Source organism: Pseudomonas vanderleydeniana (genome assembly GCF_014268755.2).
Classification (GTDB): domain Bacteria; phylum Pseudomonadota; class Gammaproteobacteria; order Pseudomonadales; family Pseudomonadaceae; genus Aquipseudomonas; species Aquipseudomonas vanderleydeniana.
The window spans coordinates 4,411,798-4,469,468 of record NZ_CP077093.1 but is presented as its reverse complement, the minus strand read 5'-3'; the positions used below and the strand labels follow the sequence as shown (position 1 = coordinate 4,469,468).

General features: G+C 61.3%; 48 protein-coding genes (2 of these 48 only partly in view). 25 read left to right on the top strand and 23 right to left on the bottom strand.

Features of this window, described 5'->3' with window-relative positions; all coding sequences use genetic code 11:
* Together HU752_RS19870 and HU752_RS19865 are read left to right on the top strand one after the other, a co-directional pair.
* A protein-coding gene (locus tag HU752_RS19870; RefSeq protein WP_186678976.1) for a glutathione S-transferase family protein crosses the window boundary here: on the top strand, window positions 1-515 show its 3' portion. The gene continues 97 nt to the left of window position 1, outside the view; 515 of the gene's 612 nt are visible here — the last part of the coding sequence; the start codon falls outside the window, past its left edge; its stop codon occupies window positions 513-515.
* A gap of 95 nt (window positions 516-610) precedes the next feature.
* Window positions 611-1,108 carry an SMI1/KNR4 family protein gene (locus tag HU752_RS19865; protein ID WP_225920028.1) on the top strand — a complete coding sequence of 166 codons (498 nt, stop codon included), beginning with the start codon at window positions 611-613 and terminating at the stop codon, window positions 1,106-1,108.
* Between the two features lie 655 nt (window positions 1,109-1,763).
* On the opposite strand, the gene HU752_RS19860 is transcribed toward HU752_RS19865, so the two are convergent.
* Complete coding sequence (locus HU752_RS19860) at window positions 1,764-1,976, bottom strand: hypothetical protein (protein WP_186678977.1); 213 nt, start codon at window positions 1,974-1,976, stop codon at window positions 1,764-1,766.
* Window positions 1,977-2,066: 90 nt separating this feature from the next.
* On the bottom strand, window positions 2,067-3,029 hold the full coding sequence (locus HU752_RS19855) for a DUF3298 domain-containing protein (protein WP_186678983.1): 963 nt from the start codon (window positions 3,027-3,029) through the stop codon (window positions 2,067-2,069).
* A 209-nt stretch (window positions 3,030-3,238) separates the two neighbouring features.
* Between HU752_RS19855 and HU752_RS19850 the strand changes: the two genes are divergently transcribed.
* A complete protein-coding gene (locus tag HU752_RS19850) occupies window positions 3,239-4,480 on the top strand; it encodes a DUF1835 domain-containing protein (protein ID WP_186678985.1) in 1,242 nt (413 codons plus the stop codon).
* Window positions 4,481-4,531: 51 nt separating this feature from the next.
* Here the strand turns inward: HU752_RS19850 and HU752_RS19845 are convergent, their stop codons facing one another.
* Both HU752_RS19845 and HU752_RS19840 read right to left on the bottom strand, forming a co-directional pair.
* A complete protein-coding gene (locus HU752_RS19845; protein ID WP_186678987.1) occupies window positions 4,532-4,819 on the bottom strand; it encodes a HigA family addiction module antitoxin in 288 nt (95 codons plus the stop codon).
* A gap of 13 nt (window positions 4,820-4,832) precedes the next feature.
* Window positions 4,833-5,111 (bottom strand): type II toxin-antitoxin system RelE/ParE family toxin, encoded by a 279-nt coding sequence (locus HU752_RS19840; RefSeq protein ID WP_186678997.1) that lies wholly within the window; start codon window positions 5,109-5,111, stop codon window positions 4,833-4,835.
* Between the two features lie 414 nt (window positions 5,112-5,525).
* Between HU752_RS19840 and HU752_RS19835 the strand changes: the two genes are divergently transcribed.
* The 4 genes from HU752_RS19835 to HU752_RS19820 all read left to right on the top strand — a co-directional run bounded on the left by HU752_RS19835 (window position 5,526) and on the right by HU752_RS19820 (window position 16,307).
* Window positions 5,526-7,238, top strand: a complete 1,713-nt coding sequence (locus tag HU752_RS19835) for a ShlB/FhaC/HecB family hemolysin secretion/activation protein (RefSeq protein ID WP_186678999.1) — start codon at window positions 5,526-5,528, stop codon at window positions 7,236-7,238.
* Between the two features lie 32 nt (window positions 7,239-7,270).
* Complete coding sequence (locus HU752_RS19830; protein ID WP_186679002.1) at window positions 7,271-15,466, top strand: two-partner secretion domain-containing protein; 8,196 nt, start codon at window positions 7,271-7,273, stop codon at window positions 15,464-15,466.
* A 3-nt stretch (window positions 15,467-15,469) separates the two neighbouring features.
* Window positions 15,470-15,835 (top strand): hypothetical protein, encoded by a 366-nt coding sequence (locus tag HU752_RS19825; protein ID WP_186679004.1) that lies wholly within the window; start codon window positions 15,470-15,472, stop codon window positions 15,833-15,835.
* Between the two features lie 151 nt (window positions 15,836-15,986).
* A complete protein-coding gene (locus HU752_RS19820) occupies window positions 15,987-16,307 on the top strand; it encodes a hypothetical protein (protein ID WP_186679005.1) in 321 nt (106 codons plus the stop codon).
* Window positions 16,308-16,374: 67 nt separating this feature from the next.
* Here the strand turns inward: HU752_RS19820 and HU752_RS19815 are convergent, their stop codons facing one another.
* Window positions 16,375-17,319: a helix-turn-helix transcriptional regulator gene (locus HU752_RS19815; protein ID WP_186679571.1), complete on the bottom strand. Its 945-nt coding sequence runs from the start codon at window positions 17,317-17,319 to the stop codon at window positions 16,375-16,377.
* Between the two features lie 179 nt (window positions 17,320-17,498).
* Here HU752_RS19815 and HU752_RS19810 point away from each other — a divergent pair, with 179 nt between their 5' ends.
* Both HU752_RS19810 and HU752_RS19805 read left to right on the top strand, forming a co-directional pair.
* Entirely contained in the window at window positions 17,499-17,927 is a 429-nt protein-coding gene (locus HU752_RS19810) for a hypothetical protein (protein WP_186679007.1), read from the top strand.
* Between the two features lie 27 nt (window positions 17,928-17,954).
* Complete coding sequence (locus HU752_RS19805) at window positions 17,955-18,605, top strand: hypothetical protein (RefSeq protein ID WP_186679573.1); 651 nt, start codon at window positions 17,955-17,957, stop codon at window positions 18,603-18,605.
* Window positions 18,606-18,704: 99 nt separating this feature from the next.
* Here the strand turns inward: HU752_RS19805 and HU752_RS19800 are convergent, their stop codons facing one another.
* Window positions 18,705-20,060 carry a hypothetical protein gene (locus HU752_RS19800; RefSeq protein ID WP_186679009.1) on the bottom strand — a complete coding sequence of 452 codons (1,356 nt, stop codon included), beginning with the start codon at window positions 20,058-20,060 and terminating at the stop codon, window positions 18,705-18,707.
* Between the two features lie 553 nt (window positions 20,061-20,613).
* Here HU752_RS19800 and HU752_RS19795 point away from each other — a divergent pair.
* The 4 genes from HU752_RS19795 to HU752_RS19785 all read left to right on the top strand — a co-directional run bounded on the left by HU752_RS19795 (window position 20,614) and on the right by HU752_RS19785 (window position 24,755).
* Window positions 20,614-20,757, top strand: a complete 144-nt coding sequence (locus HU752_RS19795; protein ID WP_186679011.1) for a PA0050 family protein — start codon at window positions 20,614-20,616, stop codon at window positions 20,755-20,757.
* Between the two features lie 62 nt (window positions 20,758-20,819).
* Entirely contained in the window at window positions 20,820-20,957 is a 138-nt protein-coding gene (locus HU752_RS31805) for a PA0050 family protein (protein ID WP_017904532.1), read from the top strand.
* A 144-nt stretch (window positions 20,958-21,101) separates the two neighbouring features.
* The gene (locus HU752_RS19790; RefSeq protein ID WP_186679013.1) at window positions 21,102-22,154 is read left to right on the top strand and encodes a nucleoside hydrolase; all 1,053 of its coding nucleotides are present in this window, start codon (window positions 21,102-21,104) and stop codon (window positions 22,152-22,154) included.
* A gap of 108 nt (window positions 22,155-22,262) precedes the next feature.
* Window positions 22,263-24,755, top strand: a complete 2,493-nt coding sequence (locus HU752_RS19785; protein ID WP_186679016.1) for a PQQ-binding-like beta-propeller repeat protein — start codon at window positions 22,263-22,265, stop codon at window positions 24,753-24,755.
* A gap of 111 nt (window positions 24,756-24,866) precedes the next feature.
* On the opposite strand, the gene HU752_RS19780 is transcribed toward HU752_RS19785, so the two are convergent.
* From HU752_RS19780 to HU752_RS19770, 3 genes are read right to left on the bottom strand one after another with little or no spacing between them, the layout of a single operon-like run.
* On the bottom strand, window positions 24,867-26,246 hold the full coding sequence (locus HU752_RS19780) for an efflux transporter outer membrane subunit (protein ID WP_186679018.1): 1,380 nt from the start codon (window positions 26,244-26,246) through the stop codon (window positions 24,867-24,869).
* Complete coding sequence (locus HU752_RS19775; RefSeq protein ID WP_186679020.1) at window positions 26,246-29,380, bottom strand: efflux RND transporter permease subunit; 3,135 nt, start codon at window positions 29,378-29,380, stop codon at window positions 26,246-26,248. Before HU752_RS19775 ends, HU752_RS19780 begins: the two co-directional genes overlap by 1 nt.
* An 11-nt stretch (window positions 29,381-29,391) precedes the next feature.
* Entirely contained in the window at window positions 29,392-30,567 is a 1,176-nt protein-coding gene (locus HU752_RS19770; protein ID WP_275959755.1) for an efflux RND transporter periplasmic adaptor subunit, read from the bottom strand.
* A 153-nt stretch (window positions 30,568-30,720) separates the two neighbouring features.
* Here HU752_RS19770 and HU752_RS19765 point away from each other — a divergent pair, with 153 nt between their 5' ends.
* From HU752_RS19765 to HU752_RS19755, 3 genes are read left to right on the top strand one after another with little or no spacing between them, the layout of a single operon-like run.
* Window positions 30,721-32,112 carry an ATP-binding protein gene (locus HU752_RS19765; RefSeq protein WP_186679022.1) on the top strand — a complete coding sequence of 464 codons (1,392 nt, stop codon included), beginning with the start codon at window positions 30,721-30,723 and terminating at the stop codon, window positions 32,110-32,112.
* Window positions 32,109-32,777 (top strand): response regulator, encoded by a 669-nt coding sequence (locus tag HU752_RS19760; protein WP_186679024.1) that lies wholly within the window; start codon window positions 32,109-32,111, stop codon window positions 32,775-32,777. The genes HU752_RS19765 and HU752_RS19760 overlap by 4 nt, the downstream gene beginning before the upstream one ends.
* Window positions 32,778-32,811: 34 nt before the next feature.
* Window positions 32,812-34,233, top strand: a complete 1,422-nt coding sequence (locus HU752_RS19755) for an aminotransferase-like domain-containing protein (protein WP_186679026.1) — start codon at window positions 32,812-32,814, stop codon at window positions 34,231-34,233.
* Here the strand turns inward: HU752_RS19755 and panB are convergent.
* A complete protein-coding gene (panB, locus tag HU752_RS19750) occupies window positions 34,221-35,036 on the bottom strand; it encodes a 3-methyl-2-oxobutanoate hydroxymethyltransferase (protein ID WP_186679028.1) in 816 nt (271 codons plus the stop codon). The two genes, HU752_RS19755 and panB, sit on opposite strands and share 13 nt — an antisense overlap.
* A gap of 188 nt (window positions 35,037-35,224) precedes the next feature.
* On the opposite strand from panB, the gene HU752_RS19745 reads away from it, so the two are divergent.
* On the top strand, window positions 35,225-39,130 hold the full coding sequence (locus HU752_RS19745) for a YobI family P-loop NTPase (protein WP_186679030.1): 3,906 nt from the start codon (window positions 35,225-35,227) through the stop codon (window positions 39,128-39,130).
* A 61-nt stretch (window positions 39,131-39,191) separates the two neighbouring features.
* On the opposite strand, the gene HU752_RS19740 is transcribed toward HU752_RS19745, so the two are convergent.
* Together HU752_RS19740 and HU752_RS19735 are read right to left on the bottom strand one after the other, a co-directional pair.
* Complete coding sequence (locus HU752_RS19740) at window positions 39,192-40,415, bottom strand: DUF1444 domain-containing protein (RefSeq protein WP_186679033.1); 1,224 nt, start codon at window positions 40,413-40,415, stop codon at window positions 39,192-39,194.
* A gap of 114 nt (window positions 40,416-40,529) precedes the next feature.
* Entirely contained in the window at window positions 40,530-41,279 is a 750-nt protein-coding gene (locus tag HU752_RS19735) for a substrate-binding periplasmic protein (RefSeq protein WP_186679036.1), read from the bottom strand.
* Between the two features lie 177 nt (window positions 41,280-41,456).
* On the opposite strand from HU752_RS19735, the gene HU752_RS19730 reads away from it, so the two are divergent.
* The gene (locus HU752_RS19730; protein ID WP_186679039.1) at window positions 41,457-41,681 is read left to right on the top strand and encodes a hypothetical protein; all 225 of its coding nucleotides are present in this window, start codon (window positions 41,457-41,459) and stop codon (window positions 41,679-41,681) included.
* Between the two features lie 163 nt (window positions 41,682-41,844).
* Window positions 41,845-43,314: a DUF6765 family protein gene (locus tag HU752_RS19725; protein ID WP_186679042.1), complete on the top strand. Its 1,470-nt coding sequence runs from the start codon at window positions 41,845-41,847 to the stop codon at window positions 43,312-43,314.
* 159 nt (window positions 43,315-43,473) lie between these two features.
* Here the strand turns inward: HU752_RS19725 and HU752_RS19720 are convergent, their stop codons facing one another.
* Window positions 43,474-43,644, bottom strand: coding sequence for a CrpP family ICE-associated protein (locus tag HU752_RS19720; protein ID WP_186679046.1), 171 nt, complete (start codon window positions 43,642-43,644; stop codon window positions 43,474-43,476).
* Between the two features lie 211 nt (window positions 43,645-43,855).
* On the opposite strand from HU752_RS19720, the gene vapB reads away from it, so the two are divergent.
* Together vapB and vapC are read left to right on the top strand one after the other, a co-directional pair.
* The gene (gene vapB, locus HU752_RS19715; protein ID WP_186679048.1) at window positions 43,856-44,086 is read left to right on the top strand and encodes a type II toxin-antitoxin system VapB family antitoxin; all 231 of its coding nucleotides are present in this window, start codon (window positions 43,856-43,858) and stop codon (window positions 44,084-44,086) included.
* Window positions 44,086-44,490: a type II toxin-antitoxin system tRNA(fMet)-specific endonuclease VapC gene (gene vapC, locus HU752_RS19710; protein ID WP_186679050.1), complete on the top strand. Its 405-nt coding sequence runs from the start codon at window positions 44,086-44,088 to the stop codon at window positions 44,488-44,490. Before vapB ends, vapC begins: the two co-directional genes overlap by 1 nt.
* Window positions 44,491-44,526: 36 nt before the next feature.
* On the opposite strand, the gene HU752_RS19705 is transcribed toward vapC, so the two are convergent.
* Entirely contained in the window at window positions 44,527-45,828 is a 1,302-nt protein-coding gene (locus HU752_RS19705) for a cation:dicarboxylate symporter family transporter (protein ID WP_186679052.1), read from the bottom strand.
* Window positions 45,829-45,896: 68 nt separating this feature from the next.
* Window positions 45,897-47,252: a class-II fumarase/aspartase family protein gene (locus HU752_RS19700; RefSeq protein ID WP_186679053.1), complete on the bottom strand. Its 1,356-nt coding sequence runs from the start codon at window positions 47,250-47,252 to the stop codon at window positions 45,897-45,899.
* Window positions 47,253-47,370: 118 nt separating this feature from the next.
* Here HU752_RS19700 and HU752_RS19695 point away from each other — a divergent pair, with 118 nt between their 5' ends.
* Window positions 47,371-48,102, top strand: coding sequence for a GntR family transcriptional regulator (locus HU752_RS19695; protein WP_186679055.1), 732 nt, complete (start codon window positions 47,371-47,373; stop codon window positions 48,100-48,102).
* A 46-nt stretch (window positions 48,103-48,148) separates the two neighbouring features.
* On the opposite strand, the gene hpaI is transcribed toward HU752_RS19695, so the two are convergent.
* From hpaI to HU752_RS19655, 8 genes are all read right to left on the bottom strand, one after another.
* Complete coding sequence (hpaI, locus tag HU752_RS19690) at window positions 48,149-48,946, bottom strand: 4-hydroxy-2-oxoheptanedioate aldolase (RefSeq protein ID WP_437182266.1); 798 nt, start codon at window positions 48,944-48,946, stop codon at window positions 48,149-48,151.
* A 16-nt stretch (window positions 48,947-48,962) separates the two neighbouring features.
* The gene (gene hpaH / locus HU752_RS19685) at window positions 48,963-49,766 is read right to left on the bottom strand and encodes a 2-oxo-hept-4-ene-1,7-dioate hydratase (RefSeq protein ID WP_186679058.1); all 804 of its coding nucleotides are present in this window, start codon (window positions 49,764-49,766) and stop codon (window positions 48,963-48,965) included.
* 14 nt (window positions 49,767-49,780) lie between these two features.
* Window positions 49,781-51,088: an MFS transporter gene (locus tag HU752_RS19680; RefSeq protein ID WP_186679060.1), complete on the bottom strand. Its 1,308-nt coding sequence runs from the start codon at window positions 51,086-51,088 to the stop codon at window positions 49,781-49,783.
* Window positions 51,089-51,124: 36 nt separating this feature from the next.
* A complete protein-coding gene (locus tag HU752_RS19675) occupies window positions 51,125-51,535 on the bottom strand; it encodes a 5-carboxymethyl-2-hydroxymuconate isomerase (RefSeq protein ID WP_186679061.1) in 411 nt (136 codons plus the stop codon).
* A gap of 15 nt (window positions 51,536-51,550) precedes the next feature.
* The gene (hpaD, locus tag HU752_RS19670; protein WP_186679062.1) at window positions 51,551-52,474 is read right to left on the bottom strand and encodes a 3,4-dihydroxyphenylacetate 2,3-dioxygenase; all 924 of its coding nucleotides are present in this window, start codon (window positions 52,472-52,474) and stop codon (window positions 51,551-51,553) included.
* Between the two features lie 95 nt (window positions 52,475-52,569).
* On the bottom strand, window positions 52,570-54,030 hold the full coding sequence (gene hpaE / locus HU752_RS19665; protein WP_186679580.1) for a 5-carboxymethyl-2-hydroxymuconate semialdehyde dehydrogenase: 1,461 nt from the start codon (window positions 54,028-54,030) through the stop codon (window positions 52,570-52,572).
* A 5-nt stretch (window positions 54,031-54,035) separates the two neighbouring features.
* Window positions 54,036-54,815 carry a fumarylacetoacetate hydrolase family protein gene (locus tag HU752_RS19660; RefSeq protein ID WP_186679071.1) on the bottom strand — a complete coding sequence of 260 codons (780 nt, stop codon included), beginning with the start codon at window positions 54,813-54,815 and terminating at the stop codon, window positions 54,036-54,038.
* Window positions 54,812-55,483, bottom strand: coding sequence for a fumarylacetoacetate hydrolase family protein (locus HU752_RS19655; RefSeq protein WP_186679081.1), 672 nt, complete (start codon window positions 55,481-55,483; stop codon window positions 54,812-54,814). The genes HU752_RS19660 and HU752_RS19655 overlap by 4 nt, the downstream gene beginning before the upstream one ends.
* A gap of 154 nt (window positions 55,484-55,637) precedes the next feature.
* Here HU752_RS19655 and hpaA point away from each other — a divergent pair, with 154 nt between their 5' ends.
* The 3 genes from hpaA to HU752_RS19640 all read left to right on the top strand — a co-directional run.
* Window positions 55,638-56,546, top strand: a complete 909-nt coding sequence (gene hpaA, locus HU752_RS19650) for a 4-hydroxyphenylacetate catabolism regulatory protein HpaA (RefSeq protein WP_186679085.1) — start codon at window positions 55,638-55,640, stop codon at window positions 56,544-56,546.
* Window positions 56,547-56,727: 181 nt separating this feature from the next.
* The gene (gene hpaR / locus HU752_RS19645) at window positions 56,728-57,150 is read left to right on the top strand and encodes a homoprotocatechuate degradation operon regulator HpaR (protein WP_186679087.1); all 423 of its coding nucleotides are present in this window, start codon (window positions 56,728-56,730) and stop codon (window positions 57,148-57,150) included.
* A 120-nt stretch (window positions 57,151-57,270) separates the two neighbouring features.
* Window positions 57,271-57,671, top strand: partial view of a p-hydroxyphenylacetate 3-hydroxylase oxygenase component gene (locus HU752_RS19640; protein WP_186679089.1) — the 5' portion only. It continues 769 nt past the right edge of the window; the window shows 401 of its 1,170 coding nt (coding positions 1-401); it begins with the start codon at window positions 57,271-57,273; its stop codon lies off the right edge, out of view.

The window sequence follows — 57,671 nt, the reverse complement described above, 5'->3', positions numbered from 1 at the left end:
TCTTCAGCCAATTCGACGCCTTTGCCGCGATCAACCCGGTGGTCAAGGCGCCGACGCTGGTGCTCGACGATGGCACCGTGCTGATGGATTCCTCGCTGATCATCGACTACCTCGAAGCGACCCACGCCGGCGATCACGGCTTATGGCCCCGGCAACCGCAGGCGCTTGCCAGTGCATTGCATGTCACCGGCCTGGCCCTGGCCGCCTGCGAGAAGGCCGTTCAGTTGGTCTACGAACGCAAGTTGCGACCCGCCGACAAGCAGCATCAACCGTGGATCGATCGTGTCACCGGCCAACTGGTTGCCGCCTGCCGGGCACTGGACAGGCAACTTGCCTCGGCGCCACAGGCTTCAGGCGAGCGGCCGGACCAGGCTGCACTCTCCACGGCGGTGGCCGGGTCGTTCATCGAGCTGATGCTGCCTGACCTGATCAGGCTCGAGGACTATCCCGTCTTGCACGCGCATACGCAGCGTCTGGAACAGACCGAGCTGTTCAAGCGTTATCCGCTGGTCTGACAAGTAACGTTCGTACCGACCAACACAGAGGGTGATGCTTTGCAGCCAGCTTTCTTCATCCGTATGCTCACTTCCGGCGTCTAGGGAGTGAGCTCGTGAATTCTTTTTCCAGCAGTGTGGCGGTAGACGGGTTTCTGGCGTTTCGTCCTGGCTTCAAGGGCTATGATGCTTCGGAGATTGAGAAGATTGAGCGGCTTTACAGGATCAATGTTGACGGGCAACTCAAGCAGTTTCTGCTTGAGATGGGGCGCAGCGATGGCGGGGCCATTGGGGATTCGGAAATTCAGCTCTATAGACCTTCTTGGAGGGTTAGGGGGCATCTGCTGTTTCAGGTAGATTTTTTCAGTGAGATGCAGCAAGGCGGCTTTTATGAGCATCTAAAGAAGCCGTTTGTTTTCGCGTGGATCTCGGAGACGCAGTACTACTTTGTCCAGACGGCAGCAGAGGACATTAATGCTGTGTATCACTTTGATTCTAACGCGCCTGCAGTGCAGCGTACGGAGTGGGATCTGGCAGGGTTTATTGGACGTCTTTTTGCTGTAAGGGACATGGATATGTCTGTTGTTGCAGAGGGAGATATTTTGCTTATTTAGTTGGTGACCTCTATGCTTCCCTTGAACAAAGCGCTTCACGAGACGATCCTCTTGTAGAACTCGAATATTGGATGCTGCTGTGAAGATAGTGAAATCTACCCGTTTTGACGATGTCGACCACGATTTAGGGTATGAGTATCGTGGCTGTAATTACAGCGTGCAGAACGATGGGGATATGTTCCTGGTCAGAACTTACGACGACGAGCCAGGGTGTGCGACTGTCGTAAGTCCGACCACGGCGCAGTCCAACGGCAACCTTGGACAGCTCGTCACTTTCTTGCGGGCGGAGTTTGGGGTCTCTAGGATCAGGCTCTACAAGGGTGATTTGGGGAGTTACGGTGAGATCGACCTTGAAACGTTGGCATTCCTTACCATTTAAATTCGGTAGCGATAGCACAGTTGGTGTTTTTACACACTCTGAGTCGTGAGCGGACGTAGTTGAGCGTCCGTCAATGGCCGATTTCTGCCTGTCGCCACCGGCAGCTATGGGGCGCCAGCTATCAGTCAAAGCGCTCCCATTGCACTGGTCAGATCCGATGCGAACAGCTGGTCAAATCGAATGCAAATGTTCGGTCAGCGGCAACGCAAAATGGTGGTCAAGTGGAATGCAATTTCTCAGCTGTTGAGGCTGAGGTGAGTCGGTACTGAACCTTGATTAAGGTGAGCCGCAGTCGTCTTGAAGAAGGTCGTTGCTGACAAATCCGACACCGCATTTATCACAGTAAAAACCTTCCACCAGTTGCTGTAACGGTGGAGCTTTCAGGTGCTCAGCTTTGCACTCATCCACCGCCAGTTGGTCCATGCGTTGATAGCCTGTCCTTTCTTCTCCCTTGAAGCGCATTTTGGGGCTGGCAGCACTGACCAGCATTTCCTTTGGGCGGACGTATTGAGCTTGAGCGCAGCACGGGCAGTGTTCATCACGATTTCGACTCATCGTTACCCTTGGGCTAGAGCCCTATCAAGTCTGTGGGGGCACTGGCGCGTTGTGTGCCAGAAACGGTTTCAGATCGCTCCACGCAATGCTGACCTTGGTCGTACCATATGCGTAGGCGAGTACGGCGTAAGGATCGATCGTGATCAGCAGGCCATCTTGCGTGAGCGTCCAGCCAAGGACGTTGACGACTGCCTGCTCGACGTTGCTGCGCAATATCCTGGTTCCGCCAGCTTTTTTCTCGAGCGCCTCGTAGCTACGCTGGGTCAGGAAGTCTTTCCAGCTCGTATCCATATCGAACAGGTCGGCCGCTTCAAGAGCGTGGAGCTTCGGCGCGAGCATGTAGGTCAGGCTGACCGTGCTGCCATTGCCATGCGCTGTGCCATGGCAGTCTTCCCAGGAAGTGGTCTTGATGCTGACGGTGTTTGCCGTGGCGTAGGTTACTTCAGCGTCGAGTTGCTCGTCGCCGTGTCCAGCATCACAGCCCGATTTCATCGCGTTTGTTACTCGCTTTGCCACCATCGAATTCCACTCCACGGCTGCTACTGATAACGGTGCATCGATGCGTGGTGCGCTGGACTTGAGTTTGTACACTTGACCGTCATCGTCGTGAGTCTTCGCGGAAAAGGAGTCGCTACGACTGAACAGGTAGGGGCCGATGGAAATGGCTGCGGTGGAAAGCTGCTTGAGGCGAGCGGCATATTCCGAGTTCAGACAGATCCCGATCTCCTGGGCATTGCGGGGCGCGAAGCAGAGATCGCCTACGAAGTGCAACCATTGTCGTTGGCCGTCCCGCAGGATTTTATTTCCCTCCGGCGACAGGCGTTGTCTCGCCGCGTTATAGGTGTTCGCGATTTTGCTATCCAGCGCTGATAGCTCTGGATCGGCGCAAACGGCTTTTTCCAGAGGTGACCGAACCTTGTCACAGTCGAAACTTGCGGCTGAGGCAACCGTGGGCAGCAGGCACGCAAAGAGCAGGGCACGCATCATCACTCAACTGTCCTTGTGTTCTGGAAAAAGGGCATCGCCCTGGCGTGCCGAGAATACCAGCATTGCATCCACTGGCCCCTGCCGCTAAAGTCACCTTCCAGGCGTTTGCCACGCCAGCGGTCCGCGCAAAGGGGTTGCCCAGGCATTGCATCCTATTTTTCATACCAGCTCCCGGCTTGTCGGCGGACCGAGCCCCCAAAGGAGTTGGCATGTCCGCCATCAATGCTTCCCGCCATCACGGCCTGCTCGATCTTCCCGCCTTGCGTAAACGCGCCAAGCGCCTGCTCACGGCGCTAAAGCACGACGAGGCCGACGAATCGCGTGCGCAACTGCGTACCCTCGGCCTGTCAGGCCCCGACTACCGCCTTGCCGACGCCCAATGGCTGGTGGCGCGTGAGGCCGGTTTCGCCAGTTGGCCCAAGCTCAAGGCCCATGCCGATGCGATCGCATTCTCCGCCCGCCACCCGGAATTCATCGCCGATGGCGAAGCGGCGGTTCAACACTGGCGCTGCGGCAACGACATCGAGCACAGCCTGCGTACGGCGGGTTTTCGTGGCGTATTCCAGATGTTTGACGACCCCATGGTCATGGGGCCGGTACCGGCGCTGCCTGAAGATGATTATTGGCGGGTTCGCGCCGCCTATGTGCAACAGGCCTTTGGTTTGGCGCCTCGTGATATCGAGCAACGCCAGGTGTTACAGCGTTCGGCACTGGCCCAGTTGAACGCCGACAGTGAGCTGGTGCTCTGGTGCGAAGCGGATGCCTATGACCAACTGTTCCTGATTCGCCTGCTCGCCTGTCTGCCCAGCCTGCCGCGGCGGCTGGAACTGATCGAGATCGACCAGGTACCCGGCGTCGAGCGCTTCATTGGCATCGGCCAGCTCGCTCCGGACGTGCTCGCCTGGCTCTGGCCGCAACGCCGTGGCTTGGGTGAAGAGGCTCTGCTGTTGGCCCGTCAGGCGTGGGCCGCCTATACCGCGCCGGATCCACGTGCCTGGGCGGATTTGGCCACTCGGCAACACCAGCCACTTGCGCTGTTGGGCGCAGCACTGGCGCGACAGCTGCAGGAACTTCCGGGGGCCGAGGACGGCTTGAGCCTCACCGAGCGGCTGACCCTGAAAGTCCTGGCGACAAAGGGCGAGCTCCCGGCCGGTCGAGTGTTCGCCGAGCTGATGCAGCGTGAAGAACCGCTGCCATATCTGGGTGACCTGATGTTTCATGCATTACTGCAACCGCTGATCCATGCCGCGAATCCGCTGATGCACGAAGGCCAGGGTGATAGCTGGGCACGGCGGTCATTACGGCTGACGGCACTGGGTGAACGGATTCTGGCAGGGCAGGCACATTGGCTCGACCAGTCGCCTGCGGAGCGTTGGGTGGGTGGGGTGCGCATCGTGGCTGGCCAGAAACCCTGGGTCGTCAGTGGAGAAGGGCAGGTCTGGCGGCGTTAAAGGGCACTCATCATTCCGAGGCCAGGCGTGAGCAACTGAGGGTTTGGCTGCTCAGTTTACCTGGGCATAGCGCTCAATTGGCGGTTGCTCTCGGTGTTCTGCCTGCCACAGATCGTAGTCTGCCTGGATACTCAGCCAGAGGCGGGCCGTGCTGATTCCGGCCCGTTCCAGCCTCACCGCTAGGTCGGGGCTGATGGGGGCGTGGCCATGCAGAATCCTCGAAAGCGTTTCCCGAGCAAAGCCCAGCCGGCGAGCAAACTCGGTAATGGTGGTTCCGAGGCCCGGTATCACATCGTCAAGAAGAATCCCGCCAGGATGAGGTGGGTTGAACATGCCCATGAGGGACCTCCGTTCAGTGGTAGTCCAAGTCATTGACCAGTTCGACATCCGTTCCTATGAAACGGAAAGTCACGCGCCAGTTGGCGGTCACGGTGATCGCCCAGAATCCTGATAGTTCGCCTTTGAGTGCATGCAACCTCCAGCCAGGGAGGTTTACATCCTCTGGTGTTCTGGCCCGGTTCAAAGCGAGCAGTACACCCGATAGCCGCTTTGCCTGGTCTGCTCTGATTCCGCTGGTTGATCCGCTTTCAAAAAAAGCACGAAGGCCTTTATGCCTCCAACTGACGATCACGGTTTGATTGTGATGTGATACATCACACTCTGCAATGACCGTGCGTCTTTTCCTCGGAGAAAGGACATCAGGGGCCCCTCTGGTGGGTAAACAGGACTCGGATTGATTCGTGAGGCCCATGATCCAGGTGAAGCGGGGGCAGGCTCCATCAGACGCAGCTTTGATGCAGGCGGAAATGTCTCTTTACGACGTCAGCCACCCTTAAGCCTTTCCAGCCCTTATGGATGACGACATACGAGGTCCGTGATGAGTTTAGAAATGAAGGGGAGTTATCGATTTTCAGGCTCATGAGTGGGCACTAATGTCACGTGAAACATTTAGAAAAAATTTCATCTTTGACAAATTGACGCCATAGAAGCGTCGCCATAGTATCGCCGCCGATTGATGGCATAGAGCCATCTCTATAGGGCGCGTATGGACACCTCATTTCTCAGGACGAGCATCGTTGCTGCGCTGACCGTCATCATTAGCAGTTACTCGTTCAGCACTCATGCGGCTCCGACCCCTGGCGATACAGACCTGATCCGTGATCGCCAGGATCGCCTCCTCGAAGAACAGCGCCGCCGTCTCGAAGACCTCAAGGATCTGCCCGGCAAGGCCGTAACGCCAGTGGCGCCGCAGGCACCGGTCGACACCCGCTGCTTCCCGATCAAGACCATTGACCTGCAGGGTGCGAACTCGCTCTCGACCGGCGAGCGCGAGCGCCTGCTCAAGCCCTACGTCGGCCAGTGCCTGGGCGTGCCGCAGCTCAACGAGCTGCTCAAGGTCATCACTGATGCCTACATAGAGAAGGGCTTGGTCACCAGCCGCGCCTACCTGCCGCAGCAGGACCTGTCCAGCGGCAACCTCAAAGTGCTGGTGGTCGAAGGCAAGCTCGAAGGCCTGAAGGGCGCCGAGGAGAGCAGCATTTCCGATCGTGAGCTGAAAATGAGCTTCCCCGGCAATCCGGGCGACCTGCTCAATCTGCGGGAAATCGAGCAGATGGTCGACCAGCTCAATCGCCTGCCGTCGAACCAGGCCCAGATGGAGCTGGCACCGGGCAAGGAAGTGGGCGGCAGCGAAGTACTGGTCAAGAACAATCCGCAAAAACCCTGGCGGGCTGGCCTGTCGTACAGCAACGAGGGCCAGCGCAGTACTGGTCTGCAGCAGGCGGGTACGAACTTCGATTGGGACAACGCGCTGGGGTTGGCCGACCAGTTTTCACTGAGGGCCGGTCATGACGTGGTCGGCGATACGAGGAAAAACTCGCGCAACGCAATGCTCTATTACAACCTGCCATTCGGCTGGTGGAACCTGAGCTACACCTACAGCGAAAGCGAATACCGTTCACAGGCCCAGGCCAGCGGCTTTGCCTTCAGGCAGAGTGGCGATAGCCAGAACCACCAGTTGAAACTGGAACGCGTCGTCTACCGGGACGCGGTGAGCAAGACCTCGCTCAACACCACGTTGACCTACCTGCGTACCAACAACTTCATCGAAGACAGCAAGCTGGCGGTCAGCAGCAGTCGCCTCAGCGAGTCCGGCTTTGGTATCAACCACGGGCGTCGAATCGGCGGGGCGTTCCTCAACGTTGACCTGGGCCTGCAGGATGGCATCGGTGCCTTCGACGCCCAGGGTGATCATGACCCGGGCCCGGGTCAGGCCGATGCCCGCTATCGCAAGTACACCGCCACCGTCAGTTACCTGCAGCCGTTCAAGCTGTGGGGCGAGTCTTTGAGCTTCAGCAGCCTGATGACCGGCCAGCGCAGCGAGGACGTGCTGTTCAGCCCGCAGCGCATGAGCCTGGGTGGGCAGTCGTCGATTCGTGGTTATCAGGACCAGACCCTGTCCGGTGACAGCGGTGGTTACTGGCGTAACGATCTGCGTTGGAGCCGTCCGGTCACCCTGGATTGGCTTAAACCATTGCTCTCGGAGTACGGCACCAGTGTCGGTTATGACCAGGGCGTGATCCGTCACGACCGCTACAGCGCCGAGCAGCATGGACGCATGACCAGCGACTCGCTGGAAGTGTTCGCCCGCGGCCAGCATGTGGCGGCGACGGTGACCTTCGCTCATTCCCTGGAACGGCCGACGCCCATTACCGAGCGTGAAGCGCCGGTCTATTTCCGCCTGGATTTCTTTCTCTAATTTTTCGCTTCAACTGATCCGAGATGCCTGACATGGACGTTCGCCAGTTCGCCTTCCTCGTGCGCCAGCCTTCTGCAGCCCTGAAAAACCGTGACCATTTCCTCGGGTTGCCCAAACGCGGGATCGCTTTCCTGCTGGCGAACGTCATGTTCTGGCAGCCGCTATGGGCGCAGGCGGATGGCATCGTGGTCAGCGCACCGGGGACGACGCTCGGCCAGGCGGGCAACGGCGTACCCATCGTCAACATTGCCGCCCCCAATGCCAGCGGCCTGTCGCACAACCAGTTCCAAGACTACAACGTTGGCAGCAACGGGCTGATCCTCAACAACGCCACCGACCGTACCCAGTCGACGCAATTGGGCGGGATCATTCTTGGCAACAGCAACCTCAACGGCCGTGCTGCGTCCACCATCCTCAACGAGGTCAACGGCGGCAGCCCCAGCCAGTTGCGTGGCTACACCGAGGTGGCGGGGCAGTCGGCCCATGTCATTGTTGCCAACCCTTACGGTATCACCTGTAACGGCTGCGGCTTCATCAACACCCCGCAGGCGACGCTGACCACCGGCAAACCGGTGATTACCAATGGACAGGTCTCGGGTTACCAGGTTGACCAAGGCAGCGTATCCATTGACGGCGCGGGTCTGAACGCCAACAACATCGACCAGTTTGAAATCATCACCCGCGCCGCGATCCTCAACGCGCAGATCAACGCGAACAAGCTGGCGATCATTACGGGCGCCAACGACGTCGATGCCAAGACGTTGCAAGCCACACCTCGTACTGCCAATCCGAACAATGCTCCACAGTTGGCCATCGACTCCTCGGCGCTGGGCGGCATGTACGCCGGTGCGATCAAGCTGGTGGGTACCGAGGCCGGTGTCGGGGTTAAACTCGACGGCAAGATGGTTGCCAGCGGTGGCGATATCCAGCTTGATGCCAACGGCCATCTGAGCATGGTCGATACGGCGGCGACCGGTGCGGTCAACGTCAAGGCCCAGAGCCTGGAAGCCAAGGGCCCGGTTTATGCTGGCACCACCCTGGACGTGAACACCCAGGGCGACCTGACCAGCCAGAACAACCTCGTCGCCAAGGACCGCATCACCCTCAACAGCGGCGGCCAACTGACCAACAACGGCATCATCGAAGCCGGAGTCAATGCTGATAACAGCCGCAACACCGCAGGCGATGTCAGCGTCACCGCACAAAGTTTTAGCAACACCGGCAAGAGCGTTATCGCCAGCCGCGACCTGACCGTCACCACCGCCCAGACCCTGACCAACCAGGGCGGCACCCTGAGCGGCAAGCGCCAGACCACCGTCACCGCCGGCACCCTCGACAACCAGAACCAGGGCCGAGTCCTCAGCGCCGACAGCTTGAACCTGACCGCCGATACCGTACTGAACGGGCAGGGCGGCCTGATCAACAGCGTCGGTCAATTGACTGCCACCCTCGGTCACTTGAACAACAATGCAGGCGAAGTTTCCACCAAGGCCAGCAGCACGCTGATCCTTGGCACGATGGACAACCTCACCGGCCTGGTGATGGCCGATAACACCCTGGGCCTCACCGCCGCCGGCGCGATCAACAACCAGAACGGGGTGATCTCCGGTTGGCAGGGCCTGACCGTCACCGGCAGCAGTCTGGACAACCGCAACAGCGGCACCGTCTCCAGTCGCAGCGGTGATGTCGCCGTCACCCTCAGTGGTGCGCTGCTCAACAGCCACGCCGGCGCGGTGGTCAGCCAGAAGGCCCTGACCGTCACCGCCGACAGCCTGGACAACAGTGACCAGGGCGTCCTTTCCAGCGGCGCTGCCCAGAAGCTGACTGTCACCGGCCTGCTCGACAACACCCTGGGCGGCTCCATCACCAGCTCGGCCACCCTGACCCTGCAGGCGATGGCCCTGAACAACGCCGGCACCCTCAGCGCCGATGACGCGCTGAGCTTCACCGGTACCGACCTGGACAACAGTCACGGCACCTTCACCGGCAATGCCGGGGTCACCCTCGACCTGCTCGGGACCCTGACCAATAACTACGGCAAGCTGTCCAGCGCAGGCCCGCTGCTGCTCCAGCGCAGCACGCAGATCAACAACCAGAACGGCGGGATCAACAGTCAGGACCTGCTGACTCTGCTCACCGGCAGCCTGGACAACAGCCAGAATGGCACCATCGGGGCTAGCGATACCTTGCTGGTCACGGCCAGCGGTAAAGTCGACAACAGCACTGGCGGCCTGATCGCCAGCCGCAATGCCGACCTGCAACTCAATGCTGACAGCCTGGGCAACAGCAAGGGCTCCCTGCAAGGCAAGGGGGCGGTCACTCTCAATGTCACCGGCGACATCGACAACCAGAGCGGCAAGGTCATCGCCCAGGACGGTGACCTGAGCGTCACCGCGGCCAACCTCGACAGCCGCGGCGGCCTGCTGTCCAGCGTCAAGGGCGCGTTCGAAAGCCACATCGTCGGTGTACTGAAGAACGGTTACGACCTGAGCAACAACAACCAGGGTGGCACGATCCAGGCCCAACGCCTGTCACTCAATGCCTTCGGCGGCATCGACAACAACGGTGGCCGCATCGCCGCTCAGTCGGGTGATGCGGTACTCGATGTCCGCAGCGGCAATATCGACAACCGCAATGGCGGCGTCTATGCCAGCAATCTCGTCCAGGTCAGCGGCACGGACTTCGATAACAGCGGCAGCAACGACGGTCAGATCAGTGGCAACCAGATCAATCTCGACCTCAAGGGCGCACTGAACAACACCGGTGGCATTGTCGAAAGCCAGAGCACCCTGACGATCAACGCGGCGAGCCTGAACAACCAGAACGGCCAGCTACGGGCGCTGGGCAAGAGCAGCAAGACCGTGTTCAACATTGGCGGCCTGCTCGACAACAGCAACGGGCGCCTGGAAACGGCCAACACCGACCTCGGGCTCGATGCCGGCAGTTTCCAGAACCAGGGCGGTAGCCTGCTGCATGCCGGCACCGGGTTGTTCGCCATCAGCATGGCCAACCTCAGTAATGTAGGTGGCCAACTGGTCACCTATGGCGACCTGACACTCACGGCCGATAGCTGGACCAACAGCACCTCGATCCAGGCCGATCACCTGACCGTCAACGTCAACCACCTGAGCCAGACCGCCGGTGGCCAGCTCCTGGCCTCCAGCAGCCTGACCGGCAGTGGAGCCGCCTGGACCAACGATGGCCTGATCGGCAGTGATGGCACGGCCAGCGTGGTGCTGAGTGGCGGCTATGCCGGCAAGGGACGCTTGAGTAGCCTGGGCATCCTGGGGCTGCACGCGGCGCAGCTTGACCTGGATTCGGCTGCGAGCGTGGCCGGTGGTGGCAACACCACGATCAACATCGACGGCATCCTGAACAACAGCGGGCGCTTGACTTCTGCGGCCGACATGACGGTCACCGCTGCCAGCCTCAACAATTACGGCACCCTGGGTAGCGCCCAGAAACTCACCGCCACCACTGGCGCCTTGCTCAATGACCATGGCCTGATCTTCAGCGGTAGTGACATGTGGCTGCGGGTCGATTCACTGACCAACAGTTATGCCAGTGTCTACAGTCTTGGCAACCTGACCGTCGATCGGGACGGGCAGGGCGCGGTGGCCAGCAGCATTCTCAACAGTTCCGGTTCGCTGCAGAGTGATGGAACCATGAGCCTGGCCGCCAGCACGATCAGGAACGTGCGCGCGGTGCTCAACACCAGCGACCAGGGCATCTACACCGCATCGATTTCCGAAGTCCAGTGCATCGAGGGCTACAACGCCGGCGACTGCAGCGGTAAGCAGAACCACGTCTGGCAGATCGTCCAACGCGACCGGTTCGAGGTCACCGAGGCTAGCGCGGCTTCCAGTATCACCTCCGGCGGCAACCTGACCCTCCTGGGTGGTGACCTGCTCAACCAGAGCAGCACCATTGCCGCCGGCGGCGCGCTCACCGCGACACTCACGAACCTGACCAACAGTGGCCTGGAAACCGGTGAAACCGAGACCTCGCGCACCTTCCTGTCCGAGCGTACCAATGATGCGGGCATGTGGTACGACAGCGCCGCTTCATTCAACGATCACTATTCTCTGGGCGCCGCCGACTACAATCCGAACAACCTCGGTGGTTTGCAGGCGGCCATGAGTGCCTTCATCAGTATCACCGAGAGTGAGCTGGGGCAGTTCCGCAGTACCCGCAAGATCGATGCCGGCGACCAGAGCTATGCCGCAGTGATCCAGGCCGGTGGCGCGGTCAATGTCACGGCGCAAGGCAACATCGACAGCAGCGTCGTGCGTCCGGGCTACACCTACGTCGGCAGTGGACCACGCACCGACACCCAGGCCGCGTCCAGCAAGTTCTCCACCTTCGTCACGGTCAACCAGCAACTGCCGCCGGACCTGGCACAGCAGCAGGTCAATCCGGTCAGCCTGCCGGGCTTCAGTCTGCCGACGGGCAGCAACGGACTGTTCCGCCTGAGTGGGCAAGCGGACAACAGTGCGCCGGCTGCAAGCCTCGCGCACGTGGCCGGTTTGCCGGACACCTCGGCCAGGAGCAATCCGCAGAAATACCTGATCGAGACCAACCCGGTCCTGACCGATCTCAAGCAGTTCATGAGCTCGGACTACCTGCTGTCCAACCTCGGCTATGACCCGGACACCAGCGCCAAGCGCCTGGGCGATGGGCTCTACGAGGAAAAACTGATTGATCAGGCGGTCGTGGCGCGTACCGGGCAGCGCTTCATCGATGGCCAGACCTCCGACGACGGCATGTTCAAGTACCTGATGAACAACGCCTTGGAGAGTAAGCAAGCGCTTAATCTGCAACTGGGCGTCAGCCTGACTTCCGAGCAGGTCGCAGCCCTGACCCATGACATCGTCTGGATGGAAAACGAGACGGTTAACGGTGAGCAGGTGCTGGTGCCGGTGCTCTACCTGGCCAATGCCAACAACCGCCTGGCCGCCAATGGCGCCCTGGTCCAGGGCAGCGATGTGAACCTGATCGCCGGCAAGGACCTGAGCAACGCCGGGACCCTGCGTGCCAGCAGCAACCTGACAGCTGCTGCCGGTAATGACCTGGTCAACAGCGGCCTGCTCGAGGCGGGTAATCGCCTTGATGCCCTGGCCGGCAACGACCTGACCAACAAGGCGGGCGGGATCATCGCCGGCCGCGATGTCGGTGTGACGGCGGTGCAGGGGGACGTGATCAACGAGCGCACCCTGACCATCCACCAGAGCGGCACGGACGCCAAGACCGAGCAGCGTACCTTCGCCGACAACGCGGCGGCGATCGAGGCGACGCAGAGCCTGACCGTCACGGCGGGCCGCGACATCGACAACGTCGGCAGCACGCTCAAGAGTGGTACCGACACCACGCTCAAGGCCGGCCGTGACGTCAACATCACCTCGGCTGAAGAGATCAACAGCAATACCCGTGGCGATCGCAACCGTGACCAGAGCATTACCCAGGACCGCTCCAGCATTTCTTCCGGAGGCAACCTCACGGTCAGCGCCGGTCGTGACCTGACGGCTGTTGCCAGTCAGATCGACGCCAAGGGCGATCTGTCAATGGCTGCGGCTGGTGACCTGATCCTGGCCTCTGTCGCGAACGAAGAGCACGACTACAGCAAGACCAAGAAGGTCACCTCCCAGCATGACCACGTCAGCCAGGTCGCCACCAGCGTCAGTGCTGGCGGTGACGTGAGGCTCAGTTCCGGCACCGACATGACCCTGGTGTCGAGCCGGGTCGATGCTGGCCATGAAGCCTACCTAGTGTCGGGCAGCAAGCTGGACCTGCTGGCGGCCCAGGATAGCGACTACTCGCTGTACGACATGAAGAAGCGCGGCGCCTGGGGCAGCAAGAAGACCCAGCGCGACGAAGTGACCCAGGTCACCAACGTGGGCAGCCAGATCAAGGCCGGTGGCGATATCGGCCTGATCAGCACGGGTGACCAGCGCTACCAGGCCGCCAAGCTCGACAGTGGCAATGACCTGACCCTCCAAAGCGGCGGTGCCATCACCTTCGAAGGCGTGAAGGATCTGCACAAGGAAGACCACGCCAAGAGCAGCACCAACCTGGCCTGGAACACCATGAAGGGCAAGGGCAGCACCGATGAGACCCTCAAGCAGACCGAAATGGCGGCCAAGGGGCAGGTGGTGATCAAGGCGGTTGAAGGCCTGCATATCGATGTGAAGCAGGTCAACGAACAGACCGTGAGCCAGGCGATCGATGCGATGGTCCAGGCCGACCCGCAACTGGCCTGGCTCAAGGACGCCGAGAAGCGCGGCGACGTCGACTGGCGGCAGATCAAGGAGCTTCACGAATCCTACAAATACAGCAACTCCAGCCTCGGTGCGGGGGCGATGCTGGCGATCATTATCATTGTGACGGTGTTGACTGCTGGTACTGCCAGCACGTTGGTTGCATCGGCGGGTGAGTCGCTGGGCATGGGCAGCACCATGGCGGCGGCGACCACTGCCACTGCGACCACGGCGGCGACCTCGGCAGGCTTGGGCAACATCATCGGCACGGCAGTACTGACGTCCATGGCGGGCACCGGTGCTGTCAGCGTCATCAACAACAAAGGCAACCTGGGGGCGGCGCTGGGCGACACCTTCAGTGCCGACAGTCTCAAAAATGCGGCCATCAGTGGGCTGACGGCAGGTGCTATCAGTTACGCTGACAGTACTTGGTTCAAGCCTGCCGAAGGAGCCCCAAACGGTGGCTCGCAGGTCATCACCGCCGGACCGGTGCAGAACCCCGGATACTCCAGCGGCATGCTCACTTGGGGCAATGCGACGGAAACCCTCGTGCGCAGCGGTGCGCATGCCGTGATCAGCAGTGGCATCTCTACTGCCATCAACGGAGGAAGCTTCAGCAGCAATCTGGGCAGTGCGCTCATCAACGAGGGGCTGGATCTGGCGGCGGCTGCCGGTAACAAAGGTGTCGGTGATCTGGCAGAGGCACTGCACGTTGAGCCAGGTACTGCGACCACGATGTTGCTGCATGCCACCTTGGGCGGGCTTCTCTCTGTTGCCAAGGGGCAGGACTTTACCAGTGGTGCTATTGCGGGAGGGGTGGCGGACGGGCTCACGCCTATTGCTAACGGACTATTGGCACAGTACGCCAGTGACCAGTTTTCGGCGAGCGATCTGAGTCAGGAAGGAAGCCAGAAGAAGATTGCAACGGCGCAGATTATTGGTCTTCTCGCTGCCTCTCTGGCCGGTGGAGATCCCAGTACCGGAAGCATGATTGGCGGTGCTGCCGAGAAATACAATGATGAGTCGCACCTAGAGAAAAAGATTAGATCTGTATTGGCCCTCCTGAGCGGCTCGCAGACCAATGCCGGTTTCGAAAACCAGGTGGCGGCACAAGATCCCGTAGCTGAGTTCGACAGCATGGGGTTCCCGGTCGACAGGTCCTCAACCAAAACGCCAGCCAATCAGATTCTTTTGATGTCGGCGTTACTGATGGCCGGGTTTGCGCCCGAGTTGATTCCCGAGCTACTTGGTGGGAGCACAGAAGGTGCGGTTGCCTCCCTGCCTAGGGCTGGAGGCCTATTCAGTGAGGTCGGTGAAGGAACCTCGGTTGACGCCGGCACAGGGGCCGGAAATACTGCCGCTACGAGTGAGGGCGGTGTTGATACTGCTGCAAGTGCAAGAGGTGAGGTTTCTGGTCGAATAAATGGTGGCCGGCCAGATATTGAGGGCGACCCCTACAATCCGGAAACCGTCGATCAAAGGAGCCAGATCAACAAGGATTTGTATGGCAGTGAAAACCTTGGGCCTAGTGATCCAAGATGGCTGGAGATCAAACAGGGGCAGGTTGCAGAGCTCAGGTCTACGCTAACTGGCAAGCTCAGAACTGAGGGCAATGTGGCTGTTGCTGATGTGCACATCGAGGGTTTGCCTGGGAGTATGGCTGCTCACAGCGGTATTGATGAAGTTACTGGTGACTTTATTGGAGAGGCGAGTAGGAGTTTTGACTCGCAGATTCTAAATAACGCAAAAGGAGCTCCAATAGATAGGGCTACCGATGCAGAGTATAAAATTCTAGATAACATTTCTGATATGTTGGCCGGTAATAAAGGGGCGAGCGGGACTGTAGATATTTTTAGTGAGCTTAAGGTTTGTGCTAGCTGCAGTGAGGCTATTGCGCAATTTAAGGCGAGATTTCCTAACATTGATGTTAATGTTGTTGCTAATCCTAATGGTCTTAGAGTTCCGGTGAAATAGGTTATGTCTGATATTCTGAGTTACAAAGAGTTGCAGGAGGGTATGCTTTATTATTATCCGATTTATTGTCGTTCCAAGCTCAGAGGTATTAAGAAATTCGGGAAAGGTTGGGTTGAGGGTGAGCTTGAGGTCGGATATGCACTAAACGAAATGGAGGGTAGCTTTAAGGAGCCGGTTGAGGAGTTTATGTTTTATGTTGCGGCGTTAATACTTATGGCTGGTAGGGAGTCTAAATATACGTATGATGCTATTGCAGAGGTCATAAATAAATTTATTGCTGATCATGGATTGATTAACCTTCTTGCTCAGCTTTCTGAAGCGGATGCGAAAAGGGTAAGGTCAGATTTGGAGCTTTTGGAGCTGATTTGAGTTTCGTGATGCGTTTTTTGGGGGCGGGATATATACGTGTGAGGCTCAGGCCGTGTGGGAAACCCCGCTAGGGAAAACGATGCGCTCGCCTGGGTTTGAAAATGTTGACGTTGCTGGTAATAATGTGAGATTTTTTCATTGAGGGTTTTTCTTGGGTAAAGTTGAAATTATCAGGGCTTTGATGCTGGCTGAGCGGTTTAAAGATCTTCTTGATTTACTTGAGGAAGAGTCAGCTTATTTTTCGGGTAAGGCTCCGGTAGAGGAGCAGGGGCAAGACTCCCGTCGTTTAAGAATTATGGCAGTACATCACCTTAGGTTCTTAGCTGAGTTCGGTAGCGCTTCTTCGGGTGGCTTTAAGGGTAAGCGGCATCTCATTCCCTTTCCCGAAGACTTTGAAGCTTGGCTTCGCACCGGAGCACCGGAGGTCGCGTTAAAAGATCTTGAAGCTCTTCTGGCAGACCATCCTTTGTGATTTGCCATGAGCAAAAAATTGGAGTAGCCCCAGTTTCTCTCCAGGCGATGCTCGAACAGCGCTCCCCTCACTCCGCCCCCGGCGCATACCCAAAATACGCCTTGTACGCATGATTGAAATTCGCCGGATTGGCGTACCCCAACCGATAGGCAATTTGCGCCACCTGCCATTTCTTCTGCTGCAACAACGTCCGTGCCAACTCCATCCGCTGCTGTCGCACATACTCCAGCATCGACTGCCCGAACACCTGCCCGAACGCCCGGCGCAAGGTGGTTTCGCCGACGCCTAACTGCTGCGCCAAAACCAGACTGCCAGGCGGATCGAGCAGGTTGGCATCCAACTGCCGCCTGGCCTCATGCGCCAGATCCCGCTGCCCACGCAGCGCCGGTGTTGGCTTTTCATCCTTCGTCTTGAGATGCGCCGCCAGTTCCACCAGCACCGCCAGGCTGAGGCTCTCCTGATGCAGGCGTTCCAGCGCACCTTCGTACGGCGAATGGTATAGCCGCTCCAGCAGGCTCCCCAGTGCCCGGCAACGGTTGAGCTCCGAGAACTGCATGCCCTGGTCGAGCAGCCCGAGCAACGGCTGCAGGGTCGGGTCTTCTTCGGCCAATTCCCGCAGGTAGTCACCAGAGATCCGCAGTCCGGCCATGCGCGCATGGCTACCGGCGGGCAACTGGTCCACCGCTTCCATGCTCTCGCTCAGCCCCAGCGCATGCGGTGCGCCGGTGGTGTACCGGTTGAGCCGGCCGTCGACCCGATGCTGCCACTGCCCGTGCAGCACCTGCACGATGCACAGGCTGCCGGGTAATACCTTGTCGATGCGCAGGGGCTCGGGGAACTGCAGGTCGCAGTCGAAGTACTGCAGGTGCGGGCGCACGGTGCGCGCACGATAGTGCCCGCTGGCGCTGCCCAGCACCTGGCCGATCGCGGGATCGAGCACGCCGGTGTGTGCCAGCGACGCGGGGCGGTCGAAGCAGAATTGCGTATCCAGATAGGCGTTCCAACGTTCCATCGTCACGGCGTTTCCATGAAAACTTGGCCACATGGTCACAAATGTTAACGCGATCACGGGCATGACGTCAGCGCTTGTGATCGACGGCGCCATTGTTGTGAGCAGCGGCCACGGCGGTTGGCAGGGCGTCGGGCGCGGACTTCAATAGTCGCCCCCAAGACATTCAAGGAACCTGAACGATGCTCGACGTTCGCAAATGGACGCTGCTGTTCGCCACCACGCTGGCCCTGCTCGCCGGCTTCGCCCAGGCCGAGGACCGCCCGCCGGTGGCGGACAAGGTCATGGCCTATTCCGGTCAGCAGGGCGTCAAGGTCTGGACCCTGCGCATCGGTGAGCGCAGCGATAACCAGGCCCTGGTGCAGGTGGAGGACGTGGACCACGACTGGAACCTGCGTATCCAGAAAATGAGCGTGGAGAAGACGTCCAAGGACACCCGCTATTCCACCACCGTCGATGGCAAGAAGTTCGTCGTATTGATCCTCCAGGAAGGCTGGGGCGAGTTGTACCTGCCGGGCGAGGCCAAGGCCCTGACCGTCGGTTATGACGAAAACCTGTCCAGCCGCGGCGATGCCCAGGCGTTTCTGACCGACTACCTGAAGAAGCCGTAAGTGATGAGCCCGGATAGCGAAACCCCGATGAACAGCCCGCAACAACCTGATCTGCTGTCCAGCCTGGCCGGCGAATACGACCGTTTCAGTGCCGCTCAGCGTGAACGGACGATGGCCGAACTCAGGCAGGTGATCGAGCAGGTGCCCGAACAGTCCGAGTTCACCAACACCACTCGCTATAAGCTCCTGGGACCGCTGTTCACGGTGATTGCGCTGGGCATGCTGGCCATGGGCATTCATCAGGGCAAGACCGGCCTGATGGTCTGTGGCGGGTTCCTGGCACTGCTGTTCGTGCTGGTCACCTGGCAGCACCGTCACGCCGGCCAGCACGCGTTCATGCGCCTGACCCGCAGCCAACTGTTCGTCGACACCTTGAGCGCGCCGGTCGCCCTGGCCGATGTCGTCGATATCTTCGTCAAGGATGAGGGGCTGGTGACACTGCAGAAGCTGACGCTGCGTCCGGGCAGTCCATTGCCGACCCACCGTGCCGTACGGCAACTGTTCGGCAACCAGGCCATGGCGCTGAAAAGCCCCCAGCCGCACATTCGCATTCATTCGGCGGGGCTGATGAGCCATGGCAGGAAGCTGGATTGCGACGAGATCGCCGCACTGCTCAATGCCTATTGGCAGGCTGCTCACGCCCAGCAGGAACTGGATGCCTTGCAGCGCAACGGATAAAGAGGCAGGCACTCCCTTGCATCGGTGAGTGCCTGCCGCGGGCGAACGATCTGAATCAAGTCCAGCCCCAGGCAATCGCTGCCCAGAGCTGGACGCTTGTTACTCGAGCAGTTGTTCCAGGCTTGGATCGCGAATCACGCGCTGCAATGGCAACTGAGGCGCGCTGCCGGACTTGAGCATTTTCAGCTTCGGACTGGCCGCTTTCGTGCAGGCATTGCCGCCGTTGGCGTAGATCCCGCCCATGGCGCACTTCCACTCGTAGAAGTTCGCCAACCCGTTCGACAGCTGCAGGCTGAAGTCCGTGCTCTGGGTCCCCGGCGTGAACGGATGACCGGCCTGGATGTTCTGGAACCACTTCATCCATTCAGGCGAACCCACCGGTGGCACCTTGTCTTGACTCTGGAAGGTCGGGTTCATGAGCGCCACTTGCGGTGACTCGGCCGTCATGTGGCAGCTCTGGCAGGAACTGACCGGGTTGTCCACCGGGCCATTGAGGCGCCCGTTCCAGCCCAGGTGGGTCGGTGGCAGTTCCTGGGTATTGGCGTTGATGGCGGTCTGCTTCAGCGCGGTGTTGATCTTGGTGACGGTCGGCTGCTTGTTGGTGAAATCATCGCCCGTCTGCTGCGGATCATTGCCCCACATGATCCCCACCGGTACCAGATTGTCCCAGCCTGCCTTGCCGGTCTTGGCGCCGTTGTACTGGAAGGTGCCGAAGATCCAGCCGGTGTCTTTCATGCGCGTGTCGCGCACGGCGATGTCCATCTGGATCAGGGCGACGTCGCGGACCACACGATTGGTCGACGTGAAGGTGTCGGTGATATAGGCCTGCCACAGGACCGGGTTGGCGAGGAACGGCACGGTGCTGCGGTCGATGTCGGCGAACAGCGCCTTGCACACCACCGTCCCGTTGGGGAAGCTGTTGGGCTGCGAGGTATGGCTCGGGTCCGGGTTCTGCGGGTCTTTCCAGACCTGGCCGATGGTGTAGGCGCCGATGTCGTTGTAGATGCCCACGGCGTAGGTCTGGCCGGTGGCAGTCTGCGTCGGTGCCAGTTGCTTGGCCTGAATCTGCGCTTCCTTGGTCAACCCATGGATGCCTTCACGACCCAGCGGGCCATAGTGCTGCCAGGGCATGTGGAACCACTGGCGAACTTTGTTGTTCTGGCCCTCCCAGTTGACCTCGATGTTGCCCTCCAGGCAATAGTTCTTGGCCTCGTTCATGTAGGTGCGCCAGGTTTCGAAGTTGTTGTCCGGCTTGGCCGGCAGCTTCTTGAAGAACGCCGGCGGCGAGCCGGTGGGCGGCTGGGTAGGGTAGTTCTGGCTGAGGACGAATTTGGTGCCGGTGTAATCCTTCGGTGGCGCATAGCCGTAGTCGGGGTAGGTACCGGCCTGGGCCGCGACGCTGAACAAGGCGGCCGCCACCGCCAAGGCTGTGAGTGTTGCCTGGTGTTGGTTCATCGATTATCTCCTTGATAGGGAATACGCCGGGCACTGGTCGAGCAGGTGCTCGCGAAGTACCGGGCTTCCTTTTTTCTTGGTATGGGTCTCGGTTTGGCTGTCGAGACGGGCTTCACGGGTCAGCAGGGTTTAGGGTGGTTCACCTCCTCGGCAGCGCCGGACACACGCGTTCAATCCCCGGCGATTGCCGGAAATGCGAAAAAGGGGGGAGACGGATTGTGCGCAGAAAATGCGAGGGGGAACTGCCTATCGACTCCTGTCGATCGCCTGCCGTACTTCCTTGCTACAGGTGTAGGCGACTTCCAGAAAAGTGCCATGCCCTGAATAAAAAATAGCGGGCTTTCGGCTGACGGGGATTGTCCGATCCATCTGCAATCGGACTTGCGCGGCCCCACTGGCGCGTTCGACAGAGCTGATCTTTACTCTCCGGCGACTCGTCGGCGATTTCGGCGGTATGCCGTCACCTGACGGGCGTTGGGTCCCTGTGCGGCGAATGTCCTTGTTTGCGCAGAAGGAGAGGGATCGTTATCGCTGTTTAGACAATGGAGGTCAGATGAAAAGCAAGATGCTGGCGGTTTCGCTACTGCTGCTTGGGATGTTCTCGCTGACGGCGCAGGCCGATTGCGCAGTGCTCGGGCCGGGGGGCGATCCCTGTGCTGGCCCGGTGCTGGGCCCGACCGTCTGCGAGTGCCCGTGATGTCCGACTGTACCCTCGACCAGGGACAGGGATTGTTCGATTACCCATTAAGGACGTTGGAAATGAAGAAAGTACTGTTGGCTGTGTTCCTGCTCTGTGGCGTCTCTCTTACCGCCCAAGCCGCGTGCCCGGTGTTCGGTCCGTCCAAAGACCCGTGCAGCGGGCCGGTGTTCGGTCCATCGACCTGCGAATGCCCTTGAGGTAGATCGCACGGCGGACCCGGTGTTGCGGGTCCGCCTTGGATTCTCTGACCCAGTCACACAGTCCCTCCGGACGCTTGGGCGGCAGTATCATTTTGTGTTGGAACCCTATGTGAATGCCTACTAGCCAGGAGGGCTGAGGCGATGTCTACACAATCCCTTATTCATGTACTCGTGGACACCGATGTCGATTTCGACGATTACATGGCCATCTCGTATTTGCTCAAGCACCACGCGGTAAAAGTGGAAGGCATCACCGTGACGGGGGTAGGCGCTGTCCACCTGAGTCATGGCGTGGAAAACATGAGCAACTTCCTCACGTTGTTCAATGACAAGACCATCGAACAGACGCCGGTCGTGGCAGGCTTCCAGCGCCCACTGCTCTACAGCAACACCTTCGCCTTCGAGACGCGCCAGGCAGCGGATCAACACTACGACGCCGCGTTCCCCGGGAAAAACTCGAACCCCACGCGTACCGGCGCAGTCCAGTTCCTTCGGGAAACGCTGGAACACGCCAATCACAAGTTCACAGTATTGATGATCGGCGGCGGAACGACCTGGGGCCACCTGTTCCAGCAGGCCAGGACCGACGCTGCCTTGCAGAAATTGCTGCGCGACAAGGTCGAGCGGATCGTCATGATGGGGGGCAACCTGCTGCCCCAGTACGTCAAGCCCGGGGCCGGCGGCAACATCAAGGACGCGCTGGGGGATACGCCGTACTACACCAACGAGGTGGCCGAATGGAACATCTTCCTGGACCCACTGGGCACCCAACTGGTCTTTGACAGCGGGATTCCCGTCCAACTGGTGGCGCTCAATGCCTCCAATGATATCCCCATCACCCAGGATTTCGTGCGCCAGCTCTCGCAGATCAACGATCCGGTCGCACAGTTCCTCACCCAGGTGCTAGGCAGCTCGACCATCGCCCCCGGCATCGGCAAGTACCTGTATTTCTGGGACCCGTTGGCGGCCGTCGCCATCACCGATCCCCGGTTCATCACCTTCAAGCGCTATCACCTGCGGGTGGAACAGGAACTGAATGAGGAACAGGACACCAGCGGACAACTGATCCCCGACGACGCCAACGGAGCGCCGGTTGATGTCGCCCTGGACTCTGGCCGCGGGTTTGTCCTGGCGCTGTATCTGAACACCCTGGCGGGTAGATCGGCCGAGGCAACGGTCGAAAACGCGCGCTGACCGTCCGGTTGCGCGCGAACCCCTCTCCCTTTGCAAACGATGGAAACGCGGTGACTCCAGGCCATTCCCCATGGCCTGAAGTCACGGCTGATTCAAAGGAGTGTACCCATGAACTTCAAAGCGGCATTTGGCCGGTCAGTCGTGTGCCTGGTCGGTTTGTTGACGGTCTTTTCGGTGAATGCCGAAAGTGTCATTGTGGCCACACCGCAACAGGGTGTCGGCATCGCCGTCGATGTTTTTGACAAACCCGATGCCACCAGTGGCACGCCTTCCTTTTCGAGTACGGTGAAATTTACGCTGCCGGCCTACTTTGTGCCCTCGGTCAATTCGTTCAAGGGCAAGGTGTACATGTTCTGGTCGAACAACTACGACCAGAAAAATGTGTACTTCTCCAGTTCGCCAGATGGGCGCAACTGGTCCAGGGCGCAACCCATCGAGGTGGGCAGTGTGCTGGGCAATGTCTCCGTCAGCGTCTTCAACCAGAAGCTGGTCCTGACCTTCACCGATGCCCAGCAGCGCCTGAAGACCATCAACTCCGAGGATGGAACCGTCTGGTCCACGCCCCAGCCGATCAGCACGAGCCACACGGCCGTCACCAACAAGCCTGTGGTGTACAACGGCAAGTTGTTCGTGCTGTACAGCGAGAACTCGGGCAAGGCCGTCTACTCGGTCAGCTCCAGCGACGGGATCGCCTGGAGTCGCGAAAGCCAGGCGTTCCAGGAAACCGCCGATTCGATCCTGACGATGGTCCCTGTGGTCTACAACGGACAGTTGTGGGCCTACTACGCCTTTGAAAATGGCGCCACCTTTGCGCGTACCTACGATCGCTCGGGGCAGTGGGGGGCGCGACATGATCTCAAGGGGATTACGGGCAAGGGAGGGCTCAAGGGCTTTCTCAACAGTGCCGCGATGATTGACGGTCGGGTATTCATCAGCAGCAGTGCCACCACGTTCTATTCAAACGATGGGTTGAACTGGAATCCGTATTTCTCCAAGAGCTTCTCCGGCAAGTCGGCTTATCCCTCCGGGCTGGGTGTCGCCTACGCCATTACCGCCGACGAGCTGACCCGAAACGACCCACAACTGCCCTCGGACCTGGCGACCGGTATCAGCCATACCGACTACGCCACCTTCGCCTGGCGCAGCTTCATCGCCCTGAACAACACCGCCAGCACGCCGCTGCCTGCCAACCGCGGCGTCGGCAATCCGAGCGGCAGCTTCGCCGACTCGGGCAAGTCTTCCCAGACGACCAACCCGCTGCTTTGGCAAACCTTCGCCCACCGCACCGAACTGTTCCCGGCGGCAGGCAAGAGCCCGGTCGGTGGACCGACCCGTCCGTTCGGTTCCAATCCGCAGTACAGCTACACCCAGTTCCCCAATGGTGCGCCGTTGGCTCCCGGGGCCAGCTATGCCCATTACAACAACCTTGATGAGGCGACCCAGATCGGACAGAACTCGATCTTTTTCCCGGTCAACCCGCCGAATGCGGCGAAGAAGGGGAACGACTATGCGCCTTCCAACGACAGCCAGATTCTGTTCGAAGCCAAGGCCAACCCGGTGATCTACGAGTATGCGAAAGGCTTGAAGAGCTACCCGGATCATATTGTCCTACCCGATGGGGCCGTGGAGGTGAAGGCGGCCTGGCGCAAGTTGGCGGACATTCCCCAGGCGCAGCGTTCGCGCTACCACACAGCGACCGTGGTGACCTACCACGGGGATGACAGCAAGCCGGTGGCGTACAACGAAGCGTATGCCTTGGTCGCCTTGCACATCATCCACAAGACGCCCAACTACCCGACCCTCATCTTCGCCACGTTCGAGCATGAGGATGCGCTGAAACTGCCTGACAATTCGCCAACCGGGCTCTACTACATCGCCAACTACGACAAGATCGCCTATGCCTCGCCGCCAAATGATGCTTCGCCACCGGTGGCGACCTTCTCGGACGGCAGGGGCATCCACTCGGTGACCTTGCCAAAGGGTGATGTGGCTGATTCGAAACACAATCCGCCGATCTACTCCGGCAGCAATGGCATTCCCAAGGGACAGGCGGGGCCGATCACGGTGGTACAGCCGCAGACCACTCATGTGGAAGTCGCCGCCGTGAACGATCAGGTCAAACAGCTGATGGACGCCAGCAGCCAGTTCAGCAATTCGGTCTGGAAGCATTACCGGCTCAAGGGCGTGCAGGCCATTCCGTCGAGCACCGAAACCGACCCGGACTACTACCTGGCCAACATCATGGTCGAGAGCAGCCAGCCGGGGATACAACTGTTTCGCGGGACCAATATCTTCCCCGTGCCGGCGGACAACATTCTGACCAACATGCGCAACGTGGCCAACATCAAGGTGCCGGACTATGACCACAGCAGCCAGACCCTGACCATGGGCGGCTGCATGGGCTGTCACGGTGTAGCCCAGTCCGCACTGAAGCAGGGTTTCAGCTTCCTGTTCGATGCGATCAACATTCACAACCTTCCCCAAGGCACGCCCACCGGCTTCTCGAATCCGGAAACCGTCGGTCTGCCGGATGTTCGCGTCCAGCAGCAACGGGCCCTGAAGTATTCGCTGGGCGTCAAGGAAAGAGGCGCTACCCCTTAGCCTCGTGACGCTGTATTGAGTGAAAGCCGGCCACCCTCCCATCGTTGTAACGGGAGGGCGGCCGACCGCCTCATGCTTGCGCTACGACCCAGCCGTCCCGAGCGGTTCTGCTCAACCCTCCCAGCCACCCCCCAATGTCTTGTACAAGGTCACCCGGTTGACCTGCTCCGACAGCTCCAGGCTGATCAGCGTCTGCTGCGCCGAGTACAGCGAGCGCTGGGCATCGAGCACGTCGAGAAAGCTCTTGGAGCCCTGCTTGTACAGCGCCAGCGAGAGGTTGTAGCTCTTGTCGGTGGCCTGGGTGAGGCTGCGCTGGGCGTCCAGCCGTTCGTTGATGTGGCTGCGTACGGACAGGGCGTTGGCGACTTCGCTGAACGCGGTCTGCAGGGTTTTCTCGTAGTTGGCCACGTCGATGTCTCGGGTGATCTTCGCCGCATCGAGACTGGCGCGATTGCTGCCGGCGTTGAAGATCGGCAGGTTGATCGACGGGGCGAGGCTCCAGGCGCGACTGCCGGATTTGAACAACCCGGACAGCTCGCTGCTGGTACTGCCGCCGCTGGCGGTCAGGGTCACGCTGGGGAAGAACGCCGCACGGGCGGCGCCGATGTCAGCCTGCGCGGACTTGAGCGTGTGCTCGGCGGCAAGCACATCGGGACGGCGTTGCAACAGGGTCGACGGCAGGCCGGATGGGACGTTGACCAGCAGCGCGGCATCGAGCGGAGCATCGCCGGGCAGCAGGGCGTCGTCCAGCCGTTCACCCACCAGCAGCTCCAGGGCGTTGCGGTCCTGCTCGACCTGGCTTTCGTAGTTCGCCACGTTGGCGCGGGCCGACTCCACAGTGCTCAGCGACTGGGCCAGGCTCAGTCCGGACTCGCCACCCAGCCCATGGCTCTGCTGCACCAGCGCGTAGGTCTTCTGCTGGCTGGCGTAGGTGTTGCGGGTCAGGGTCAGCAACTGCTGGTCGGCGGCCAGGGTCATCCAGGCGCTGGCGACTTGCGCCACCAGGCTGATCTGCGTACTGCGACGGGTCTGCTCCAGGGACAGGTAGTCCTCCAGCGCGGCGTCCTTGAGGTTGCCCAGACGGCCGAACAGGTCCAGCTCGTAGCTGCTCACACCCAGGCCGACGCTGTACTGGCTGCTGGTCGTGGTGGTGCTGTCGGACAGCGCGCGTTGGCGTGTGCCACTGGCCGTGGCGGAAACCGCCGGCAGCAGCGCCGCCCGCTGGATGCGGTACTGCGCCTGCTGGTACTCGACGTTCAGCGCAGCCACCCGCAGGTCGCGGTTGTTGGCCAGGGCGCGGGCCACCGTGTCGCGCAGGCGGCTGTCGATGAACAGTTCGCGCCAGGCGATATCGGCGTTGACCTGGCCGGCCGGGGTGGCGGTGGACCACTGCTCGGCCACCGGCGCCGCGGGGCGCTGGTAGTCCGGAGCGAGGTTCACGCAGCCACCCAGCACCATCGCCAGCAGCAGGGGGAGAGGGGCGAAACGCATCAGATTTCTCCTTCGGCGGTGGCCGGGTGGGCGACAGCGCGGCGCGCGACCAGGCGTTGCACCAGCACGTAGAACAAGGGGATGAAGAACAGGCCGAGCAGCGTGGCGGCGAGCATGCCACCGAGCACGCCGGTGCCGATTGCCTGGCGTCCGGCCGAACCGGCACCGCTGCTCAGGGCCAACGGCAGCACGCCGAGGATGAAGGCCAGGGACGTCATCAGCACCGGCCGCAGACGAATGCGCACGGCCTCCAGGGTGGCGCCCAGCAGGTCCTGGCCTCGCTCGTAGCCCTCCTTGGCGAACTCGACGATGAGGATTGCGTTCTTCGCCGCCAGGCCCACGGTGGTCAGCAGGCCAACCTGGAAGTAGACATCGTTGGACAGCCCGCGCACGCCGGTCAGCAGCAGTGCGCCGAGAATGCCCAGCGGCACCACCAGCATCACCGCGAAGGGCACCGACCAGCTTTCATACAGCGCGGCCAGGCAGAGGAACACGAACAGGATCGAGATGGCGTAGAGCAGCGGTGCCTGGTTGCCGGCCAGGCGTTCCTGGTAGGACTGGCCGGTCCAGGCGTAGCCGATGCCTTCGGGCAGCTTGGTCATGATCGCTTCCACGGCGGCCATGGCGTCGCCGGAGCTGACACCGGGAGCAGGAGAGCCGACCAGTTCGTAGGAACCGAAGCCGTTGTAGCGCTCCAGCAGTGGCGAGGCGCTGCTCCAGCGGGTGCTGGTGAAGGCCGACAGCGGCACCATGCTGCTGCTCGAATTGCGCACGTACCAGTGACCGATGTCTTCGGCCTGCATGCGCTGGTCGGCGGCGCCCTGCAGGTAGACCTTCTTCAGGCGGCCGGCATCGAGGAAGTCGTTCACGTAGCTGCCGCCCATGGCCACACTGAGAGTGGTATTGATGTCACTGGCGGAAACGCCCATGGCACCGGCCTTGCGGTCGTCGATGTCGACGTTCAACTGCGGGGTGTCCTCCAGGCCCTGGGCGCGGACCACGGCCAGGCGCGGGTCCTGGGCGGCCAGTTGGAGGAACTGGTCACGGGCCTTGAGCAGTTGGGCGTGGCCGAGCCCGGCCAGGTCCTGCAGCTGGATGTCGAAGCCGGAACTCTGGCCGAGCCCCTGCACGGCGGGTGGGGCGATGACGAAGACATTGGCGTCGAGGATCTTCGACAGGGCCTGGTTGGCCCGCTGGGCGATGGCCGAGGCGCTGTGCTGCTCGCCCCGGCGTTCGCTCCAGTCCTTGAGCTTGACGAAGCCGCGCCCGGCGTTCTGCGCGTGACCGCCGTTGCCCAGGCCGCGCACGGTGAGGATCGAGTCGACCTCCGGCTGCTTGAGCATGTAGTCCTGCACCTGGCGGGTCACCGCCTGCAGCTGTTCATCGGTGCCGCCCACCGGCAGGGTCACCTGCATCATCAGCATGCCCTGGTCCTCTTCGGGGAGGAACGCGGTGGGCAGTTTCTGGAACATCAGCATCACGCCGCCGAGCACCAGCGCATAGACCAGCAACGCACGCAGCGGACGTGTCAGCACGCTGCCGACACTGCGCTGGTACGTGCGCGAGCCACGGTCGAAGGTGCGGTTGAACCAGCCAAAGAAGCCGCGGCGCTCTTCATCGGTGTGGTCGTGTGGCTTGAGCAGCGTCGCGCACAGCGCCGGGGTCAGGGTCAGGGCCACCAGTACCGACAGTGCCATGGCCGCGACCATGGTCACCGAGAACTGCCGGTAGATCACCCCGGTGGAGCCGCCAAAGAAAGCCATCGGCACGAACACCGCCGAGAGCACCACGGCGATGCCGATCAGTGCGCCGCTGATCTCGCGCATCGACTGGCGGGTGGCCTCCCGTGGCGACAGGCCTTGCTCGGCGATGATCCGCTCGACGTTTTCCACCACCACGATGGCGTCGTCCACCAGCAGGCCGATCGCCAGGACCATGCCGAACAGGGTCAGGGTGTTGATCGAATAGCCCATCAGTTGCAGCACGCCGAAGGTGCCCAGCAGCACTACCGGCACGGCAATGGCCGGAATCAGCGTGGCGCGCAGGTTTTGCAGGAACAGGTACATGATCAGCACGACGAGGGCGATGGCTTCGAACAGGGTCTTGACCACTTCCTCGATGGAAATCTTCACGAAGGGCGCGGTGTTGTAGGCGACTTCGGTGTGCAGTTGCAGTCGGCTGGGAAAGAACTTCTCCAGCTCGGCGAGCTTGGCCTGCACCGCCTGGGACACTTCCAGGGCGTTCGCACCGCTGGCCAGGCTGACGGCCATGCCGCCGGTGGGGCGGCCGTTGTGTTCGGCGATCACATCGTAGCTTTCGCTGCCCAACTCCACCCGGGCGACATCGGCGAGCGTGACCACCGCCCCGTTGCTGGCGTATTTGAGGACCAGGTCGCGAAACTGCGCCGCAGTCTGCAGCTTGCTGCGTGCACTGATGGTGGCGTTCAGTTGCTGGCCGGCGCGAGCGGGCAGGGCGCCGAGTTGGCCGGCGGAGGTGTCGACGTTCTGCGCCGTGAGGGCGCTGCTCACGTCCGAGGGGATCAGCGAGTATTGCTTGAGCTTGTCCGGGTCGAGCCAGATGCGCATGGCGTAGCTGGAACCCAGTGTGGTCACTTCGCCCACCCCACTGACGCGGCTGATCTGGTCATACAGGGTGCTGGAGATGAAGTCGCTGATGTCCGAGGCGCTGACCTTGGGGTTGTCCGAGATCAACGAGACGATGATCAGGAAGTCGCTGGCCGAGTTGCGCACCTCGATGCCTTGCTGCTGCACCGTTTCCGGCAGGCGCGCCTTGGCCTGTTCCAGCTTGGTCTGCACCAGCATTTGCGCGGTGTTGATGTCGGTACCGGCGGCGAAGGTCAGGGTGATGTTGGCGCTGCCGGCCGAGCTGCTGCTGGAGGACATGTAGGTCAGGCCGTCCAGGCCGGTCATCTGCTGCTCGATGACCTGGGTCACCGAGTCCTCCATGGTCTTGGCCGAAGCACCGGTGTAGGTGGCGTTCAGCGAAATCTGTGGCGGTGCGATGTTGGGGTATTGCGACAGCGGTAGCTGGTAGATGGCCAGGACCCCGCCGAGCATCACCAGGATGGCGATGACCCAGGCGAAGATCGGTCGGTCGATGAAAAAGCGTGCCATGGGTGTCTGCCTCAGTCAGTGCGGTCGTTGCGCGCGGTCAGGTTGGCGTCGCTGACCTGCACCTGCTGGCCGACGCGGACTTTCTGCAGGCCCTGGACGATCAGTTGATCGCCCACCGCCAGTCCCTTGCTGACCCACCAACGGTTGCCCACCGCACGCGCCAGGGTCAGCTCGCGCTGCTCGACCTTGCCGTCGACCACCACCAGCGCCGTGGCGCCGCCGCGTTCGTCGCGGCTCACGCCTTGTTGCGGGACCAGGATGGCATCCGGTTGCACGCCTTCCTGCAGGGTGGCCTTGATGTACATGCCTGGCAGCAGCAGACCGTCCGGGTTCGGCACCAGGGCGCGCAGGGTCACGCTGCCGGTGCTTTCGTCGACACTCACACCGTTGAAAGTCAGGGTGCCTTCGTGGGCGTAGGTGCTGCCGTCCTCCAGTTGCAGGCTGATGCGGGTCGCGTCCTTCTGGTCGGCGGGGGCGAGCTTGCCCTCGGCCAGCTCGCGCTTCAGACGCAGCAGGGTGCCGCTGGGTTGGGTGAAGTCGACGTAGATCGGGTCCAGTTGCTGCACCGTGGTCAGGGCGGTGGTCTGTTCGGCGGTGACCAGCGCACCCGGGGTCACCGACGAGGTGGCGGTGCGGCCGGCGATCGGCGCGTTGATGCGGGTGTAGCCCAGGTTGATGCGGGCCGTGCGCAGCGCGGCCTGGGCCGACTGCAGGCTGGCGCGGGCCTGCAGCAGCGAGGACTGGGCGCTTTCATTGTCCTCGGCGCTGATGGCGTCGATCTTCACCAGGTCCGCGTCACGCTTGGCCTTGAGTTCGGCGGCCTTGAGCGTGGCCTGGGCCGAACTGACGGTGGCTTCGGCCTGGGCGACGGTGGCCTCGTAGGTCTGCGGGTCGATCTGGTACAGGGCCTGGCCGGCCTTGACCGTTTCGCCTTCGGTGAACAGGCGCTTGAGCAGGATGCCGCCGACCTGCGGACGGATCTCCGCGACCAGGTGTGCGCTGGCCCGGCCGGGCAGGGTGGTGCTCAGCGCCTGCGGCGCGCTGGTGACGTGGTACACCGCGACGTCCTGCACGGGCGTGGCAGGGGCGGTTGGTGCAGTATCGCGGCAACCGTCGAGGACGATCAGCCCGGCGCTGAGCAACAGGGCGCGGGCCAGGGGGGAACGCATGGCGAAGAAGAGGTGCATCCGAGGGACTCCGGACCAGGTTGTTTTCAGTCCTCAGCCTGCTCGGCAAATGTGCAGCCAATGTGGAGAAATCTGGGAGATTGGCCGGCGTGCCTTGCCGTACCGGGGCCGCCGCGTTTCAATGGCGGCAGTTTCGATTGTCCCGGCGGTACCATGAAAGTCAGCCTCTCGCGCAAGTTCTTCCTGGCCATGCTCGCGGTCTGCGCCTTCGCCGTGCTGGGCATGGTGTTCGCTGCGTACCTGAGCCTCAAGTACGGTTTCCTCGGCTATCTCAACCAGCAGGCCGAGGAGCGCATGGACCGCATCGTGCCGCGCGTGGAGCAGGCCTACGCCGCCCATGGCGACTGGGACTTCATTCGCCTCGACAAGGACCAGTGGTTCGAGCTGCTGCGCCCCGAGGACATCCGCTCGGACAAGACCTTCGACCCCAGTCAATTGACCGTCTCCGACCTCACCGGCGCCTTCGTGCGCTTTGCCCTGCTGGACGAGCAGCGCCAGCCGATCATCGGTTACCAGGCCGCCGGAGAGATGTTGCTCAGGCCTATCCACTACCAGGGGCGTGTCGTCGGCTGGATGGCCCTGGCGCCGTTGCAGTCGGTGACCAGCGTCGGCGACCGGCGTTTCCAGCTCAACCAGCTGCGTTCCAGCCTGCTGATCGGCCTGGCCTGCCTGTTGGCGACCGCGGTCATTGCCTGGTGGCTGAGCCGGGCGCTGCTGCGGCCGATTCGCGAGGTGGCGCACGCCACCCACCAGTTGGCTGCCGGCGACTATGCGATCCAGGTGCCGGTGCGCTCGCAGGACGAGGCCGGGCAACTGGCCGGCGACTTCAACCGCATGGCCGCGACCCTGGCCAGCAACGAGCGCATGCGCCGTGATTTCATGGCCGACATCTCCCACGAACTGCGCACGCCGCTGGCGGTGATGCGCGCCGAACTGGAAGCCCTGGAGGACGGCATCCGCCCGCTGGACGCCAGCGCCTTGAGTTCGCTACAGGGCGAGGTCGGGGCACTGACCAAGCTGGTGGACGATCTGTTCGACCTGTCTTTGGCCGAGGTCGGCGGGCCGACCTACCGCCGTGAACGTATCGACCTGCGGGTGTTGTTGCCGGTGGTGGTCGAGGCCTTTGGGGCCAGCTTTGCCGAACGCGGCCTGGCGTTGCGCCTGGAGTTGCCGCAGCAGCCCTTGTGGGTGCTGGGCGACGAGTCGCGCCTGGGCCAGTTGCTGCACAACCTGCTGGAAAACAGCCGTCGCTACACGGATGCCGGCGGCCAGACCGTACTGCGCGCGCTGCAGCAGGGCGACCGCGTACTGGTGCAGTGCGAGGACAGTGCGCCAGGGGTGGACGCGGCGTCGCTGGAACGGCTGTTCGAGCGCTTCTACCGCGCCGAGCGTTCGCGCAACCGCGCCAGCGGTGGCACCGGCCTGGGCCTGGCGATCTGCCGTGGCATCGCCGACGTGCACGGTGGCAAACTCAGTGCCAGGGCGTCGGACATGGGCGGCCTGTTGTTGAGCCTGGAACTACCGGTAGCGGGAGATGAGGCATGAGTCAGGGACGCATCCTGCTGGTGGAAGACGAACCCAAGCTGGCCGCGCTGGTCGGCGACTACCTGCGCGCGGCGAGCTTTGAGGTCGAACACCTGGCCGATGGCCTGGCGGTGGTGCCGACCGCTCGCCAGAAACCCTACGACCTGATGCTGCTGGACCTGATGTTGCCCGGTCGCGATGGCCTGGACATCTGCCGCGAACTGCGCGGCTTCAGCCGCTTGCCGATCATCATGATGACGGCCCGGGTCGACGAGATCGATCGCCTGCTCGGGCTGGAGCTCGGTGCTGACGACTACATCTGCAAGCCGTTTTCCCCACGCGAACTGGTGGCACGGGTCAAGGCCGTGCTGCGCCGCAGCGGCACGCAGCAGACCAGCCTTGGCCTGGAGCTGGATGCCCAGACCTTCGTGGCGCGCTACCAGGGCCTGGTCCTGGACCTGACCCCGGTGGAGTTCCGCATGCTCGCCGCGCTGGCCGAGCGGCCCGGGCTGGTGCTGTCGCGCGACCAATTGATGAACCACATTTATCAGGACAACCGCGTGGTGGCCGATCGCACGGTGGACAGCCACGTGAAGAACCTGCGGCGCAAGTTGACGGCGATCACCCCGGGGATCGATCCGATCCGGTCGGTGTATGGGGTAGGGTATAGCCTGGAGTGCGAGTAGGCCTCGCCGGCAGGCTGTGACGAGCTTTTAGGGAATGACATTGAGTACGGACACCGCTGACAAGACCCGGCCCAACTATACCTACCAGGCCGTCTACCGTTACCTGCTCGACTGGATCGGGGCGCTGCCCCCGGACGTTGAGCATCGATTGCCTTCGCTGCGCGACCTGGCCCGGCGCCTGAACGTCTCGGTGTCGAGCACCAAGTGCGCCTATGCATTGCTCGAGGACGAAGGGCGGGTCCAGGCACGACCCAAACTGGGCTATTTCACCCGGGTGTCCCGGGCGTCCCCGCACCCTGAACCCTTGCCCAACCTGCTCGACAGGGTGTTCGCCAGTGCCCGCCAGCCCGGCATGCTGGCCCTGGGCAGCGATGCCCCGGCCATGCTGCTGTCGCTGGAGCAGCCGCTGCTGATGCTCGAGCGTGAGCTGACCCGGCAATACCCGCGCTCGCAGGTACCGCTGTACCAGCCATTCGGTGAACAGGAACTGCGCAGTGTCTTGGCCGAGCGCTACACGCGATCGGCCCATGACTACTGGCAGGCCGAGCACGCGTTCATTGGCTCGGACCTGCGCAGCCTCCTGGAACTGGCGCTGCGTGCATTGAATCTGGAGGGCCAGGTGGCGCTGGTCGAGTCGCCGTGTTCCTGGGCGGTACTGCGACAGCTGCAGGCCGCCCGGATGAAGGTCATTGAAATCCCGCTGCAGGACGAGGGGCGCTTTGACCTGGCGCAGTTTCAGCAGGTCCTACAGGACGAGCCAGTACGCTTGGCGGTGCTGTCCTCGGCGGTCAGTGCGCCGCACGGTACGGCCATGCCTGCCCAGGACAAACAGCAGGTCTGTCGTTGGCTGGCCGAGCAGGGCATCTGGCTGTTCGAGAACGACAGCTATGGTGCATTCGGCTTTGACGACGCGGTTGCCCGCTACCGTGATTTCGCCGACCCCGATCGACTGTTGATCTTTTCCACCTTTGACAAGCTCATCGGCTCGGAAGCGCCTTACGGTTACCTGCTGTGCCGCCAGTCTACGGAGGCGTTTCAACGGCTGTTTCTCGAACGTGCCTTTCGCCTGTCGCCGATCCGCCAGAAGGCGATCGCCAAGTTGTACCGCTCGGGCAGGCTCGACTCGCACCTACTGCGCCTGCGCGCAACACTGGCTGAGCGGATACAGCACATGAAGGACCTGCTCCAGCGGCACGGACAGGGCTGCCTGCGTGTTGTCGAACCCCAGGGCGGCGCCACGTTGTGGCTGGAGGCGACCCGGCCAGTGGACATGCGCCGGGTCTTCGAGCGGCTGCTGGCACAACGCATTGTCATCGCCCCGGGCGAGATCTTCAGCCTGCAGGGGCGCTGGCGCAGTTGCCTGCGGCTGTCCTGCACGGTGGATTGGAGCCAGGACATCGCCCTGGCCCTGCAAGGCCTGGTCAAGGCGATCCAGGACGAGACCTACACGCCATAGCAGTGTTGCAGGCTGGGGAAGACGCCGTCCCGTACGTCCTCGGCATACCGCGTGCAGGCATGGCGAATCACCTCGGCCACATCGGCATACTGCTGGACGAAGCGCGGTACGTGCTCGCCACCCAGACCCAGCAGGTCTTCGGTCACCAGTATCTGGCCATCGCAGGCCGGCGAGGCGCCGATGCCGATCGTGGGCTTGTCGCTGGCGGCGGTGATCGCCCGGGCGACCGGTTCGGCAACACCTTCCAGCAGCAGGCTGAAGGCTCCGGCCTCGAGGTTGGCCCGAGCATCCGCCATCAGTGTCCGGCCGCTTTCCTCCGTCAGCCCCTGGGCCTTGTAGCCGCCCATGAGGTTGACGAACTGCGGCATCAGCCCGATATGCGCCATGACCGGAATGCCACGCGCCACCAGGAACGCCACGGTGCCGGCCAGGGCCTGGTTGGTCTCCAGCTTCACGGCCGCACAGCCGGTGCGCGAGAGCACCTGGGCACAGTTGCGAAAGGCCTGCTCGTGGGACTCCTGGTAGCTGCCGAAGGGCATGTCGGCGATCACGCAGGCCAGGCGCGTGCTGTCGACCACGGCGCGGGTGTGGGCGATGGTCTCATGCAGACGCATGCTCAGGGTCGAGGGCCGGCCGTAGCCGACCATGGCGGTGGAGTCACCCACCAGCAGGAAATCCACCAGGGGATCGATGACCTTGGCGAGGGTGCTGGAATAGGCGGTCAATGACACGATCCTGCGCTGGTCTTTCATGGCCACCAGTTGCGGGACGGTCAGGCGTTTGTCGCGGGTGTGCGTGCTCATCGGTCATTCATCGCTGAAGGGAACAGGCCACCGATTATTGGCACCCGCGTGCAGAACTCAATGCACAGATTCCGGCGAAAAAGCGACCCAGATACGGCGGGCAAGAGGTCGCGAGCAATGATATCAGTGAGATATCATTGGCCTTTTGCACCGGCCAGATTGGCAGGTGTCATCAGTCGGAGACAGGGATGCTCAAGCGCTTTATCGTGATTGCCCTTCGGGTAAATCACTGCATCAAGATGGAGGCGCGCAAGACGCTTGGTAAGCTGAAGCGGTATAAGGGGGCCGCAATAAAGGCGTACGAAGCTGGCCAGGCCTTTCTGGCGATACCTAAGGGCGAACACCTCTTCGAACCGCTCACCCCCGTTATCCTGGATCAGCACCAGTTCAATCACTATGAGCGCGAGTTGTTACATGGCCTGACAAGTGAACAAGTCAGGAATATCGCGATCACGGGTGAGTACGGCGCCGGCAAGAGTAGCGTGATTCGTACCTTTGTTGAACGTCACCCGGAGTTCACCTACGCGTTCGTGTCCCTGGCAGCCTTTGGCAAGGATGCTTCAGGTAACGCTCCCGCTTCAGGGCAGGCAGCGGATGAAGAGGACTCCGGGTCGGGTTCGAATGATACCGGCGTTTCTGGAAAGGCTGAGTCGGACTCGAAAGCCGACCCGGATCTTCTGGCACGAATCGAGGAGACAATCGTCCAGCAGTTGTTGTACTCGGTTCCGGCGAAGCGACTGCCCAAGACCCGTTTGAAGCGGATCACCCAGGCTCCGACGCTCAACATCTGGTTTAAGACGATCTGTTATAGCGCTCTCACTCTGGCGGGGCTTAGGCTGTATGCTCCAACCGAGGAAAAATTCTCCAAGAATGTCCCTGCCTGGTTATTGGACGGTTTGTTGTGGATCCCGGATCACCTCGCCGTTATCGTTGCAGCGTTGGGGTTCGGCTACTTCCTGTATGCGGCGTTGCGGTTGATCTCTCTATTCAGCATCGACGGTTTTACGCTGAAGGGTGGAAAGCTTGAAACCACTCATCATGGGTCTGTGTTGCATAAGAGTATTGATGAAATCATCTATTGCTTCGAGCGCAGCAGCATTGATGTCGTGATAATCGAGGACCTCGACCGGTTCGGCATTCATGATGTGTTCACTCGTCTGCGGGAAATCAATTTCATCATCAAGCAATCGCCGCAGGTCAGGCGTTCGGTTTACTTCATCTATGCTCTGCGTGATGAGATGTTTGCTGTTGGCGAGAAAACGAAATTTTTTGATCTCATTATTCCTGTTATTCCGGTAGTTAATTCGGATAACTCGCAGGAGAAAATGTTTGAGCTTCTGCGTGGGCGCAGCTTTAAAGATAAGTCTATAGACTCCTACTTGGATCGCCGGCTGGTAGAGACGATTTGTTACTATATAGGTGATATGCGGCTCATCAAGAATATAGTCAACGAATTCGACATGTTTTCCAACACCCTTGCCAGAAGTTTGACGCTCGACCTGAACAAGCTCTTCGCTATCGTCGCAATTCGGAACCTGCATCCACGAGAGTACGCTGACCTGCTCAAGCGATGTGGCCCGATTTACGACGTGATTCAAGGGCTCGATGCTTGGAAGACCGAGCAGGTCCGTATCTATGAGAAGCAAATTGAGACGTTACGCAAGCAGAAAGAGAAACGTCAGGAAGAACTGGCGAATGACATCGATGAATTGCGAGCCTATGTCTGGTTCTCTCTACTAAAGGTGACGGGTGGAGATCCGGTTACTCATGTAGAGGTCGAAGGTAAGGGCTTCACAGCATTGGAGTTTTTGACCGAGGAAGTGTTTGGTAAAATTTTCAACGAAGATATAGATCTCAGCACTTATGTGGCTGACTCCTTCGGTGATAAGGAGTATTCTAAAAACGCCGTGAGGTCCGGTAGTTTTCTCGCTTCAACGGGTTATGAACGACGTCGTTTGGTTTTGGAAGTATCTGTCGATAAAATTCTAAAAGAGATTGCTGTGTTGCAGGGTGAGTTGTCTGGCATCAGTAAGATGTCGTTTGCTCAGGCCGTCAGGCTGGGTTATATGGACGTCTTTCGGGATAAACTGCCGGGCCTGGATGTTGTGAGTTATCTGGTGCGCGCGGGGTACTTGGGGGACGACTACGCTGACTACTCAGGCTATTTCTACGAGGGGGCACTAACGCCGGGTGACAAGGAACTGATCTTGGCGCTCAGGCGTGGCGTGATGCCCGAGGTCACCGCCGATGTTGATAATCCTCAAGTTTTACTGGAGAAGCTGCAGAGCGATGAGCTGGATGAGGGTAGAGGAATCGTTGTCAGCCTGATCGCCTGTCTTTGTACCCGCTCTCAGCACGCGGGCAAGCCTGCTCTGGCAGATGAACAGCTCTCACATATTCTACGTAGCGCCGTATCCGGCCATCTTGAAAGGATGGCGCGCGCAACCCAAGAGTTGCTGTCTCGCCATGATCGTGCCCAGTTTATTCGGGCAGTCTATCGGTTGGAACCGGTTCTTTTTCGCCAGTTGCTTGAGGACACCCAATTTTTCGTAGCAGCCGGCGCTAGACAAGTGTTGCTCCGTGCAATCTTGGACAATCTGGAAGCCGCTGATGTTGAGCAGCTTGCTAGCGCTGAGCAAACGAGCCTTGTTCCCATTTTGAACGATTTGGAAGATGTCTCGCTTCTGATACCGGGGCTTGAAGCGAGTGAGGGAGCGTGGGTCTGGCTGAGGTTTGGCCCTGTATGGTTTGGCTCTCTCGGCGAGGCAACCGAGTTTCTCGATTTGAAGAAGCTCATTGAGTGGGGGTGCATCAAAGTCAATCTGGAGATGCTTTCGCTCATATGCCGGAAGGCAGAGTTGGAGCAGACGCCGGCAGTTGCTGGATCTGATTCAGTGGGTGAAGTCGTCGTGAGTTATCGTCGTATCCGCGCACTAGGCATTGATGAGTTGGACGGATTGCTGTTCACGTCACCCGAGTTATTCGTTTCTGAGCTGCTGCGACAAACAGGTACGCTTGATGAGTCAACTGAGTCAGCGCTTGTGCTCTTGAAGTCTGTCGCCGGGCACCCTGGACTTGTTGGGCGGTTGTTTGAGCAGACGGACTGTGAGTTTGAGAAAATGGCAGATGTCCCAGAAGCCTTGTGGGACCGCCTGCTTGAAACAGACCGGATTTCAGCGAAGGGCGAGGCAATCTGGACATTCTTTGAAAAGCAGATCCTGCCTGGCCTGAAACACCGCGATAGCATGGATATCGGTACCGTAGATGAGCAGATCTTCGATGGTTTCGTGAACCGACATGCTCGAGCGTTCAAAGGTCGCTTCTGGCGCAACAGCAGTCTGGACATCTCCATGCAGAAGTATCTTTTGCGTTCCGGGGTGAGCAACGAGGTTCTCAAGCCGTTACTCGATGAGGTTGGCTTCCAGGATCCGTCGATTCTGAGCCCGTTACTTTCTGTAGACAGGTGGGAAATGCTGGTCGATTCGGGGTTCTTGCCCTACAGCACTGAGATCCTAGACGTGGTGTCGGCCGATTGTGCGCGTCTCGAAGGTCATTACCTGTCCTTGCATTGGGAGGCAGCCAAGGGCGAGATCGATCTTTCTGGGCTTTCTCTCGAGACGGTAATCACTCTCAGCAAGAGCGAAGCACCGTCTCTCTCCGAGAAAAAACAGATGTGGTCGCACATAACCGCGGACACCTTGCGCGGTAAGTCGGAAGCATGGTCAGAACTTGCGCGCCTATGTGGGGTATTGAATCAGCAGGAAGATAAATTTGCCAAATCGTTCATGCCAGTACTGAGGGCACTGGCGTTGAAGGCGAGTGTCAACTCGGATCAGCGATCCGAACTGTTGATTCAGTGCTTGCCGTTGCTGCCTTGGTCTGATGTGTCAAATGTGCTGAGTCTGTTATCGGAAAATGATCTCCAGAAGCTGGGACCGAGTGTAAAGAAAATTCAGGTGAGCTATAGCGATATCAATTGGCGGTTGATGGAGGCATTACGCCGAAAAGGTTACCTGGCCTCAGTAACCAAGGCAGATGACAAGATCAAGGCCACTACCAAGCCTGGTGGCATGAAGGCGCTAGAGCAGGTATAGCAGGCGTTATCTTAGAGCCTTTGCTTGCAGCGACTCTACCTAAGCTGGCAATGGATTGGAGTCAGCCCAACGGCGTCAGCGCCTTCAACTGCTCACTGCCAGGGAAACCGGCTGTACGATACCGTGGCGGATAAACATCGGCCGGTGTCAGCAGCGCCCCCACGTGGGGCGCCAGCTCATTCCATTCGAACACCTGGGTCCTGGCACCGCCATCCGCCTGCGGCTCGACCAGGACCACGCGGTCGGTCTTGGGCAGCAGGCTGTCGACGCCCTGGGTCCAGCTGCACATCGAGAAGGTCCGGCCGTCATTCTCCGATTGCTGGTAGAGCATGTAGGAGGCGACGAACACATCCTGCTGCTGTTCCTCATGGATCTTGTCGAGCAGCTCTTTCTGCGTGTGGTAGGTGCCCTGGAGCAGCAGGTGTTCCAGGGTGGCGAGGCGCGCCTTGAGTGCCTCGTCCTGGGCCTGGAAGGGAACGATGTGCTGGTCCTGGTAGGTGTAGATCTGGCTGGAGACGGCACGACCGTTCTCCATGGCCTTGAAGGCGACCTCGACCATCTGCCCGATGCCGGGCTCATCCTTGTCACCGGTGACCATCAAGACGTCGTTGGAGGGGATCATGAACACCGGCCGCCCCTTGATCGGCGCTCGCTGCAGGACATCCGGCAGCAGCACCCGGCTGATGTCGTAACCATCGCCCCAGCGGCCCAGGTACAGTCCTGGGATGATTTCCTCGAAGGCTTCGGGGGTGGTTTCGCGCAGGTTCTGCACGGCGATCGCCAAGGCTTCGTCGAGGGTCACCCCCCAGCCTTCCTCGGGGCCCTTGGTCAGGGTGGCCGTGGACTCGGGCGAATCGACCGCCAGCAGCATCACGCAGTCCTTGCCCAGCGGGCGTTGAGTCACCGTGTAGGGGGCTCCCCAACCTTCGCTGCGCACATGATGCAGGCGCACCTCATCGAGCATGCCGAGGTTGCGTATCACCGGTCGCAAGGTGGGACGAACCTGTTCGAAGGTCTGCGGGGCCTTGTCCTTGGTGCTGAGCAGGGTGGCCACGTAGCCATTGAGCACGGCGGTCCTCTTTGGCTTGTCGGCTCTCTGGTAATCGCGAAACGCGTTGTGCAGGTTGAAGTAGCCACCGTTGCCGTGCAGGAGACGAAACTCTTCGGGCACGTACTCAAGGGTGTCGTGATAACCGGCTTGGCGAACCGCCTGGATGAACTGCCGGACGAACCCTTCTTCCGTCAGCGGGCGATTGAAGAGTTTGCCGAGTAGGGTGCCGAACATGCGCGGGTTCTCCTTGAGTGCGAACGAGAGGAATAAGGTAAGGCATTGAGGCTTGGTGCGGTGAGCGCGCAGTCTCTGACGTGCCCGTTGGTCAATAGGCTGACGACGGTTCCCTCACTGCCAGGCGGGCTCTGTGTAACGATTCTGGATGCGCTCCAGCTCGCCCGACTGACGCATCTGCTCCAGGGCGTGGGTCCAGCTGGCGACCACCTTGTCATCGGAGTCGAGGCTGAAGGCGATGTAGAGCGAGGCGTGGTAAAGCTCAACCGGGATCTGTCGCAAGGCCCCTGGGGGAATATTCAACTGACGGCAGTAATAAGCCACGCCCGCATCGGTGTCGCCGACGACGATTTCGGTGCGCCCGGCCAGCAACATGCGATAGAGCTGCAGGCTTCCGGTGGCGCTCTTCTCGAGGTTCGGGAAGCCTTGCGCCTCCAGCTTGTCGGGGATCAGGCCGGCATGCCGGGTGGTGACGCGGGGCGCTTGCTTGAGTTGCTCCAGCGTGTCCACCGGTTGCCGGGTGGTCGCCAACTGGTAGGCATGGATGGACTCCTCGGCGATGGGGCCGACCCACTTGTACAAGGCCTCGCGCTCCGGAGTCCGGAACAGCGAGAACATGATGGTTCTGGGCTGGTGTTGCAGGGACAGGGTGGCGCGCATGCTGGGCACCATGGTCACGCGGAACTGATCGCCGGTGCGCGCCATGATGCCGTGCACGATCTCCGTGGCCATGCCGGTGAGCTGGTTGTTCTCCAGGTAGTTATACGGCGCCCACTCCTCGGTGACGAGTTCATAGCGCTCGGCCCGGGCCGAGTTGCCGACAAACAGGCAAAACAGCGCCGCAATCAGTACGGGATACTTCACGTCTTGTGCCTGGTGGACTGTGCAGCGATCAAGGGAGGGTATGATTCAACGGGTAGCGTGAGTATAGACACTAAACACCTGAGAACAGTTCTCATGGACGCATGAGGTTCAATTTTGTGAATGCGGGCCCGGATGTCATGAACACCCCGTTTACCCACCTGTTGAAATGGAACGGAAATGAACCGAAAAATTCCATCGCCGCTGGAAATAGAACGTGCCAGCCATGAGGCATTTCAGGCGTTGTGGGAGCAGGGTCAGTTTGGCGGGCAGCGGTTGGGGCTGGCGTTCTACAACCATTTTCGCCTGCACAGGCTCACGGATCAGTCCGTTTTGCAGGGGCTGTACGAGGCTGATGGCGAAAGGGCCCGGGCGCTGATCGCTCGGGTTTTTCTGATCCGGTAGCTGACGCTGTACTGCTTGCCTCAGAAATAAAAGCCGCAGTTTATTAGTAATCTTGGTAGTAATGATTATTAATTGAATAATGTCAGTTTGACATCATTTGGGGAGTGCAGTTATAAGTCTGAGCAGTCAACTGGTGTTAAACAACGGTTTGAAGGGAGGCGGTATGGATCAGGATTTTCACTATTACGGTACTTTCCACTCGGCGATGTCGGCAGGATTTGGCAAGGATGATGCGACACTGATTGCCAAGGCCTCGAATTTTATCGATTTTTTCCACGAGGATGATTACGCATCCAACTGGTCATTGGTGAGCGAGACAGAGAAGTCTCCTCACTATAATGTCGTCGCCAAGATGGAATATCCGCGATATACCTTTCAGCATGGATATTGGTCTACCTTCAAACACCCTGAAGATAGCGTGTGGTGCACCTATCACTTCATTCCCGGGAACTACGATGACCCGGCGGGTACACCCAGCAGGGAAGATATCCATGGGGTTGATGTTGCAAGCTATATTCCCAGGCACATCAAGAGGGATACCCGTGGAGGCGAATACATATTAAGGAAATACAATATAGAGAAGTTGAACGACCTGCTTTGGGGAAGGATGCTCAACAGACCACAAAGTGCATTGTCCAGAAGGTTGATTCAGGACACCGTCCTGTGTGTGGGAGACGAAGGGCGCCTGGAGAAAATCATCAGCCTGGCAGCTGGTGGTGCGGCGATACTCGGTAGTAATCGCTCTGACGTCATACACAGGTTCAAGCTAATTCTGCTGGGCATCAGGGCCCATGTCATTGCCGATACCTGGGCTCACCAGGACCACTGTGGCCTTGACAATGTCATGAACACCTATTGGGATGTGAATTATGACCCGGATTCCTGGAACCCGTTAAAGTTTGGGCTTGGGCGACAAAGCATCGACTACAATGACGGCTCGTTCAAGGGGTGGAATAACACGGTTCTAACGGTGGGGAACAGCACGGTCGGGTATGTGTTGAATGCGCTGCCAGGTCACAACCCGCTCGATATTCCAAATTCAAACTTCGAAGCCACGCCAAATTCGACCAGTTATCTGGGGCACGGCTGGCTCGGGCATTTCCCCGATTTCAGTTCCGTCAAGTTCCGCTACAAGCCTTGCTGGTCAGATCCGCGCAATACGATTGAGCGGGATAATCCGAAGGAGTACGAGGCTGCATGGGTCGAACTGACCAGTTTGTTCTACCAGGCTAAAACGGGGCGCAAGCTGGAAATAAACGAGCAGGTTAAAAGCGATATCAGTAAGGCCAGGCAAGCCATTGAGACACCTTGCGATCTCGCCAAGTTCATTCCCATTCCTGGTAGGGTGACTTCGCAAAAAGCGTGGCAAAAGATTCTTCCTGAACAACCGGGTGCGCAAATAGATACACTGCAGGAACCTGATAGCAAGGCTGTATTGGGTGGTGTCATTGAAAGGAAAGGCACCAGCTACGTAAACATTCAAAGCGATCTGTACCTGTTCCAGATCGCCGCCGACTATCACTTCCACTTCATAAAGCATTACTTGAAGGCAAATGGTATCTATCAATTCACCGGTGAATGGTCAAAGCAGAGAAGTACCTTGTCTGACGCCATCGTGAATCTGTTCGAGTAACCAGCAAGCAGCGTGATTGTCCCCGGCCTCTGAGCCCAGGCCGGGATTCCGGGAAATCCGGTGCCAGCTCTGGTATCGGATTTTTCATGCCGACCGGCAGTGGTTGATCGACCTCTGCACGTTTATCGGCGTATTTCTGTGGAATGGGACATACATGGCCTAGAGAAAATCCAGGTCCAGCTGCTGCGCCTGGGAAAATCCCTTGAGCCACGACGATTGCATTGCCGGATGCTGGTAGGGGCAATGAAAGACCTTCCCGCCCTTGCGTGCCGCATCGGCACCGGCGGCCCTGATGGCCAGGTGTGGGTTGTTGAAACGACGTCTGTCCAACGGTTTCGGAACGCTTGCTGTTTGACTCACCGGCGCAGTCTCCCAAGGCAGCAGGTGAGCCAAACAATAGCATCAGTGTGTTGCAATAGTGAGGGGCTGCGTTTGTACTTTTGACAGGGCTGCGCTGCCGGGGGAATTGATATATCCCGTTGACATATCCCATGATCAAACTACTATGGGATATACGTTTGAGATATCCCGCGAGGTGACTATGGAACAAGGTTCTGTTTTTCAGAGTAACCGCAGCCAGGCAGTGAGATTGCCTAAAGCTGTCGCACTTCCTGATGAAGTAAAGCGTGTCGATGTGGTCGCGATCGGTCGTACCCGAATCATTACGCCGGCTGGCGAGTCTTGGGATAGCTGGTTCAATGACAGTGGCGTCACTGCCGATTTCATGACTGATCGAGAGCAGCCTGCCGACCAGGAAAGAGAGGCGTTTTGATGCTCAAGTTCATGCTCGATACCAATATGTGCATCTTCACGATCAAGAATCGCCCTGAACAGGTTCGCGAGGCATTCAAGCGGCACCATGGGCAGATGTGCATCAGCACTGTCACATTGATGGAGCTGATCTACGGCGCCGAGAAATCCTCGAACCCTGAGCGTAATCTGGCTGATGTCGAGGGCTTCGCGGCACGCCTGGACGTGCTGGCTTATGATCAATCCGCAGCGGCACACACTGGCCAGGTTCGTGCAGAGCTGGCCAGGGCGGGCCAACCCATTGGCCCCTACGATTACATGATTGCAGGGCATGCCCGCTCCCAGGGACTTATTGTTGTCACCAATAACCGTCGCGAGTTTGACCGTGTACCGGGTCTGCGAGTTGAGGATTGGGCTGCCAGTTGAGTCTCAGTGTATTGCAATCGTGAGGGGCGTTTCGTCTTAAAGCGCCGCTTGCGGCGATCGACCCAAGGTCCGGGCATACTCCTCACGGGCGGTCTGCTCCACGAACTCACCCGCCCACTTCGCCACGACCACCGTTGCCACGCTGTTGCCGATGGTGTTGCAGGTGGCAATCGCCATGGACATGAAGCGGTACACGCCAAACAGCAGAGCCAGGCCTTCCACCGGCAGTACGCCAATGGTGGTCACGGTCGCGGCGAACACCACGAAGCTGCCACCGGATACCGCCGCCGCGCCCTTGGAGGTCACCAGCATGATCGCCAGGATCCCCAATTGTTGTTCCCAGCTCAGCGGCACGCCGTAGGCGTTGGCGATGAACAGCACGCACAGCGACATGTAGATCGACGTGCCATCTAGGTTGAACGCGTAGCCGGTGGGCAGCACCAGGCCGACACTCTGCTTGGAGCAGCCGAAGCGTTCGAGCTTTTGCAGCAGGCGCGGCAGGGCGCTTTCCGAAGACGCGGTACCGAGTACGATGAAGATCTCGTCCTTGATGTACAGCAAAAAGCGCCACAGGCTGAAGCCCGATAGCCGGCACACCGCGCCCAGCACCACGAACAGGAAGAACGCCACCGCCACGTAGAACATCAGCACCAGGTTGGCCAGGGATATCAGCACCGCCGAGCCATTGCTACCGACGGCATAGGCCACCGAACCGAACGCGCCCAGCGGGGCGAACTTCATGATCAGGTTGATGAACTCGAAGAAACACTCCGAGACGCGGTTCAGGCCGTTCTCGATCACCTCGCGACGCTCGTGCTTCAGGGCCAGCAGGGCGAAGCCGAACAGAATGGCGATCACCAGCACTTGCAACAGCTGGCCACCAGCGAAGGCGCCAACGAAGTTGTCCGGGAAGATGCCGTAGATGAACTCCATGGTCGAGGTCGGCGCGTGGCCCTTGGCGACTGCGGCACTGGCGGCCGCCGCGGCGGCCGTGCTGGCGTGCGCATCGTGCATGCCCGAACCGATGCCGATCAGGTTGCCCCACAGCAGGCCGATGGCCAGGGCCAGGGTCGACAGCACCTCGAAGTAGACCAGGGCGCGCCAGCCGACCTTGCCGACCCGCTTGATATCACCAGCCGAGGCAATCCCGTGGACCACGGTGAAGAACACCAGCGGTGCGACAGCGGTCTTGATCAGCTTGAGGAAGATGTCCCCGAGTATCTTGAATTTGGCAGCGAACTCGGGGGCGATGAAGCCCAGGGCGATGCCCAGCAGCATCGCCGTGATGACCTGGAATGTCAGGTCCTTGTACAGCGGTTTTTTCCGGGTGGAAGACATGGCGGTGTTCTCATTGTTCTTGTTGGAGAATCAGCCGGGGCCCGCACCAGCGCCGGGCCCCGGATCTATCAGCGGGCGACTGCGCCTGGACGTGCCAGGGCCAGGTCGACCATCTGCGGTGCCAGGCCCAGGTAGTTGGCCGGGTCGCACAGGCGCTCCAGGGTCGCCAGGTCCAGGCGGGCCGTCGCTTCGCCCTGGGCCTGCAGCGCCTGGAGCAGGCTGATGCCCTGGTCGTTGGCGAGGCGGCAGGCGGCGTAGACCACGTCGTGGGCGACCTGACGGCCCAGTGCCGGCGCCAGGCCCATCATCACCGCTTCGGCGACGATCAGGCCCTGGGTCATGTCGAGGTTCTTGCGCATGCGCTCAGTGCGTACCTCAAGGCCGGCGAGCATAAAGCGCGCCTGTCCGAGGGAGGCGGCGGTGAGAGCGAAGGCCTCCGGAATGGCGATCCACTCCGCCTGCCAGGGGCCGGTGGAACGCTCGAAGTCCTGGATCATTGCGTCGAGCATCAACCCGGCCTGCTGGCGCACACCCTTGGCCGCGGCGTACATCAGTTCGCAGGAGATCGGGTTGCGCTTCTGCGGCATGGTGCTGCTGGCGCCGCGGCCCTTGACGAAGGGTTCGTACACTTCGCCCAGTTCGCTGGTCATCATCATCATCACGTCCAGCGCGACCTTGCCCAGCGAGGCGCTGACCAGGCCGAGGAAATTCAGGGTCTCGGCCAGGCCGTCGCGGGCCACGTGCCAGGTGGCTTGCGGTTCGCCCAGGCCCAGCTCGTCCATCAACGCGGCTTGCACCTCAAGGCCTTTGTCACCGAGGGAGGCGAGGGTGCCGGCGGCCCCGGCGAACTGGCCGATTTCCACCCGTGGACGCAGTTCGACCAGGCGTTCGGCATGCCGGTCGAACATGCTCAGCCACACCGCACACTTGTAGCCGAAGGTGATCGGCAGGGCGTGCTGCAGGTGGGTACGGCCGGCCATCGGCGTGTCGCGGTAGCGCTGCGCCAGCTCGGCGAGCAGGCCGCGCACGGCCTGCACGTCACGTTCGACGATGGCCAGGGCGGCGCGGACCTGCAGGACCACGGCGGTGTCCATGATGTCCTGGGTGGTGGCGCCCCAGTGCACGTAGCGCCCGGCCTCGCCACACAGTTTCGACAACTGCTCCACCAGCGGCAGGATCGGGTAGCCGACGATCTCGGTCTCGTGCTGCATCAGCGCCAGGTCCAGGGATTCATAGCGCGACAGCTCGGCGATCTGCGCCGCCGCCTCGACCGGGATCACCCCACAGCGCGCCTCGGCCTTGGCCAGCGCCACCTCAACCTCGATGTAGCGCTCGATCAGCGCCTGGTCGGAGAACACCCCGCGCATTTCGGCGGTGCCGAACATATCGCGGAACAGGGTGGAGTCGAAAACGGTTGTAGACATGAGCAGGCGTCCTGAAATGTTTGTTATTGACCGGACATATTTAATATGTACGTACATAATTCTTGCCCTGCCACTGGTACACTGTCAACCGGTGCCATTGACGAGACTGACCGAAGGTATGAACGAAGCGCGATACGCCGTGGTGGCGCGTGACCTGATGGAGGGCATCGCCAGCGGCCGATACCCGGTCGGCAGCCTGCTGCCCACCGAGTTCGAACTGTGCGATCTGTATGACGTGAGCCGGCACACGGTGCGGGCGGCGATCAACCAGTTGCTCAATCAGGGCATGGTGTCGCGCCGCAAGCGCGTGGGTACCCGGGTCGAGGCCAGCAGTCCCCACGGTGGCTATTCCCACTCGCTGGCGACCGTGGCGGATCTTGCGCACCTGGCCGAAACCCAGCAGCGGGAGATCCAGGACGTGCGCCACTTCGTCGCCGACCTGAGTGAGGCGGCGCGCCTGGGGCTGGTGCCGGGGGAGCATTACTTCTGCGTGTCGAGCATTCGGGTCGACCGCCAGCACAATGCCGCGCCGCTGTGCTGGACCGACGTGTATGCCCAGCGTGACTATGCCGAGATCATCGAGCAGGCGCGTGAGCAGCCGGACCAGTTGATTGCCAGTCTGATCGAGCGGCGCTACGGGCGGGCGATTGCGGTGGTCGACCAGCAGGTGCGGGCGGTGTTGTTGCCGGCGGAGCTGGCCCGTGCACTGAAGGCCGAGCCGGGCTCACCGGGGCTGAAGATTCTGCGCCACTATCGGGATGACGACGGCGCGCTGATGGCGGTGTCCGAGACGGTGCACCCGGATGATCGTTTTACGCTGATCACCCAGATGAGGCGTAACGTCAGTTGAGTCGGATGAGGCGGTGCAGCGGGCGCCACCTGCGGAACACAACCGATCAGTAGACCCCGCCACCTGACGTGGCAGGCTGTTCGGTATCCTTGAAGCGTCCCGCCAGCGTCTGCAATCCACGCATCAGCACCGTGGTATCGACACCCACCGCGACGAACAGCGCACCCAGCTCCAGGTAGCGTCGCGCCAGTTTCTCATCCGCACTCAGGATCCCTGCCGCCTTGCCGGCCTTGCCCACCCGCAGGATGGCATCTTCGATCGCCGCCTGGACTTCCGGATGGCCCGGATTGCCGCGATGGCCCATCGATGCCGACAGGTCGGCCGGGCCGATGAACACCCCGTCCACGCCTTCGACCGCCGCGATTTCATCGAGGTTGGCCAGGCCTTCGCGGTTTTCGATCTGCACCAGCAGGCACATCTGTTCATCGGCCTTGTCCAGGTAGCCGGGTACGCTGTTCCAGCGCGAGGCGCGGGCCAGGGCACTGCCCACGCCACGAATGCCGTTGGGCGGGTAACGGGTGGCGCGAACCAGTTCGCGGGCCTGTTCCGCGGTTTCCACCATCGGTACCAAAAGGGTCTGCGCGCCGATGTCCAGCACCTGCTTGATCAGCGCGGTATCGCCGATCACTGGGCGGATGATCGGCTGCGATGGATACGGCGCGACCGCCTGCAACTGGCCGAGCAGGCTGCGCAGGTCGTTCGGTGCATGCTCGCCGTCGATCAGCAGCCAGTCGAAGCCGGCATTGGCGGCCAGCTCTGCGCAGTAGGCGTCGGCCAGGCCCAGCCAGAGGCCGATCTGTGGTTCTTTCGCCTGGAGCCGGGCCTTGAAGGTATTGATCAGCATGGTCAGGTCCTCCGGTTCAGACGAAGCGGCAGGCGATGCTGCCGAGCAGGTCGTAGTCGACGTGGAAGGTGTCGCCCGGGTTGGCGGCGACCGGGCGGGTGAACGAGCCGCCGAGGATGATCTGCCCAGGTTGCAGGGTGACGTCGTACGGCGCCAGCTTGTTCGCCAGCCACGCCACGCCCTTGGCCGGGTGGTTGAGCACGGCGGCGCTGACGCCGGATTCCTCGATCACGCCATTGCGATACAGCACGGCTGGCACCTTGCGCAGGTCGATTTCGGTCGGGCGCACGGCGCGGCCGCCCATGACCACGCCGGCGTTGGCGGCGTTGTCGGAGATGGTGTCGAAGACCTTGCGCGTGGCCTTGGTTTGCGGGTCGATCTGCTGGATGCGTGCGTCGATGATTTCCAGGGCCGGGATCACCCACTCGGTGGCGTCGAGTACGTCGAACACCGTGCAATTGGGGCCTTTGAGCGGTTTGCCGAGGATGAACGCCAGTTCCACCTCGACCCGCGGGACGATGAAGCGCTCGAAGGGAATGTCGCTGCCTTCGTCGAAGAACATGTCGTCGAGCAGCGCGCCGTAGTCCGGTTCGGTGATGTTCGACGACACCTGCATGGCGCGCGAGGTCAGGCCGATCTTGTGGCCGACCAGCTTGCGCCCGGATGCGATTTTCCTGGCGACCCAGGCCCGCTGGATGGCATAGGCGTCCTCGATGGTGATGTCGGGTTGGTCGAGCGAGAACTGGCGAACCTGTTCGCGCGAGCGTTCGGCCTGGTCGAGGCGGGCGGCGGCTTGCTGGATGAAGGTGGCGTCGAGCATGGGCAAAATCTCTCTCAAGGGTTGACGGTGGCAGCCTGGGTGCGCAGCACCAGCAGGCCGCCGAAGGCGATGAACAGGGCCAGGATGTGCAGGGCCAGGCTTGGGCTGTGGGTGGTGTCACGCATCCAGCCGATGAAATAGGGGGTGAGGAACGAGGCAATGCTGCCCAGCGAACTGATCAGGGCGATGCCGGTGGCCTGGGTGCGGTCATTGAGGTAGGCCGGTGGCAGTTGCCAGAACATCGGCAGGGCGGCGCTGGCGCCCATGCCGGCGATGATCAGCCCGGCCAGGACCGGCAGCGGTTGTTCCGGGGCGAGACCGGCCAGGGCAATGCCGACGGCGCCCATCAGCAGCGGCACGCACAGGTGCCAGCGGCGCTCCCGGCGGCGGTCCGAGGAGCGGCCGCAGGCGAGCATGAACACGCAGCCGATCAGGTACGGCAGGGCACTGAGCAGGCCGACGCTGGCGTCGTTGCCGATGCCGGCGCCATGGATCAGGCTCGGCATCCAGAAGGCGAGGGTGTTGACCGCCAGCATCACCGCGCAATAGATCGCCACCAGCAGCCAGATGGCAGGATTGGCCAGCAGGCCACCGACGGAGGTCACCACCTTGCGTTGTTCTTCGCGGCTGAACGCCTCGCGCAGGGTGGTTTTCTGCTGCGCATCGAGCCAGGTCACGGTTTCGAAATGATCCGGCAGCCGCGCCAGCACCAGCAGGCCGAGGGCAATCACCGGGGCGCCCTCAAGCAGAAACATCCACTGCCAGCCGGCCAGGCCCGCCGTGTCATGCATCAGGCTGAGAATGGCGCCGGACAGCGGCCCGCCGACCACACCGGCCAGGGGCACGGCGATGGCGAACAACGCGGTGACCTGCGCGCGGCGCCCGGCCGGGTACCAGCGGTTCAGGTACACCAGGATGCCCGGGAAGAAGCCGGCTTCAGCGGCGCCCAGGGCAAAGCGCAACAGGTAGAACACGCCACTGCTGTCGATCAGCAGCATGCTGGTGGACAACGCGCCCCACACCACCATCAGCGTGGCGATCCAGCGTCGTGGCCCGACCCGTTCCAGCGCCAGGTTGCTTGGCACGCCGAACAGCGCGTAGGCGATGAAGAACAGCCCGGCACCCAGGCCGTAGACCGTGTCGCTCAGGTGCAGGTCGGCGGCCATCTGCATCTTGGCGAAGCCGATGTTGATCCGGTCCAGGTGCGCGAACAGGTAGCACACCAGCAGCAGCGGGATCAGTCGCCAGGTCACCTGGCGGTAAACGCGGGCAGCAGGGTCCTGTGCCGCGCACAGGGTCGAGGCGGAGTGGGTCGTGCTCATGGTCTTGTACTTTTTATTGGATGAGACGGGATAGGCTCAGGCGCGGCCGTTGAACAGCGGGTGCAGGCTGCTGTGCTTGCCGTCGTAGACCTGGGCCTGGCTTTCGTCGATCTGCAGGGTGATGCCGATCGGTCGTCGTTTTAGCAGTGGGTCCAGCACCTCTTTCAGCACCGCCAGCAGGCTGTCGCCGACCGCGCTGTGCACGGCGCCGCTGCGGCCCAGGCCCATGCGCAGGTTGGCGTAGAGGAAACCGTAGTCGCCCTGGCCGTCGGCCACCGCGCAATGCGCGGCGGGGTAGGCCAGCACCCGGGTACCCCCGGTGGGGAAGACCTGCTTGCCGCTGTCGTCGCGGGCCTGGAGCATGGTGTCGGCCAGGCGGTGGCACAGCGCCGGGATATCGGCCTCGGCTTCAAGGTCCGGGGTGTACAGCAATACCAGATGAGGCATGGGGGGCTCCTCGTTTCAAAGGCGGTTGGCGAGGCCCGCCGACGCGGGGTTGGAGGCCTGGGCGGCGGGAATGGCCGAACCGTCCTGCGGCGTGACCGGGAACACGGCGTTGATCTGTCCGGTGCCGGAGGAACCGAAGTAGGGCGTCAGTACCTCGACATGGCCGTCGTAGGCCGACCAGCCGAGCGCGCCGAGCAGCATCGCCGTGTCGTGCATGAAGCCTTCGCCGTGACCCTTGGCGGCGTATTCCGGGAGCATCGCGCAGAAGTCCGCCCACTCGGCGTCTTCCCACATTTTCACCACACGGTTGTCCAGGGTTTCCAGGAACGGGCTCCAGACCTTGGTGGCGAAGTCCGGCGCCTGGCCGTTCTGGGCGAAACGGTGCGACAGCGAGCCGCTGGCGAGAAACGCCACGGTGCCGTCGTAATGGTCCTCGACCGCCTTGCGCATGGCCCAGCCCAGGCGAGCGCTGTCGGCGAGGAAGTGCGAGGTGCACAGGGCCGAGACCGAGACGACCTTGAAGTGCTGGTCCTGGTTCATGTAGCGCATCGGCACCAGCGTCCCGTATTCCGGGCCCAGGGTGGTGGCGTGGTGGGCCATGGTCTCGACACCGAAGCGGTTGCAGGTGTCGGCCAGCAGCTTGCCCAGTTCGCTGTTGCCGGGAAAGGCGTAGGGCATGTTGCTGATGAAGTGCGGCAGCTCGTTACTGGTGTACACGCCCTCGAAGCTCGGGCTGCAGAGCACGTGGTAGTTGGCGTTGACCAACCAGTGGGTGTCGAACACGACGATGGTGTCCACGCCCAGTTCGCGGCAGCGCCGGCTGATCTCGTAGTGCCCGTCGATGGCGGCCTGGCGGAAGCCCTGGCGCGGGCCGGGCAGTTCGGACAGGTACATGGAGGGCACGTGGGTGATCTTGGCGGCCAGAGCGAGCTTGCCCATGGGATTCTCCGGTAATTGATTGTTGTTGTCGGTCCGCGTCTGCGGTAGGAGCCGGCCAGGCCGGCTCCAGCAGGGTGCAGCATTGTGCCTCGGGTTTATACACCCCAGCGCGGGATGTGATGGCTGCCCATGGAGATGCACACGTTCTTGATCTCGGCGAACACCTCGAAGCTGTACTGACCGCCTTCGCGACCGGTACCCGAACCCTTCACGCCACCGAATGGCTGGCGCAGATCGCGCACGTTCTGGCTGTTGATGAACACCATGCCGGCCTCGATGCCACGGGCCAGGCGATGGGCCTTGCCGATGTCCTGGGTCCAGATGTAGGAGGCCAGGCCGTACTCGGTGTCGTTGGCCAGCTTGAGCGCTTCGGCTTCGTCCTTGAACGGGATCAGGCAGACCACCGGGCCGAAGATTTCTTCCTGGGCGATGCGCATGCTGTTGTTCACGTCGGCGAACACGGTCGGCTGGATGAACTGACCTTTTGCCAGGTGCGCCGGCAGGTTGGCCGGACGCTCCAGGCCACCGGCGAGCAGGGTGGCGCCTTCCTCGAGGCCGATGCGGATGTAGCCGGTGACCTTGTCGTAGTGCTGCTGGGTGATCATCGAACCGACCTGGGTCTTCGGATCGGTCGGGTCACCGACGATCAGGCGCTTGGCCCGCGCGGCGAACTCGGCGACGAATTGCGGGTAGACGCTTTCCTGGATGAAGATCCGGCTGCCGGCGGTGCAACGTTCGCCGTTGAGCGAGAAGATGGTGAACAGCGCGGCGTCCAGTGCACGCTCCAGGTCGGCGTCTTCGAAGATCAGCACCGGCGACTTGCCGCCCAGCTCCATGGAGTACTTCTTGAGGCCCGCTGTCTGCATGATCTTCTTGCCGGTGGCGGTACCGCCGGTGAAGGAGATCGCCCGCACGTCCGGGTGACGGACCAGCGCGTCGCCAGCGGTCGCGCCGTAGCCCTGGATCACGTTCAGCACGCCGTTGGGAATGCCGGCCTCGACGGCCAGGCGACCCAGCTCGTTGGCGGTCAGCGGCGACAGTTCGGACATCTTCAGCACCGCCGTGTTGCCCAGCGCCAGGCACGGCGCGGTCTTCCAGGTGGCGGTCATGAACGGCACGTTCCACGGCGACACCAGGCCACAAACACCCACCGGCTGGTACAGGGTGTAGTTGAGCATCTGGTCGTCGACCGGGTAGGTGTGGCCGTCCATGCGGGTGCAGACTTCGGCGAAGAAATCGAAGTTGTGCGAGGCACGGGGGATCAGCACGTTCTTGGTCTGGTGGATCGGCAGGCCGGTGTCCAGGGTTTCCAGCTCGGCCAGGTGCGGCACGTTCTGGTCGATCAGCTCACCGAGCTTGCGCATCAGGCGGGCGCGTTCCTTGGCCGGGGTGTTGGCCCACTTCGGAAAGGCTTCCTTGGCCGCGGCCACGGCCTGGGCGACTTCCTCGGCACCGCCGCTGGCGACTTCACCGATCGCCTCGCCGGTGGCCGGGTTGTAGTTGACGAAGGTGTCTTTGCTTTCGACCTCACGGCCGTTGATCCAGTGCTTGATCATGCTGCTCATGCCTTGTTGTGCTTGACGTTGTTCTTGAAGAAGTCCGCTTCGCTGACGATCCGGTTGACCAGGCGACCGACGCCCTCGACTTCCACCACCACTTCATCGCCCGGCACCACGTCGGCCAGGCCCTCCGGCGTGCCGGTGGCGATCATGTCGCCCGGCTGCAGGGTCATGAAGCTGGAGAAGTATTCGATCAGGCAGGGGATGTCGAAGATCATGTCCGCAGTGGTGCCTTCCTGTTTCAGCTCGCCGTTGATCCAGGTGCGCAGTGTCAGGTTCGACGGGTCCGGCACATCGGCGACATCGACGATCCACGGGCCGACCGGAGTGGTGGCGTCGCGGTTCTTCACCCGCAGGTTGGGGCGGTAGTAGTTTTCCAGGTAGTCGCGGATGGCGTAGTCGTTGCACACGGTGTAGCCGGCCAGGTACTGCAGGGCGTCTTCGCGCTTGACGTTCTTGGCCGGTTTGCCGATCACCGCGACCAGCTCGCACTCGTAGTGCATGTAGGTCACGCCGTCCGGGCGCCAGGTCTGCTGGTGGTGACCGGTGTAGGTGCCCGGCGACTTGATGAACGCCAGCGGCTCGGTCGGCGGGGTGAAGGCCAGTTCGCGAGCGTGGTCGGCGTAGTTCAGGCCCAGGGCGAACATGTTGCCGGTGGCCGGAGGCAGCCAGGTGACCTGCTGCTCGCCGAGCACGCGGCCATCTTCCAGGCGCACGCTGTGGTCGTCGTTGACCTGCACCGCGTGCACGACGCCTTCGAACAGGATACGGGCGTGTTTCATGGGCGAGGCTCCTGTTCACTGACGATGTGGTTGGTCAAACGGCCCAGGCCGGTGATCTCGACATCCACCCGGTCTCCCGGCTGCACGTCGACACGACCTTCCGGGGTGCCGGTGATCAACACATCGCCGACATCCAGGGTCATGAACTCGCTCAGTTCGGCAATCAACTTGGCCACGCCACGCACCTGGTTGGCGGTGGTGTTTTCCTGCACCACTTCGCCGTTGACCAACAGCTTGAGGGTCAGCGTCTGCGGGTTAGGGATGTCCTGGGTCGGCACCAGCACCGGGCCGAGGGCGCAGAAGCCATCGCGGCACTTGGCCTTGACCGCCGGGCGGTAGTAGCTGTCTTCCGGCAGGCTGAATTCGTTGGCGATGGTGTAGCCGGCCACGTACTCCAGGGCCTGGGCCTCGCTGACCCGGCTGGCGCGCTTGCCGATCACCACGGCCAGGGCCGGGCCCGGCTGCAGGCGTTCGCCAGTCGGCCGCTCGACGGTGCCGTCGTGCTGGTTGCGGGTGTTGGGCGTCTTGATGAACAGCACCGGCTTGACCGGTGGTTCCTTGTAGGGCGCCGCGTTGAACTCGGGCAGGCGCTGGGCAAGCAGGCCTTGGTAGTTCAGGGCGATGCCGAACAGCGTTCCGTGGGCCGTGTCGTACAGGCTTCGGGGCATCTCGATCTCCTGGAGGGGCCTGGGGCCCGACATTGTTAATGTGTTAACGTTATAATTAAGATGTTAACGATCGTCAAGCCAGGTTGCGTTCGGGCAACTTTCCAAAGCCCGGGAAAACGCGCAGCATGCGGCCATAACAACAAGGAATTCCCTGATGCGCAGCGAACGTTCGCCCATCCCCAACATCAACATCGGGCAGGTCTACGACCAGCGCTACAGCGATGCCGAGATCCACTACGACCGCCTGAGCAACCTGGCCGGTTTCTTCGGCCGCAACATGCCGGTGCACCGGCACGACCGGTTTTTCCAGGTGCATTACGTCAAGAGCGGGGCGGTGCGCGTGTACCTGGACGACCGGCAGTTCGTCGAACGCGGGCCGATGTTCTTCATCACGCCGCCGACCATCCCGCATTCCTTCGTCACCGAGTTCGACGCTGACGGGCATGTGCTGACCGTGCGCCAGCAACTGGTCTGGCAACTGCTCGAAGAGGACCCGGCGCTCGCGCCACCGCCGCCGATGGCGCCGGTGTGCGTGGCCCTGGACCGCCTTGACGGTGACCAGCTGGCCGAAGCGCGGCGCCTGGAACTGATGTTCGAGGCGCTGCGGGAAGAGATCGAGGGCCAGGCCAATGGCCGTGCGCCGGCGCTGCACGCGCTGACCCGGCTGGTGCTGATCAGCCTGCTGCGGTTGTCGGCGCATGCGCTCAAGGCACGGCCGGCGCGGCACGAGGACCTGCAGGTGTTTCACCGCTTCAACGCGTTGATCGAGGCCCACTACCTGGAGCACCTGCCGCTGGCCGGCTATGCCGAGCGCCTGGGCGTGACTGAGGCGCGGCTGAACGACATCTGCCGACGCATCGCCGACCTGTCCTCCAAGCGCCTGGTGCTCGAGCGCCTGATGCAGGAGGCGCGGCGCCTGCTGCTGTTCACCGGTCATTCGGCCAACGAGATCTGCTACCAGCTCGGCTTCAAGGACCCGGCCTATTTCAGTCGGTTCTTCCAACGGTATGCGCAGATGACACCGGGGGAATACCGGCAGCGCCAGGGCGGTTTCAGAGGGTGACGGCATGGGACGGCCTTGGGGTGAGAGCCTGTTGTGCCGTTATCGTGGCGGCGCCCGGAACGACGGCCAATGCCTTTTCCGGGCAAGCGCTGGTACTTTCCATGAACGGCGCCGGTGTCGCTTGCCACCGTGTATCGCCGGCTCGTAAGCTGATCGGCCTTTCACTGACCTTGTCCTGAAGATGCCCGTGCCACGTCCCTCACTGACCCTTTCGTTGCTCCAGGCCCGCGAAGCCGCGATGGCCTTTTTCCGTCCTTCGCTCAATGCCCACGACCTGACCGAGCAGCAGTGGCGGATCATCCGCATCCTGCGCCAGAACGGCGAGCTGGAGAGCTACCAGTTGGCCGAGAAGGCCTGCATCCTCAAGCCGAGCATGTCCGGTGTGCTGGTGCGCATGGAGCGTGACGGCCTGGTGCGTCGCTTCAAGTCCAACGAGGACCAGCGGCGCATGTTCGTCGCCCTGACCGACGCCGGCCAGCAGCGTTTTGTCGAGATGGCCGACGACATGGAATTGAACTACCAGCGCCTGGTGTCGCGCCTGGGCGAAGACAAGCTGGCGCTGCTCACCGAGCTGCTCGACGAGCTCAAAGCCATCGAGCCGTAATCGTCGGCAGGACACCTGCAGGGTCGTGGAAAGTACAATCGGCCCTGTGGAACGTCCATTTTCCAAGTAGGGGCTGCGGGAAATACTGGAGGGGAATCCAATAATAATTCGGTACCCCCCATGAAACAGCCCAACCCGCTGCTCGAAGACCTCAAGGCCATTCTGCCGACCATCGCCGCCAATGCCGCGCAGGCGGAAAAGGACCGCCAGGTCCCTGCTGAAAACATTGCCCTGCTCAAACAGATCGGCCTGCATCGGGCATTCCTGCCCAAGGTCTACGGTGGCCTGGAAATCTCCCTGCCGCAGTTCTGCGACTGCATCGCGCTGCTGGCCGGCGCCTGTGCCAGTACCGCCTGGGCCATGAGCCTGCTGTGCACCCACAGCCACCAGATGGCGATGTTCTCCAAGCAGATGCAGGACGAAATCTGGGGCGAAAACCCCGATGCCACCGCCAGCAGCTCGATCGCGCCGTTCGGCAAGGTCGAGGAAGTCGAGGGTGGGGTGATGTTCAGCGGCCAGAT

Bases quoted from the DNA above. Each gene is read 5' to 3' on its own strand.
- HU752_RS19815 (WP_186679571.1), bottom strand. From the start codon at position 17,319: ATGGAACGTTGGAACGCCTATCTGGATACGCAATTCTGCTTCGACCGC.
- HU752_RS19725 (WP_186679042.1), top strand. From the start codon at position 41,845: ATGGATCAGGATTTTCACTATTACGGTACTTTCCACTCGGCGATGTCG.
- HU752_RS19805 (WP_186679573.1), top strand. From the start codon at position 17,955: ATGAACAGCCCGCAACAACCTGATCTGCTGTCCAGCCTGGCCGGCGAA.
- HU752_RS19675 (WP_186679061.1), bottom strand. From the start codon at position 51,535: ATGCCTCATCTGGTATTGCTGTACACCCCGGACCTTGAAGCCGAGGCC.
- HU752_RS19755 (WP_186679026.1), top strand. From the start codon at position 32,812: ATGACATTGAGTACGGACACCGCTGACAAGACCCGGCCCAACTATACC.
- HU752_RS19830 (WP_186679002.1), top strand. From the start codon at position 7,271: ATGGACGTTCGCCAGTTCGCCTTCCTCGTGCGCCAGCCTTCTGCAGCC.
- HU752_RS19680 (WP_186679060.1), bottom strand. From the start codon at position 51,088: ATGAGCACGACCCACTCCGCCTCGACCCTGTGCGCGGCACAGGACCCT.
- HU752_RS19810 (WP_186679007.1), top strand. From the start codon at position 17,499: ATGCTCGACGTTCGCAAATGGACGCTGCTGTTCGCCACCACGCTGGCC.
- HU752_RS19740 (WP_186679033.1), bottom strand. From the start codon at position 40,415: ATGTTCGGCACCCTACTCGGCAAACTCTTCAATCGCCCGCTGACGGAA.
- HU752_RS19760 (WP_186679024.1), top strand. From the start codon at position 32,109: ATGAGTCAGGGACGCATCCTGCTGGTGGAAGACGAACCCAAGCTGGCC.
- HU752_RS19790 (WP_186679013.1), top strand. From the start codon at position 21,102: ATGTCTACACAATCCCTTATTCATGTACTCGTGGACACCGATGTCGAT.
- HU752_RS19775 (WP_186679020.1), bottom strand. From the start codon at position 29,380: ATGGCACGCTTTTTCATCGACCGACCGATCTTCGCCTGGGTCATCGCC.
- HU752_RS19845 (WP_186678987.1), bottom strand. From the start codon at position 4,819: ATGGGCATGTTCAACCCACCTCATCCTGGCGGGATTCTTCTTGACGAT.
- hpaE (WP_186679580.1), bottom strand. From the start codon at position 54,030: ATGATCAAGCACTGGATCAACGGCCGTGAGGTCGAAAGCAAAGACACC.
- HU752_RS19705 (WP_186679052.1), bottom strand. From the start codon at position 45,828: ATGTCTTCCACCCGGAAAAAACCGCTGTACAAGGACCTGACATTCCAG.
- HU752_RS19695 (WP_186679055.1), top strand. From the start codon at position 47,371: ATGAACGAAGCGCGATACGCCGTGGTGGCGCGTGACCTGATGGAGGGC.
- HU752_RS19700 (WP_186679053.1), bottom strand. From the start codon at position 47,252: ATGTCTACAACCGTTTTCGACTCCACCCTGTTCCGCGATATGTTCGGC.
- HU752_RS19745 (WP_186679030.1), top strand. From the start codon at position 35,225: ATGCTCAAGCGCTTTATCGTGATTGCCCTTCGGGTAAATCACTGCATC.
- HU752_RS19785 (WP_186679016.1), top strand. From the start codon at position 22,263: ATGAACTTCAAAGCGGCATTTGGCCGGTCAGTCGTGTGCCTGGTCGGT.
- hpaI (WP_437182266.1), bottom strand. From the start codon at position 48,946: ATGCTGATCAATACCTTCAAGGCCCGGCTCCAGGCGAAAGAACCACAG.
- vapB (WP_186679048.1), top strand. From the start codon at position 43,856: ATGGAACAAGGTTCTGTTTTTCAGAGTAACCGCAGCCAGGCAGTGAGA.
- HU752_RS19780 (WP_186679018.1), bottom strand. From the start codon at position 26,246: ATGCGTTTCGCCCCTCTCCCCCTGCTGCTGGCGATGGTGCTGGGTGGC.
- hpaH (WP_186679058.1), bottom strand. From the start codon at position 49,766: ATGCTCGACGCCACCTTCATCCAGCAAGCCGCCGCCCGCCTCGACCAG.
- hpaA (WP_186679085.1), top strand. From the start codon at position 55,638: ATGCGCAGCGAACGTTCGCCCATCCCCAACATCAACATCGGGCAGGTC.
- HU752_RS19770 (WP_275959755.1), bottom strand. From the start codon at position 30,567: ATGCACCTCTTCTTCGCCATGCGTTCCCCCCTGGCCCGCGCCCTGTTG.
- HU752_RS19800 (WP_186679009.1), bottom strand. From the start codon at position 20,060: ATGAACCAACACCAGGCAACACTCACAGCCTTGGCGGTGGCGGCCGCC.
- HU752_RS19765 (WP_186679022.1), top strand. From the start codon at position 30,721: ATGAAAGTCAGCCTCTCGCGCAAGTTCTTCCTGGCCATGCTCGCGGTC.
- HU752_RS19860 (WP_186678977.1), bottom strand. From the start codon at position 1,976: ATGCTGGTCAGTGCTGCCAGCCCCAAAATGCGCTTCAAGGGAGAAGAA.
- panB (WP_186679028.1), bottom strand. From the start codon at position 35,036: ATGAGCACGCACACCCGCGACAAACGCCTGACCGTCCCGCAACTGGTG.
- HU752_RS19795 (WP_186679011.1), top strand. From the start codon at position 20,614: ATGAAAAGCAAGATGCTGGCGGTTTCGCTACTGCTGCTTGGGATGTTC.
- vapC (WP_186679050.1), top strand. From the start codon at position 44,086: ATGCTCAAGTTCATGCTCGATACCAATATGTGCATCTTCACGATCAAG.
- HU752_RS19850 (WP_186678985.1), top strand. From the start codon at position 3,239: ATGTCCGCCATCAATGCTTCCCGCCATCACGGCCTGCTCGATCTTCCC.
- HU752_RS19835 (WP_186678999.1), top strand. From the start codon at position 5,526: ATGGACACCTCATTTCTCAGGACGAGCATCGTTGCTGCGCTGACCGTC.
- HU752_RS31805 (WP_017904532.1), top strand. From the start codon at position 20,820: ATGAAGAAAGTACTGTTGGCTGTGTTCCTGCTCTGTGGCGTCTCTCTT.
- hpaD (WP_186679062.1), bottom strand. From the start codon at position 52,474: ATGGGCAAGCTCGCTCTGGCCGCCAAGATCACCCACGTGCCCTCCATG.
- HU752_RS19660 (WP_186679071.1), bottom strand. From the start codon at position 54,815: ATGAAACACGCCCGTATCCTGTTCGAAGGCGTCGTGCACGCGGTGCAG.
- HU752_RS19730 (WP_186679039.1), top strand. From the start codon at position 41,457: ATGAACCGAAAAATTCCATCGCCGCTGGAAATAGAACGTGCCAGCCAT.
- HU752_RS19655 (WP_186679081.1), bottom strand. From the start codon at position 55,483: ATGCCCCGAAGCCTGTACGACACGGCCCACGGAACGCTGTTCGGCATC.
- HU752_RS19825 (WP_186679004.1), top strand. From the start codon at position 15,470: ATGTCTGATATTCTGAGTTACAAAGAGTTGCAGGAGGGTATGCTTTAT.
- hpaR (WP_186679087.1), top strand. From the start codon at position 56,728: ATGCCCGTGCCACGTCCCTCACTGACCCTTTCGTTGCTCCAGGCCCGC.
- HU752_RS19855 (WP_186678983.1), bottom strand. From the start codon at position 3,029: ATGATGCGTGCCCTGCTCTTTGCGTGCCTGCTGCCCACGGTTGCCTCA.